We start from the raw sequence: 46,161 nt of genomic DNA on the forward strand, positions 1-46,161 counted from the left end.
CGTCCGGACCGTCCGCGCGCCAGAGGGCCGCAAGCACCTCGCCGATTTCGCGCGCGGCCCAAAGCCATAAATCGTCGTGCGTCGCTTCGTGGAGATGCACGAGCGCGTAAAGCGCGACGCCCGGGAAATAGCGCGGCTGGCGCTTGGGCGCGGACATCGCCGCGGCTTGCGCGTACGTTTCGTAAAACCGCCCCGGCTCGTCCATTCGGAACCGAAGGATCGCGCGGCCGAACTGGTCGCGCAGCGCATCGTCGCCGGGTTGGCGGTAAGCATCCGGAAGCAGCGAAAAGATGAGGGCCATCAGCGCGTTTGTGCCGAGCAGCGATTCCCCGCCATCGACGACGATCGAAACGTCCGGCGCGTCCGGCGGCGTGACGATGCGTTCGCGCAGCCACGCAAGCCGCGGCATCGCCCGATCGACGAGCGCGGGCTCGCGGAGCATGGCGGCCGCCTGCAAGTGCCGCAGCACATACCCCGCGTGATGCGGCAGATAATACGCGCCCGTCTCGCGATCGGTCAGCGGGTCATAATCGTAACGCAGCGTTCCGCCGTTGCGCGCAATGCCGGCCAGATAAGTGAGATTCGCGTCGATCGCGGCGCGCAGACGCCCATTGTCGAGGTCGCCCACGGTCGTGAATCCGCGATCGAGATCGACCGCGCCGCGCGCGCCGTCCTGGGTGTCCGCGCTCTCGATGAACGATTGCGTCGAGAAGGCGAACAAGCGGCCCGAGCGCCAGGCGTTCGTCTTGCCGGTGATCTCGCGCGACAGGCGACGCATCAGGTCCGCGATAAGCCGCGGGCGCTTGATGCGGCGTTTCACGGGGTCGGCCTGATTCATGTCGAGCGCGAGACCCTCGGTGACAATGGCGTCGGGCGAAAGGACGGCGTGCCCGTTTCCGATCGCGAGCAAAAATCCCGTGACGCCCGGCTCGAATTGCGCCGCGATGATCCGCGCGGCGTGCGGCACGGACGCTTCCGCGTCGATGTCGATTCTCGTCACACGGTCGATGACGCCAATCTTGATACGCGCATCAACGATCTTCGGCGCGACGCGTGCGCGGAAATCGTCGTCCTCGCGAAGTGCGGCGACGGCCTGTTCGAGCGCGACGTGAAGCCCGTCGGCGATGGCGACGTGGCACGCCACGCGGCCGTCGAGCCATACCTCGAGGACGGCGCCGGCGGCGGGCGTCGCGGAAAGCAGCGCGTCGGGCCTTTGAAGTTCGCTGGTCAGTCCTCGCCGCACGGCGTCAAGCAGAGACGCTTTTTGCGCGCCGGTCAGGACGACGACGCCGTCGAATTCGGCGATCGGGTCGGAAAACGGCGGAACGACGGGCTCTTCGCGGCAGGCGAGGGAGACCGGACCGAAGAGGACACAGAGAACACAGAGCATCAAGGGGATTTTCGCGGCGCCGGGCCGATGGTGCGAAGGCACTCCAATCGTGCCGGCGAACCGGAGAGTCCCGCACTTCGCTTCGCTCGCATTTGACCTCGGACCGGGAACCGCGAGGCTCATTTTCTTCTTTCGTCGCATCGCGGCGCATGATAGAGTCCGTTCACTGCAATTTCTAATCATTTGAAATGGTCGTCCCGGGCAAGGAGGGTTCGTTATGGTTTCCCGCCTTTCGACAAGCCTCATCGACATCCGTGACTTTTTGCGCACGCACGGCGCGGCGCCGCCGCCGTGGGAATCCGCGGAGGCGGTGATCGAGCATCTGTTCGCGCTGCTTCGCGAGCGCACGGGCGACGACCGTTTCTGGCGCGACCTGAAAATGTTGCTTGCACGCCTGGAGGATCGGCGCTTTGACGCGACCGCCCTGGCGAACGCGAGCGCGCTTGGCGTCACGGACATCGACGCGGTGATCGATCGCCTGCGCGCGGAACTGGGGACGCCGAACGGCTTGCCAGGCGGCGTGCGGGCTTTTTTCGACCGTCCGCTCGGCGGTGTGGCGGTGCTGGGGTTTTTGCTGCTGGCCACGTCTTACTCCTGCTTCACGGGCGACGGCGACGGCGATGGCGGCGTGGCCGATAACGGCGCCGAAAATGAGCCGGACGACGATGACAATGACGACGGCCAGCCCGCGGATTCCGACGCCGACGACGACGAAGACGAGTGGTGGGACGACGATTACACACCCCCGACGCGCGATCCGGATGTCCTGATCACGCCTGATTACCCTTATTGCGATCGCGCGGCATGGCAGGGTTATGACGGGCAGGAGGCGGAGATCTATTGCGCGCTGATAGAAATCGTCGAGCAATCGTCGATATCGTCGGGGGAGAAGGACGACATCCTGGAGTGCCTTCCGGAACTCAGCGCGACGCGACGCGCGGAGTTGCTCGAGCTCTTCCAGGAGATGGATGACACGGAACTCGCCGCCTATCTCGAAGGCATGCTCGACTATGGCGCCGAGTGCGACGACTTCGCCTGGGACGACGACCATTGATCGCGGGAAACGGCAACAAACCCTGGGAGTCGAAGATGCGTGACCAGCGAACCACAAGCCTCATCGACATCCGTGACTTTTTGCGCGCGCATGACGCGGCGCCGCCGCCGTGGGAGTCGGCCGACGCGGTCGTGGAGCACCTGTTTGTGCTGCTTCGCGAACGGGCGGACGACGATGCGTTCTGGCGCGACCTGAAAATGTTGCTTGCACGCCTGGAGGATCGGCGCTTTGACTCTACCGCCTTGGCGAACGCGAGCGCGCTTGGCGTCACGAATCTGGACGCGGTGATCGACCGCCTGCGCGCGGAACTGGGGACGCTCAACGGCTCGCCATCCGGCGTGCGCGCGTTTTTCGCCGGACCGCTCGGTGGCGCGGCCATATTAGGTTTTCTGCTCATGGCTACGTCGTACTCGTGTTTCTCGGGTGATGGCGACGGCGACGGCACGAACGACGTTTCGGACGATGACGCCTTTCCGGCGGACGATGATGCGAACGACGACGACGCCTTCACAAACAAGGATTGCGAGCGCGCCGACTGGTACGACTACACGGGCCGAGAAGCCGACGTGTTCTGCGAGCTTGTCGCGATCGTCGAACGCGCGGAGATTTCTTCATCCGATCGCTCCGACATCCTCGCCTGCCTGCCGGACCTTGGCGGGGCATATCGCGAGGAACTGCTCGATGCATTTCAGGACATGAGCGACGAGCGGCTCGCCGACTACCTCGAGGGCATGCTTCAGTACGGCGGCGAGTGCTACGAGGAACAGGACTGGTGGGACGACGATCACTAGCCGCCGCCAGGACGCCTATTCATCGTCATGAATTGCGGGAGGTTTCACATTGCGTGACCTGCGGACGACAAGCCTCATCGACATTCGTAACTTCCTTCGCGTGCACGACGCGGCGCCGCCGCCATGGAAGTCCGCGGAGGCGGTGATTGAGCATCTGTTCGCGCTGCTTCGCGGGCACACGGGCGACGACGCGTTCTGGCGCGACCTGAAAACGCTCTGCGCGCGGCTGGAGGACAAACGATTCGATCGGAATGCATTCGCCTGTGCAAGCGCGCTGGACGCCGCGGATCTGGACGCGGTCATTGATAGACTGCGCGCGGAACTTGGGTTGCTCAATGGATCATCGAACGGCGTGCGCGCGATTTTCACCCGGCCGCTCGGCGGCGTGGCGGTGCTGGGATTTCTGCTGTTGGCGACGTCGTACTCGTGTTTTTCGGGTGAGGGCGACGACGATAATGACGACGTGGCGATCACAAGCGAGGATTGTGACCAAGCCGAGTTTCGCGGCTTCGAGGGTCATGAGGCGGCCGTTTATTGCACCTTGATCGATCTCGTTCGAGATTCAAGCCTCATGAATTGGGAGCAGAACGAAATCCTCTCCTGCATCGCGGGTTTAAATTCGGCCGAGCGCGAGAGTCTTCTCGAAAAATTCCAGGATATGTCCGACGAAGCGCTCGCGGAATATCTGCGCGGAATGCAGGAGGCCGGCGGCGAGTGCTGGGAAGACGACGCCTGGGACGACGACCACTAAGACATCGCGCGCGCAACGAATCCCGCCCCTACGCGCGATTCTCCCGCACAATCTTCAGGCAGTACGGATTGAGGCCGATCGAGCCGGTCGCGGTGTAGGCGACGGAGCGGCAGCCCGCGCGGCAGATCGCGCCGAACGCACACGACGCGCACGCGCCCTCGAGCATCGTGTCGTCCCAGGCGCGTGCGTAGGGATAGCGCGCGTCGTCGCCCCAGATTTCGGCCAGCGGCGCCTCGCGCACGTTGCCCGTCACGAACTCGTCCGGCAGCGTGACGCACCCTTTCACGTAGCCCGCGGGCGTGATCGCCATGGTCGTCAGGCCCGCGCCGCAGCCGCCCCACACCGGCCGCGCATTCATCTCCCGGCCGCGCAGGATGGGCTCCTCCACCGTCATGTAGCCGATCGTGCAGTGCATCGGCGCGTGCACCTTCTTTTCGCGCGCCGCGAGCATCAGCACGCGCGACACACGCTCCAGATCCCGCGGCTCGCACATCAGCTCCGCGCGGCGATCCGACGCGCTGCCGGACATCTGGCACAGATGCACCTGCCAGCGCGGCACGCCAAGCGCAACGACGAGGCGATACGTCTCGACGAGAAATCGCGCGTTCATCGCGTTGACCTGCGTCACGGCGCGACACGCCGCGCCGGCACGGACGATCATTTCGATCAATGCGACGGCCGCGTCGAACGTGCCGGTCACGCGGATGTCGAGCGCCGGGCGAAGTCGGTCGTGGATGGGTTTCGGGCCGTCGAGCGAGACGGCAAATTCGGTCACGCCCGCGTCAATCGCGGCCTCGAGCGTGTCGTCGGAAAATCCGTGGCCGCTCGCGAAAAGGCGCACGGTTACGCCGCTTTCGGAAAGGCGTCTCGCGACGCGCTCCCATCCCGGATAAAGAATCGGCTCACCCCCGGTGAACACGACCGTCTTGACGCCGAGCGCTGCGAGATCGCCCGCCGTCGCCAGCGCCTCGTCAATCGACAGTTCGTCGCGCGCGGGCACGGCGGCGTGCGTCCGGCAGTGCCGGCAATCCAGGCGGCAGACGCGCGTCAGCTCCCAAAAGCAGGTGCGCGGCGACGGCTGTGCGACGCGTTTCACGCGCTCCCCGGGGCCGGCAGATTCGCCGCCGCAAACAAATTCCCAAAGCCCAGCGCCACGTCCGGCTTGCCGCCGACGATCGCGCACGATGCGTAAAGCGTGTGCGTCCCGCTGCGCGGGGACGGAGAAAACGCCGTCCGGCCCGGGCGCGACGTCAGGGCGATCGCGCCGTTTCGCGGCACGACGAGAAGATCCGGAAACCGCGCGCGCAACGGCCCGGCGGCGATATCGTCCACGTCGATGACGCGCTCCACCGCGGTTTCGTGATCCGGCGCGGTGACGTCGGAAAAGCGCGCCGCGATCTCGCGCGCAAGGCGTTTGCGTTCGCCGGCCGTCACACGCGGCGCGAACGTGAGCCCCATCGTGGAGGCGGGCGACGGCCATAGGAGCGAACGCTCCGTGTCCGCGCGGGCCACATCGATCGCATCGCCGGATGCCGGCGTCCCGTCCGCACGGCGCACGAACCAACCCTCCTTTTCGAGCGCGTCCGCCCAATGCCATCGCCACGAGCACGGCTGAAATCCGTGATCGGACGCCAGGACGATGCGCGCCTTGCCGCGCCATTCGTCCACGAGCGCGCCGACGAAATCGTCGAGCCGCGCAAGGGCGTCGGCGACCGCCCGCGCGCAGAGGCACGGCTTGGTGTCATCCGTGCAAGGGGCGAGGCGGTGGTGGAAGTGATGCAGCAGGCGGTCGGTCATCGTCAGCACCGCGATAAACGCGTCCCAGGGCTCCGCCAGCAGCCCGCTCGCGATCTCCACGTGTTCGGACAGGATCTGGGACATGTTCGACGCGGCGGCCAGGCAGCTATCCTCGTCGGATCCCGCGACCTCGAATTTGAGATCGTCGCGATAGCCGTCGAGGCGACGAGCGATCCGTGGCGGCAGATAGTCCGGGAAAGTGAGATGGCGGCGCGAGAGCACGGGCGCGCCGGCGATCATGATGCCGTTGACGGGCGTGGCCGGATACGTCCCCGGCACGTTGTAGACGACGACTCGACGGCCGCGCGCGGACAGCTCCTCCCACAACGCGGGCGCGACGCGATCCGCGGAGGACGTCAGGCGATACGTACCCGTTCGGTCCAGGGGCAAAACGAAATCGACCATCCCGTGCGCGCCGGGCCCCCGCCCGCAAAACCACGATGTCCAGCACGCGATACTATTGTTCGGAAGCGCGGTCGGAAACCGGACCGCGCGGTTCTCCACGAGTAGCGCGGAGAGCCGCGGCATGTGCGCGAGCGCGGCTTCGCCGGGCGCGTCGAGGTCCAGGCCGTCGAGCCCGAGGACCAGCAGGCGGTCGGGTATGATGGGCGCGCCCATGGCGCATCCTTGTTGCAGCGGCGTTTCGATTTCATTGTCCCCCAAAAGCGCGCCGGGGCCAAATGTTTTTTGCGATTCATTTTTTTTCGGCGCCACGATAAGGTGACGCACGCGGAAAACTTCGAACGGGTCCTGGGAGTGTCGCGATGAAATGCGTTTGGAGCATCGCCCGCGCGATTGCCGTTCTTGCGTTCGCGGGCCCGGCCGCGCATGCGGAGTATCTGGTCGGGTTGACGCACGGCACGGCCAAGCAGCGTCCCGAGTTTTCTTTCGAGGCGGCGGACAACTACGCGCTGCAATCGGCGCGACGCGAGTGGGAACCGTTTCAGATTCTGGTCCGCGACGACGCCGGCGCGACGGTGACGGATGTCGTCGTTTCCGACTTCGTCGGCCCGGGCGATCCGATGCCGGCCGAGCTTTACCGCGTGCACTACGTGCCGGTGACGCCCGATCGCATCAGTAGTTTTCCGCCCGATCCCGCAAAGGCGGGCGATTGGCCCGACGGCCTCGTGCCTTTCGAGGATCACTTTGTCGGCGAGGCGCGCGGCGCGCTGCCGTTTGACGTGCCGCCCGACTACACCATGGCCATTTTCGGCGACGTGTTCGTGCCGATCGATCAGGCGCCGGGCACGTATGAAGCGATGGTCACCGTCGTCGCGAACGGCCGCGCCGACTGGCACGGCACGCTGACGCTGACCGTGTGGGATTTCGTGCTTCCGGGCAAAAACACGCTCGCGGGCGCGTACGGATTCTCGCGCGGGACCGCGTGCAATTGGCACGCGAACCACGGCGGCGTGTCGGATTGCGACACGCTGATCGAACGCTACTACGAGGAGTTCGCGCGGCACCGCATCGGACTCGACCGTTGGAGTTGGGGCAATCCGACCTACGCGTGGAACGACGACGCGCAGACATTCGATTGGGACTGGACGTGGTTTGACGACAGGCATGGGCCGTATTTCGACGGCACGTTTTACGACGGCGAGTTCCGGTTCGACACCTATCAGATGCCGGGCGCGCCGGGAGGGCGGCCGGGCAACGTCGACGCCGCGGATTGGGAGCGCGAGTTCTGGGCCGGGTGGGCGACGCACTTTCGCGACAAGGGGTGGATCGAGGCGCTGTTCTACTACCTGCCCGACGAGCCCGATCCGTCCGAATATCCCGCGCTGCGCGATCTGGCCGCGCGTCTGCACAATGCCGATCCCGACCTGCAACCGATGGCGACCGAGCAGTTCGAGCCCGGCCTTGCGGGCGACATCGACATCTGGACGCCCGACCAGCCGCTATTTTCCGACTCGCTGCCGATGCCGCCGTATCCGGAAGACTACGCCGACCGCCGCGCGCTCGGCGAAAAGACCTGGTGGTACAACTGCGTCAGCGCGATTAGCTGGTTTGATTACGCGAACCACTTCGTCGATTTCGAATCCTCCTACCAGCGAATCTGGACGTGGCTGACGCGGCGCTACGATTTCGAGGGCTTGCTGTTCTGGCATACCGTGTACGTCCCCGGCAAAGGACTCGACCCGTGGGATTCGCAATACGCCCCGCCGTTCGCGCAGGGCGACGGAAACCTCATCTATCCCGGCACCGTCGATCGCATCGGCGGCACGACCGACATCCCGGTCGCGTCCCTGCGAATGAAGTACATGCGCGAGTCGATGGAGGATTACGAATATCTCCACATTCTCGATGAACGCGGCGACGGCGACTGGGTGGACGGCGTCGTGCGCACCGTCGCGCCCAAGACCTTCCAGTGGGAGCGCGACTGGCGGGCGATGCTCGGCTGGCGCGAGCGCGTCGCGAAAAAGATCCTCGGCACCCTCGACGAAACGCCGCCCGCGCCGCCCGCGTCGCTGACCGCGACAGGGCAGGTGGAGGCGATCGAACTGAGCTGGATGCCGCCGGGCGATGCGGACCTCGCCGGCTACGAAATTTGGTATGGCATTTACTCGGGCGACGCGTATTTCGGCGGCGCCGTCGACGCCGGCGCGAGCGCGGCGACGATCGAGGGGCTGGCGGCCGGGCGCACCTATCGCGCGTGGGTGCACGCGTTTGACGTGGAGGGCAACCGTTCGGCGGCAAGCGATATCGTCACCGCGACGACGCTTGCGGGCGGCGACGATGACGCCGCGGACGCCGGTGACGACGACGCGGCCACGAACGACGAGGACGAACGCCACAACCCGAACGGCGTTTCGGTCGAATCGTCCGGCGGCCAGGACGATTTCGCCGCCGAAGACGATGACGAAGCGGCGTCGGGCGCGTGCGGATGCGGGGTGTAGCGATGAAAACGCTCGCACGATGGCTGCCGCTCTTCGCCTTCCTGTTCCTTCTCGCGTTGCCGGGCTGCGGTTGCGGCGGCGACGATGACGATTCCGCTGATGGCGGTACCGGTGTCGACGATGACACGTCCGACGACGACGCGGCGGACGACGACGCGGCGGACGACGACACCGCCTTTGACGACGATTTCGATGACGACGCGAATGACGACGACACCGACGACGATGCGTCCGATGACGATGCCGGCGACGACGACACCGAACCGGTTTGCGATTTCGCGGCGCACGATCCGCTCGTTGAGGCGGGCATCGCCGCGCTTGCCGCATACGATCCCGGCGCCGCTCAAGCGAACTTCGACGCGGCGCTCGCGGTCTGCCCGGAAATCGCCGACGGCAAGATGGGATTGTTGCTTTCGGGCCTGCAGCGCGTCGCCCAGGGGATCCCCGCGTCGCTCGCCGCGCTCGCCGACTTTCCCGATGTCGATTGGGCCGTGTTGCAACAGGATGTGCGCGACGGCTTGCTGCCGATCTGCGCGGACATGCTCGCGATCGCGGACGATCTGATCGTGGCGCACCCGGGCCCGCGTCTTTTCGCCAGCCCGATGCCGGTGTGGATCGACGGCGAGCACATCATCGTTGACGCGGGCGGCGAATGGGACGTGGCGGACGTGCGCGACGTGGCGGGCCTCGTGGGATTTGTCGCGGGCGTCGCGGACGTCGTCATGTCGCTCGACCTCAATGCGGACTGGACGCTTTTGGCGGGCACGCCCGGCGGATACGATCCGATCGAATACGTGCATTATTACGCGGGCAAACTCCTTGCGATGTTCGCGGACGCGAGTTATCCCGGCTTCCTCACGTTCGCGCCCGGCGGCGAGGCGGATTTTGCGGCGGCCGCGATCGCGATCGGTCACGCGTCGACGAGTCTTTTCGACGGCCTCACGGCCGTGCGTGCGGAAACCGATCCGCAGACCGACGACGTGACGGCGTACGTCGATGAGAACGGCGACGGCGCGTGGACCGACGGCGAGGTTTACCGCATCCCCTACATGGGCGTTCTTTCGCCGCGGCAAAACAGCGTGATCGAAAACGCGATGATCCTGTTCGAGGATCTCGGCCCGGCGCTCCTCGATGCGGGACCGGAGGACATCGATCCGCTTTGGCCGAACTGGCTGCCGCTCGACGATCTCAATTTCATCCTCGACCTTTTTACGTCGTACGTGCCGATGCCGGACCTGCCGCCGGTGCCATTCCCCGTCGGGTTCTGGTTCTACAACCCGCCGGCGGACGGCCTTCGCGGCGTGGCCGAGGCGCTCGCCCAGGCTCTGTATGATGTGACGATGCCGTAACCGGAAGGCGGCCAGGTCCGTCCCGCAAACGAAGTCAGCCCGCTGCGGTGGGGTGACGGAGCGCGCGGTTGCCTTCGCGCCGGCAAGGGCCAAGCTGGAGATCGGCGTTCCCCGGGAACCGCGACCGCCGGCGAGCGTGTACGAAAAAAGGGCCGGTCCATCGACCGGCCCCATGCATGCCTTGGCGGGCCTGGAGGGATTCGAACCCCCGACCTACGGATTCGTAGTCCGGCGCTCTATCCAGCTGAGCTACAGGCCCAAACGACACGGGCGCCGCGACGGGCGCCGCGCGAAATATGGCGAAACGGCGGCGCGAGGTCAAGCGCGGCGCGAGGAAACAGCAATGAGGAAACCGCAAAGAGGAAGGGAAGAGAGATCGTGCGCAAAACCGCCCCCATGCCATGACCTCTTTTCTCTTTTCACTTTCCTCGCGCTCCGGTGGAAATTCGGCGCGAAAAAAGGCAAACTTCGGCGCTTCGATTTTCGGGGCGATGGGGGTGATCGGAATATGACTTTTCGACGTCGCGGCCTCGCGGCCGTTTTCGTTCTTGCGATTCTCACCTTCGCCCCCGCGGCGTGGGCGGGTTTTGACGCGGCCGGCTTCGATACGATCGTCGACCTGGAGATCTACGCGCCCACAATCGACGAACGCGAAATCGTCGCGAACCTCGGTGCGGCGATCGAACGCGTGGACGACACGGGCTGGATCGTGGTGGAACTTCCCGCGCCGCTTATGGCGCGGCTGACGGAACTTGGCCTGCCGTATCGCGAATCGAGGTTGCGCGACGCGATGCCGGGCGCGTATGACGCCTATCACAACTTCGACGAGCAGGTCGCCCGGATCGAGTCGATCGCCAATACCTACCCATCCCTGACGCAGCTTTTCTCCATCGGCCAGACGCACGAGGGCCGCGAGCTGTGGGCGCTCAAGATCAGCGACAACGCCATGGCCGACGAGTCGATGGACGAGCCCGCGTTCGTGCTCGTGGCGCTGCATCACGCGCGCGAAATCCTTTCGCCCGAGGTCGCGCTGCATTTCGCAAGTGGGCTCGTCGAGCTGTACGGACAGGACGAAATGATCACCGCGCTTGTCGATACGCGCGAGATATTCGTGCTGCCGAATCTCAATCCCGACGGCGGCGAGTTCGATCACGAGGGCGGCAACTTCCACCTCTGGCGCAAGAATCGCCGCGTGAACGACGACGTGCCGGAGTTCTGCTGGGGCGTCGATCTCAACCGCAACTACGGGCACGAGTGGGGACACAGCTACGGCGCGTCCGGCAACCCGTGCATGCTGACCTATTACGGTCCCGCGCCGTTCTCCGAACCGGAGACCGCGGCGTTTCGCGACTTCCTCGTGGACAACGACCACACGCGCGTCGTCATCTCCCTGCACACCTATAGCGAGCTGATCCTGTGGCCTTACGGTTACACGTTCGATCCCGTCGAGGGCGCAGGCGACGCCGCGGTGTTCGAGGCGCTCGGCGTGCACATGGCCGGCCAGAACGGATACACGCCGCAGCAGGCGAGCGATCTCTATCGCACGTCCGGCGACCTGCTCGACTGGGCATACGCCGAGCGCGACATCTTTGGATACACCTTCGAGCTTTCGCCGGCGTCGCCCTTCGGCGGCAACTTCTATCCGCCCGCGTCGATCATCGATCCGACCAACGAGGCGAACTTCAATGCGCTTCTGCTGGCGCTCGGCATGTCGCGCGATCCGCGCCTTTCGGTCTCGACGGATCTTTGGAAGCTCGCGGCCGTCGCCGATGGCAACGCGGTGCTCGTCAACTGGGCCAGCGTCGTCGAAACGAACGCGGCGGGCTGGAACGTCTATCGCCGGCTTGCGGGATCGTTCGACGAAACCAGGATAAACGGCGATCTCATCCCGGCGGGGCAGCCACAATACGCGCAGCTCGACGCGAACGTTGAGGACGGCGAATACGTCTATATCGTGGAGTTCGTGTCGAACGATCCGGCGCACAACGTGCGTTTCGAGGTCGATGCGACGGTCGATCCCGCCGATAGCGGGACGGACGACGACATGGACGACGACGCGGATGATGATGATGCCGCGGGCGACGATGACGCATCCGACGACGACGCAGCCGGGAACGACGATGACGCGGCGACCGGAGACGATGACGATGATGACGGGGGCTGCGGCTGCTGACGGCCGATAGCTGACGGGCTGATAGCTAAAAGCCGACGGCTGACGGCTGATCGCTGATCGCTGAAATCAACCGGGGCACGGCGCTTGGCCGCGCCCCGGAATCCGTGTCAGGAGAAAGTCGTCACCGCCGCGCTTCCCGCGCGCCGCGGTGCGTGCCGCGCGCGAACTTCGGCTAGTAGTGTCGCGGACCGAATCCGCCGCCGCCGCCGCCACCGGTGCGCGGGCCCTTGTCGATCGCCTCGTTCACGCGGATGTTGCGTCCGTCGAGCATCGAGCCGTCGAGCTGCTCGCGCGCGCGCGTGGCCTCATCGTTCCCCGCGAACGTGACGAAACCGAAGCCGCGTGAACGGCCGGTTTCGCGGTCCAGAATCACCTTCGCCTCGGTGACCTCACCAAAGCGCGCGAACGCCTCGCGAAGCGTATCGTCCGTGGTGTTCCAGCTCAGGCTTCCGACAAACAACTTCGTTCCCATAGTCAACATCTCTCCCGTTTGGCGTCTAGGACTAGACGGCGATTGTCGAGGCCAACACCCCGGAACCCAAACGTATCGACCACCGGACGGGGATTTGGGAAGAATCCTGGCGCGGGTTCGCGACGGAGGGACCTGGTTGCGCTCGGCCTCTGGCTTTCTGTCGTTGACCGACTCATATCCGATTGACGGCCCTTGCTAGCACAACTTTTTGGCGCATGTAAACCGCTTTTTCGCGAATGGCGCACCTGACTTGTCGTTAGGCCGCGCGGTGTGATAACACGCGGGCGCGATGAGCAACAAACCGAATCCCGACAACATCACCATAAGTGCTCTCAACATTTACCCGGTCAAGGGTTGCGCGGGCATTCCGGTATCGAGCCTCGAGCTGACGCGCACCGGCATCGCCGGCGACCGCGAATGGATGATCGTCGACGAGGGCGGCACATTTTTGTCGCAACGGAAGGTCGCGCGTATGTGCCTTGTCCTGCCGCGCCTGGCGCCCGATGCGCTCGTGCTGTCCGCACCCGGCATGCCCGATCTTGCCGTCGATCCGGACGAACGCACCGTGATGCGCCGCGTGCGCGTGTGGCTCGACAGCGAGGAGGCGTTCGACGCGGGCGACGAGACGGCGGCGTGGCTCTCCGACACGCTCGGCGTCTCGTGCCGGCTCGTTCGCGCGCCCGTCGAACGAGACCGCTCGGCGTGGCGCGGCGGCGCGGGCGCGGCCTTTGCCGACGCCCATACCGCACTTGTCATCTCGGAGGCGTCGCTTTCGGATTTGAACGCGCGTCTCGCCGTGCCGTTGCCGATGAACCGCTTTCGCCCCAACATCGTCGTCGCCGGATGCGCGCCGTATGCGGAGGACGACTGGCCGGCCGCGCGTTTTGGCGAGGTCGAGATGCTGGGCGCAACGCTTTGCACGCGGTGCCTTGTCACGACGACGGATCAGCAAACCGGCGAACGCGCACACGAGCCGCTCAAGACGCTTGCCACCTATCGCCGGCGCGGCCTGGCGGGACAGGTTGTCTTCGGCCGCAACTTCAGCCTGCGCGACGCGGGTGTCATTCGCGCCGGCGACGCGGTGGCTCCGCGCGCCTGATTCTCCCCTCACCCCTACAAGGACTCCGGCCATGATCCCCGAACGCAACACCGCCGACTGGCGCCGCCTGGACGCCGCGCACAACATGCACCCGTTCACCGATCACGCCGCGATGAACGCGGCCGGCGGCGCGCGCATCATCGCGCGCGGCGAGGGCGCGCGCGTTTACGATACCGAAGGCAAGGAATACATCGACGGCATGGCGGGACTGTGGTGCGTCGCGTTGGGATACGGCCGCAAGGAACTGGCGAGCGCGGCAGCGCGGCAGATGGAGGAGCTTGCCTACTACAACGCGTTTTTCATGTCCGCGACGCCGCCGGCGATCGAGCTTGCGCGCATTCTGACAGAGGACATTTTCCCCGCCGGGCATTCGCGCGTGTTCTTCGCGTCGTCCGGCTCCGAGTCCAACGACACCATCGCGCGTCTTGCGCGCCTTTACTGGCAATCCCTCGGCAAGCCGCACAAGCAGGTCTTCATCTCGCGCGAATACGCCTACCACGGCTCCACGGTTTTTTCCGCTGCGGTCGGCGGGCTGTCCGGCATGCACGGGCAGAATGTCACCGTGCCGGGGATCGAACACGTCATGCCTCCGTATGCGTACAAATACGCGGGCGAGATGTCGCCTGAGGAATTCGGCCTCGCGGCGGCCAAGGCCGTCGAGGACAGGATCCTTCAGATCGGCCCGGAAAACGTGGCCGCGTTTTTCGGCGAGCCGATCCAGGGCGCGGGCGGCGTGATCGTGCCGCCGCCGACGTATTGGCCGGCCGTCGCCGAGATCTGCCGCAAATACGACGTCCTTCTTGTTGCCGACGAGGTGATCTGCGGATTCGGGCGCACGGGCGAATGGTTCGGGTTCGAGCGCGAGGGACTGACGCCGGATTTCGTCACGCTCGGCAAGGCGATCACGAGCGGCTACGTGCCGCTTTCCGCGGCGGTCGTCGGCGATCGCGTGGGCGACCAGCTCGAGCGCGCCGGCAAGATCTTCCACGGATACACCTACACCGGCCATCCGGTCGCGTGCGCCGTTGCGCTCGAAAACCTTCGCATCATGCTCGAGGAGAAGATCGTCGAGCGCGTGCGCGACGACATCGGCCCGTATTTTCAGCGGCGCCTCGTCGAGGAGTTCGCCGATCATCCGCTCGTCGGTGAAATCCGCGGCGCGGGGTTCATCGCCGCGATCGAACTCGCGCCGAAATCGAAGGGGAAGAAGTTCTTCGATCCCATCGGCCAGGTCGCGCCGAGGTGCGTCGCGCTGGGATTTGAGCGTGGCGTGGTGATGCGCCCGATCCGCGACGCGCTCGCGTTCTCGCCGCCGCTCATCATGACGCACGCCGACATCGACGAGATGATCGCCCGCGCGAAGGACGCGCTCGACGCAACGGCGCGCGAGGTCGGGTAAGGGCGCGCGCGGTTCGTGCACGCTTCATTTTGAGCGCGCGCGTTCGTCATCCTGAGCGAAGCGAAGGATCTGGCCCGCCCCTGTTGGCGGCTGCGCGACCGTCGATAGGCGTCGCCACCCGCTCCCTTACGGTCGCGGCTCTGACGTCGCGACCGACCTAGCGATTATTCCGTCGCCGGCGTGAACAGATCGTTCACGAACTCGCGCAGGAGGCGCTCGCGCAATTTCGGCGGAAGCGCGTTCATGATCGTGTTGATCTCGGCCAGGCGCTCGGGGAGCGCCGCGCCGGTGATGCCCGCGGCGCCGAGCAGGTTCGCGTACATCTCCGGCGTGAGATCGTTCGCCAAAACGCCGTCGAGAATGCCAGCGAGGCCGGAGACATCGATCGGCGGATGCGTCTTCGCCGCCTCCACCGCGCCGGCGAGATCGGCAAGCATCGCGTCCGCGTGCGCGACGTTTTGCATGCTGATCGACAGGTGGATATTTTCCTTTGAATTCGCGAACGCGAGCTGCGGCTGCACGTACCAGCCGCGCGCTTTCATCTCGTCGATGATGACGAACACGTTCGCCTCGTCGGACGTGAAGGAGACGAGGTTCATTTCGGGTTCGCCGAGAACGCGCAGGCCCGGAATTTCGCGCACGCCCGCGGCGACGCGGCGGGTCGCCTGAAGCTGATGCCGCGCGATCTCGAGGTAGCGCTCCTCGCCGACGTAATTCAGCACAGCCCACGCCGCGGCAAGCGCGCCGCCGGATTTGGTACTCTGCACGGTCGTGTTCACCATCGTGTATCCCGTCCACGACGCGCACGTGAAGATCTGATGGCGGCGCAAATCCTTCGATTTGTAGAGCACGAGCGAGGCGCCCTTGGGGCAGAACGCGTATTTGTGCAGGTCCATCGAAAGGCTCGTCACGCCGGGCACGTCGAACTCGAAGCGCGGCACCGGCTCGCCCAGGCGCCGAAACCACGGCAGCAGGAATCCGCCCATGCACGCATCGACGTGAAAGAGCAGGTCACGCTCGGCCGCGAGCGCGCCGATCTCCTCGATCGGATCGATGACGCCGTGCGCGTATTGCGGCGCGGAACCGACAAGCAGGATCGTGTTGTCGGTGATCGCGTTGCGGATCGCGTCGACGTCGGCGCGAAACGTCTCGGGCGTAACCGGCACGCGCACCGCCTTCACGCCGAGGTACGCTTCCGCCTTGGTGAACGCCGCGTGCGCGGTGTCGGGCAAAATCATTTCCGGTTGCGCGATGTGCGGGCGCGTCGCGCGGGCGAAATCGCGCGCGGTCTTCACCGCGAGGATGATGCTTTCGGTGCCGCCGCTCGTGAAGTTGCCGGCCGTGTTCGCATCGCCCTTCACGTGCGCCGCGGCCATCGCCACGATCTCGTTTTCCATGCGCAACATGCTCGGGAAGACCGTGGGATCAAGCGCGTTTTCGGACAGGAATTCGAGATACGCGCGCTTGCCGACTTCCTCGATATCCTTGCCGGCGTCGTAGGTGTACGCCCAAACGCGCCCGGTGCGCCAGTTGAGATCGTCCTTGCGAAACTCTTCCAGCTTCGCGAAGACCTCGTCCTTGCCGATTCCCTTGTCCGGAATTTTCATGATGCGGTTTTCCTTGCCGTCGAACATTGCGTGCGATGCGAAACGCGCATCATTCGGATGCGGGCTGTCAGCGTCAAGGCGGCGTACGGGGAATGGTGTTTGCGGAATCCGGGCTGGCATCGCAATTCGGCGGTACGCAGCGCGGCAAAGCCGCAACCAAATTAGCCGTGCCCGTGCCCGATGGAATAGTCTGGAAGGCTGAAAGACTGGAAGTCTGGAAGGTCATCGCAGGAAGGCATCCGCGGATTTCGCGGATACTTTGTCTTTCACGCCGACGACACTCCCAAGACCCTGATCTGCGCAATCGGCGTAATCTGCGGATAGAAAAAACTTCGCGTGAAAACAAGAAACGAGCGGATAGTCGTACAGGGGGCACGGGGAAGACACGGAGGCCACGGGGCGAAGGAATGCGGACAACGACACCGGGTCCGAGGCGCCGCCATGAACCTTCCCGTCTTCCGGCTTTCCGGCTTCTTAATGAAATCGTAGCGCGCGGATGAGGTCTTTCTTGTTCATGCGCGATCGCCCTTCGATGCCGATGCGGCGGGCCTTGTCGTAGAGCTCGTCGCGCGTCAAATCCTCGTATTTCTCCGCGTGCCCGCCACGCTCGCCGGCGATGCGCCGGGGCGTGTTCGCGATGCGCGCGGCTTTTTCCATGCTCATGCCTTCGCGGCGAAGTGCGTCGTAACGTTCGGGATCCTTGATCTGTGGTCCATGTTGTCGGCCCGGCATGTTGGCTCCTTTTTTTTCTCGAACAAACCGTTTTTCGCCGCGGCCACCGGCGCATGTTGCGCATGGCTCCGCACACGGCGACACGCTCATTTTCCGATAAATCGCGCCCGAATGACGTGATGTTTCTCGCGCGGATGCTCGTCAGCCGTCCATGCCGTCGTTGATGTCCATGATGTCCATGTTGTCCATGATGTCGATGATGCCCGACGCGATCAGGCATGGCCGTGCCCTTTTTTCCATGTTCATCCCGCGTTCCATACGTAGCCCGTGAGGCGGTCGAACTGGACCACGACGCGTTCCCCGTCCCGGAACGCGACGGTTCTCTCGTCGCGCCAGTTCCAGACATCGCTATCGTGCGTGTCGCCGATGGAAATTCCGATCCGATGGGACCCTTCGGCAAGCGGCAGGTGTTCGATCGCGACGCTGTTACCGTCGCGCCAGAGGCCGCGCGGTTCGAACGACGCCTCGCGCGCGAGCCGGCCGTCGACCTCAATACGCAGGCGTACCGCCGCGCGAGCGCGTTCACAGACGCGATCGTGCCGCATGTGCGGCGGCTGTTTGGCCATCTCTTCCTCGGACAGCTCGCGGCAGGCTTCGCTCACCTCGCCCGGATGCTTGAACGACACGACAAGCCGGGCGCCCCCGGTGGGCGCCGCGAGATAAGGCGCGTCGCTGCCGATCACGATGCCGGCGGCCAAAAGGACTCCGGCGGTGATCGCCGCCGCGATCGTCCAAGGCTTGCGTTCGCGGTTTTTCGGAGCGATGCCCGCCCGGAATCGAATCGCCTCGGCCTTGAGCGCCTCCACCTCGCCGTAGCCGAATTCCACGAGCCGGACACGCCGCGCATCGAGGCGATCGACGCGCAGCGACGGAGCGCGCCGCGCCGCAAGGCGCAGGCGGGTCCATTTCGAACCTTCCCGATAGCGGCACTGGTGCTCCCGGCAACCGGCGATAAGGACACCTCGCGCGCCCCGTCGAAGGGCGCGTTCCACCGTCATCATGTGCGTCCATCCGACGCACGGCGCCATCAGGACAACGTAGCCCGGCAGATCCTCGCACCGGCCCGTCGCGGGATCGACGCCAAGCGACGCGCCGCCGGAATCGGCGCCGACGATCGCAAGAAACGTCTCCTCGCCCGGCGCCGCGGCGCCCAGCCAATCCTCAACGCGCCGCCTTTGTTCGCTCAGGTTAAACCAGGGCAGGCCGATCGCGTTCGAGTCGCAGGAGCCCGCGCAGATGCCGCACCCCACGCACCGGTCGGCGATCACCACCGCCTGTTCGGGAACGTCCTTTCCGTCGGTTCGCGGCGCCAAGCGGATCGCGTTGTAAGGGCAGTCCAGAAAACATTGGCGGCAGGCGTTGCAGCGAGACGTCTCGACTTGCGCGATGCGGGCGCGCCGCCGCGCGATCAGCCACGGCAAAGGAAAAAGCGCCGCGGCGCCGGCGGCCAGAACAAACCAAAGCGCGCCGCCTCCCAGGCGATCGGTCATCGCCAGCGGCGCGAGATACCAGTGATCGATCGTCACCGAACCCGGCTCGACCAGCATGCGCGCCGGTTTCGCGCTCGCGGCCGGATACAGCGCGGACATGGCGAGGACCGCGGCGGCCAGCGCGATCGAGAGCGTTCGCCCGGTGAGAAATGCCGGGCGCGAAACGCGGGCGATGTGCAGCCACAGGAAAATCCCCATCGTGAGGGGGATCAGCATGTGGAGAAAGAAAACGACGAAAAACAGGAAGGTATTGACGCCCCCGTCGGTCAAGAAACCGCGCGAGAAGGGGTCAGCGAAGATGGGCAGGACATCGAGCATCCGGGCCGTGCCGAGAGCGATCTGCCGCGCGCGCTCGTCCCAAACCAGCCAGTAACCGAGCCAGCCAACAAACCACAACGTGGCGACGAGGAGTAGGCCGGTGATCCACGCAAGCCACCGGGCGCCGGTGAATCGCCGCGACGCGAAAAACTTCAGGGCGTGCAAAAGCGCGAAGGCCATGCACACGTCCGAGGTATACCGGTGCAGCGAACGCAGGAGCCCGGCGGTCAGGGGAGACCGTCCCATCGCTTCGACGGAATCCCACGCCGAATGAACGCTCGGGGAATACCAGAAAAGCAGCACGACGCCGCTTGCGACCGCGGCGAGAAACGACACGCTCGCGATCGCGCCGCTTTGCGTGATGGGGTTGAGCGACGGCGGAAAGATCGCGCCAAGCGCGCTTTCGACGCGCGTCACGGCGAAGTCGAGCGCGCGCCAAACGCGGTCGAATCGCGTCGGCGGATCGACGGCCATGCCCGCGCCTTCCGGCGACATCGCCTTGGCCGGCGGGGTGTGGTCGTCCGAGAGCCAGGCGGCGGGTTCGACCATGCGTCAGACGCCGAGGCCGGCCGATTCCGAAAGCAGCAGCCGGAGCGCCGAGATCAGCCAGCGCTCCTGCCGGTCGCCGAGCGACAGGCGATACGCGATCCGGCCCGCGCGGTCGATCAGGATGAACAGGTTCGCGTGGTCGATGACCCCCGTTTCCGGATTGCGCGTCCGCGCGACGGAAAATCGGTCGAGAAGGTCGTTGACGACGGGGGCGTCGCCGGTCAGCAGGCGGTAGAGCGGCGCCGAAACCCCCTGTCCCTTCGCCATCTCGGCGAGCACGGCGGAGGTGTCGTGCTCAGGGTCAAGCGTGATGGCGGCGACGGTGAGTCCCGCGCGTTCGTCCTCGCTCAACGCCCCCACCGCGTTTTTGGTCTGACCCATGATCATCGGGCACGTAAAGCCGCACGAAGCGTACACGGCGGTGACAAGGACGACCCGCCCGCGCAGATCTTCCAGGCGTACCGCGGCGCCGTCGTGATCCGTGAGCGCGAACGACGGCGGAACAAGCGCCGTGCGCAGTTCCTCGGCGGGGAAGGGCAGTTCGGTGTCATTCGGGGTTGAGGCAAAGGCCGCGAAGCCCGCGCCGCACGCGGCGACAAGCAAAAGGGCCGCGGCGGCATACGGAATCGCCGCGGCCGGGCGAGCCGCAATTTCGCGCAACGGCCGGCGCCAAAAGGCATAAATCACCGATCCCAGGATCACCGGCTGGAGCAGGAAGGCGGCGACGTAGCCCCATTCCATCCGCCCGGTGGCGGGGTCGTACCCAAAACACCAGACGCGGAAATCCTCGGCGAACGCGGAAAATCCCGTGGCGCCTGGCGGCGAAAGGAGCACCGTGATTTCGATCGCCATATACGCCGCGACCACAACGAGCATGAACACGGGAAAGCGCCAACTCTCGAAGAAGGCATTGAGCGCGCCGGGAGCGCCGCGGCCGTTCAGGACTTCCGTGGACACGATGGACCTCTCCATTGGGGGGGCGTGGCGTCAGCGCACGTGCCAGACGTCGGCGAGCGCTTTCCAGTTTGCGAAGTAATAGACCGCGAAAGACGCGAGGAAGACGAGGACGAAAACGAGCGTTCCGGGCGTCTTGTGGCTCTCATGACCGCCCGCCCGCTCGTCGCGAATCGCTGCGCCGGTCGCCCGCGCGGCGGCGATTTCCGTCGTGGACTTCGACCAGGGATCCATCGCCTGTCCGACGTTCGAGCGCCCGAGGAAAACCGCGTGCACGGTGAGAAGGATGAAGGCCATCAGTCCGAGAAACGCGATGACCGAGCCCACGCCCATCAGTCCGAGCATGACATGCGCGCCCGGGTCGAAGCCCGCGGCGAACTGCGCGCCCGTGAACTCCACGTCCCAGTGCCGGCGCGGCACGCCGTAGGAACCGGCGAACGACATGCCAAGCGCCATCAGCGTGATTCCGCCGCCGAACAGGTAGGGTTGAATACGCGCCAGCGACCGGAAGGAATATTCGCGCCGGAAGATCAGCGGCACGACGTAATACGCGAGGCCCATGAAGGCCAGCGTGGTTCCGCCGACGACGGTCGTGTGGAAGTGGCCCGGAATGCGCAGGGTGTTGTGCGCGAGGATGTTGATCTGCTGCGTACCGAGCGTGACGCCCGTGATGCCGCCGAGGAATCCGAAGATCACCAGCGAAAGGAAAAACGCCGAAAATCCGGGATTTCCCCACGGCGCGGAGAACACCCAGCCGAACAGCCCGCGGTTGTATCCCTTGCCGCGCATCGAAACCTCGACGGACGCGGGCACGGTGAAGCCGTGGATCATCGAGGCCAGGACCGCGAGGTACATCGCGTACGAGGTGTTCCAGATCTTCCAGCCCGCGCTGACGCCCGGGTCCACGAGCAGGTGGTGCGCCGACGCGAGGTTGATGAACAGGATGTAAAGGACGAACGCGCCCCGGCAGACCGCCTGGTTCAAGGGCTTGGCGCCGGTGGTCAGCGTCGCGAGGAAATACCAGCAGGCGACCATCGCGCAGACGTTTACCTGCTGCGACTGATGGCCGAGCCCCCACCACACGAGACGGTACCAGCCCGGATCGGGCGCGCCCACAAGGCCGATCGACCAGAGGAAGGTCGGGATCATGACGATCGCGCCGTGCAGCAACGTCACCACGGCGATGATCGCCGCGGCGATGGCGCCGAACACGACAAGCGGCACCGAGCCTTCGTAGGTGCGATCGCGCCGGGCGATGTACACGGTGGCGAAGAAGTTGAAAACGCCGATCAGCGTGCCGACCGCCACGAGGATGATGCCGAGGTAGAAAAGCGGATGGGCGATGAGCGGCACGTAAGACGTCATCAGCACGTCCGCCTTGCCGAGCAGGATCACCGCGTCCACCATCAACGCGCCCGTGAGCATCATGCCGAAGGTGACCCACGCGAGGGCGGTGGAGAAAAGGCGGCTGTTCAGAAGCACGGTCGAGGCGAAATAGAGGATTGCGACCTCGAAGAACAGGATCCAGAAGATCAGCATGTTCAGGCCGTGCAGGGTCAGGATCCGGTAATACCACTCGGCCGGAAGCAGATGGACGCTCGGCCACCGCGTCAGCCCGAGCAGGATCGACGCAATCCCGCCGATCAGAAGAAAGACGACCGCGAAAACGGCCTGGAGCTTGATGAATTTCTCCGCGACCAGGCAAACCGGCAGCCCGGTCGTATCGCAGGCGCGGACCTGACCGGGGAGGTGATTGCCTCGCGGCGGCCCCGGCCGTTCCGGACGTATTGGCGTTTCGGGAACATCGAACGATCCCGGCAGGGCGGCATCGAGGCTGATATCGGTGGTGGTCATGTCCGTCCCCTATTCCACGATGATGCGGCCGGTCATCATGTGATGCTGGATGCCGCAGAATTCGTTGCAGACGATGGAGTACACGCCCGTCTTGGTCGGCGTGACCGTCAGGACGTGGTCGTACCCCGGAAGGATTTGAAAGTTCATGTTGACCGGTTGCAGCGAGAATCCGTGCTGGATGTCCAGCGACGAAACGTGCAGGCGATAGGTCTGGTCTTTTTTCAGTTTCAGGATCGGCCACCAGCGCCACATCTGCCCCATCAGGTAGGCGTCGCCGCCCGGCGCGGGCTCAACGATCGCCACGCCGTTCTCTTCGCCGACCTTGTTGGTTTCGATGAAACGCGCGACGCGGTCATAAAACGCGGCCGGCGTGACGCGATAGGCTTCGCCGGTGCTGTTCTGTTTTCCCTTGAAGTGCCAATACGGCATCATCAGGAACATCACCAGGCACCAGGAAAGCGCGAGCCCGACCCACAACCGCTCGCCTCCGGTCGGCGCCTTGAACCATCCCGCGGCGGGACTGGAAATACTCATGCCAATAGTCCTTTTTTGGTTACGGCAGTTGGGCCGGCGCCATGAGCGCAAGCTCGATCCAGCCCCACGCGGTGTACGAAAGGAACGGAATCAATAGCCCCAGCGCCAGAAGCAGCCAGGGGTTGTCCATCAGTTTCTGAAAAAGATGCCGGTCGCTATCTTCAAGGGCCATGAAATCCTCCCGTGGTTTCCTGCCGTCGTGCGTTCGCGCGCCGTCCGGTACGCGTGCGCCATGATCCAAAGAAACAAAATGCCGCCGGCCACCGCGAACGCGCCGCCGGTCGCCATGATTCCTAGTCCGAGCTTCTCGACCCCGGTCCGGATGTGTTGCTCGGCGCCGTAGGTCTTGCGCGCCAGGCCCTGCATGCCCGCGAGCCCGAATCCGAGCGCGAAGACCACCTGTCCGAATCCGTAGATCGCCGGTTGCCAGCACGCCGCGCGCCGCACCGACGCGCGGTCGGGCAGGTATCCCCATCGATGAACGAAAAGATACGACGCGGACATGAACGCCACCGTCACCGCGCCGATCGACGCGTGGTAGTGCGCGGGGATGACGGTATTGGAGCCCTTGATGGCCGCGCCGAACGCAAAGCCCGCCACGGAAAGCGCGGCGCTCGCCGCGAATCCGGGCAGCCAGGGGGACCGCCACGCGCCGCGAAGGTCAAGGCCGTTGCGACGTTCGCGAACGATGGCGCGCACGCACAGCGCGAGGATCGCCATCACCACGGGAAAGATGCCGAACTGCATCAGCCGCGTGAACGCGAACCGGTACGATCCCGTCTGAATTCCGTGGTACGCCGCATAAGGCGCAAGGACGAGCGGCAGAAGGAACACGGCGTACAACGCCCGCGCAGTGCGCCCGCCGATCGGCTCGCGTCCCAGCGCGGCGCCAAGAAGCAGGAACCAGCACGCCGTCATCGCAGCGACGTTCGCGAACTGCAAGACGTGCCCGCCGCCCCAGAAAACGATCTCGTACCGCGCGTCCGCAGGCATTCCGGCCGGCATGGCAAGTGCGGCCGCGGCGAACGTCGCGATCGCCAGCACGAACGCGATCGCCGCCGCGCGGACGCCGTGCGCCGTGGCCCGCGGAACGCACGTCTCGCGGCAAGACGTGGCGTTTCGGCGAAACAGCGCCGCGAAACCCGGCAGGAGCGACGCGCCAAACAAGGCCAGGCCAAACAGAAACGCGGGATGGTCAACGACCGGGACGTAGTTCGACAAAACCGGCGGCGCCCATGTGACAAATGGCACGGCCACGATCAGAAAAATGCCGGCGACCGCGGCCGCCGGCCCGGCATGGGTAAACGTCTTACGCGGCCCGGGTGAAGCCACGACGGACGAAAGGGTGCCGAGGAATGCGTAGAACCACACAACGAACGCCAGATTCACGTGGACGACGAGCGAACGCTTGAACAGGTCCGCGTCGGGCAGATACCGATCAAGCGGCGGCGTGCGGCCGATGACGAGCACGATCGAAAACAGGCCCGCCAGAACGAGGCTGAATACGGAGACCGTCAACCAGCGTCGCGCCATCGTGTTGCCGGTTTCGGCGGTGGGGAAAGTCCGCGGACTCATGAGCGGCAGGTTTTACGATACGCCCCGGCGAAGTCAATAGACATTTTAGTCTATTGAGTCGAAAATTGACCTGGATCAAGTGCGCGGCAAGATGGCGCCGCCGCAAGCCGGCAAGATCGCGTGAACCGTGGCGCATGCGGCAACGGTGTGCGAGATTGCTCGCATTCATCATCGCGAACCGTCTCGAAAATTTCGGGGAGAGGGAAATGCTGCTGCCGCAAACAAGTCAGTACGCCTTGCGCGCGATGGCGTGCCTCGCCGCCCTGCCGCCGGGCGAATCCATCAACTCGCGGGATCTCGCGGAGGTGTCCGCCATCCCGCGACGCTTCCTGTCGAAGGTCATGCGTTCGCTTGTCGTCGCCGGCCTCGTGTCCGCGCGCAAGGGGCATCACGGCGGGTTTGTGCTGGCGCGCCCCACGAAGTCGATCAGTTTCACCGAGATCCTGGACGCGACGCACTTCACGATGGACCCGACGCACTGCGCTTTTGGATTCAAGGCCTGCGACGAAAAAAATCCGTGCCCGCTTCATCCCGCGTGGAAAGAGCTGAAAGAGATATACGGAGATTGGGCGGCAGGGACGACGCTTTCGAGCACGGTCCGAAAAAAGAAACCCGCCCCGCGCGGAAAAGGCTCGTCGCGCCGCGTGAGCGGCGTCAGGACAAGCCGAGCGCGCCCAACGCCTTCTTCGTGATCGATTGCCGGATCGATTCGATGCCCGCCCACGGGTCCGCGCGACGAAGCCGTTTGCCGATATCCGCCAGCGTGATCGCGTCGCCGCGAATGCCGTCTTCGACCTCGTCCCAGGTGACGGGGGCGGAGATCGGAGCGCCGGCACGCGCGCGCAAGGAGTAAGGCGCCACGGCGGTCTGGCCGCGCGCGTTGCGAAGGTAGTCGATGAAGATTTTCCCCTCGCGCTTTTTCTTGCTCATCGTCGCCACGTAGCGATCGGACTCGTTTTTCGCGACGCGCTCGGCGATCGCGCGCGCGAAGTCCTTGGCCTCGTCCCAGCCGCTTCGCCGCTCGATCGGCACGACGACGTGCAGCCCCTTGCCGCCGGACGTTTTCGCGAAACTCTTAAGCCCAAGATCCGCGAACACCTCGCGCAACATCAGGGCCGCGTGCGTCACCGCCTTCCATTCCACGTCGGGCGCGGGGTCGAGATCGAAGATCAACCGGTCCGGGCTCTCGATGCGATCCGCGCGGCAGCCCCACGCGTGAAATTCCAGCACGCCGTATTGCACGAGCGACACCAGGCCGCGCGCATCCGCGACGACGAGATAATTTCCCGTGCCGTCCTTTTCGCGGATCGGCACCACCTTCGTATGGGGCGGCGGATCGTCGCCGAAATGCTTCTGGAAAAACGTGCCGTCATCAACACCGGACGGAGCGCGCAGGAAAGTCAGCGGACGGTTCGCGAGATGCGCTAGCATCGCGGGCGCGACGCGTTCGTAATATTCCGCGATGGCGCGCTTGTTCAGGCCGGCGTCGGGATACACAACGCGATCCGGGTGCGTGATGCGTATGCCCGCGACGGTCGCGTCATTCGAGCCTTTCGATCGCTCGCGCGGCGGTGGGCGGTCCGATTTTGATGCGGCGGCGGCGATTCGCTCCGGTTCCTCGCGCACCACGTCGGCCGCGCTTTTATCCGCGCGAAGACCCTGATATGACGGATGGCGAAGGACGCCGTCCTTCGTCCACTCCGTGAACGCCACCTCGGCGACGAGATTCGGCGTCACGAAATGCGCCCCCTTTTTGTCCGCGCGCGAAAGCTCGCCCGCGAACGGAGAGGTCTTGCGCTCGATATTCGACAGCGTCGAGGCGAGATTCTTCAGCGTCTTGTCGTCGAATCCCGTGCCGACGCGCCCGGCGTATACCAGATCGCCGCCGTCGTTGTGATAGCCGACGAGCAAGGCGCCGAAGCCCTGGCGCGATCCGCCGGGCTCGGTGAAACCGCCGATGACGAACTCCTGCCGGTGCGTGCACTTGACCTTCACCCACGTGCGCGTGCGCTTGCCCGCGGCGTAGGACGCATCGGCGCGCTTGCTGACGATGCCCTCCAGGCCAAGCCGGCACGCATTGTCGTACACGGCGCCGCCCTGTCCCTCGATGTGACCTCCGAAACGCACGATCGCGTTTGAGTCTGATGGCGGCACGATCGCGGCGAGCGCGCGTTTGCGCTCGGAAAGCGGCGCGCCGGTGAGGTCGTATCCGTCAAGGTGGAGCGCGTCGAAAACAAAATACACGAGCCGCCCGGCATCGACGCCGGACAGCACGTTCTGCAGGGCCTGAAAGCTTGTGCGCCCGTCGGGGAGCAGCACGACGACCTCGCCGTCGAGCACCGCGTCCTTCACGTCGATGTCGGCAAGCGCATCCGCGATGGGCGAGAACTTTTTCGTCTGATCCTTGCCGCTGCGGCTGACGAGCCTCGCCTTGCCGCGCTCGATCCGCGCGATCGCGCGGTAGCCGTCGTATTTGATCTCGTGGATCCACCCGGCGCCCGCCGGCGCCTCGTCCACGAGCGTCGCGAGCTGCGGGCGCGCATCTTTCGGCATCGACGCCTTTTTCGCGCCCTTCATCCTCGAGAGGGCGGGGCGGGCGGACTTTTTCGCGCCGGAGGCGACGCGGGCTTTTTTCTTCGGCGCGATCGATTCGGGCCTGGCCTTCTCCTCGCCTTCCGGGCCCCAGACGCGATCGGCGTCGGCCGCGATTTCGGTCATGGAACGCCCGGTCGTTACGCTCGTGTCCGCGGATTTGAGGATGTCCTTTTTCGTCGCCGCCTCGTCGTTCTTTTTGATGAGCAGCCAGCCGTCTCCGTCGCCGCGTTTCATGCGGACGAGCGCGAACGCGCCGGCGAGGCGCTCGCCATCGAGACGGAATTTGAGATCGCCGTTTTTCAGGCCCTCGTCCGGATCGTTCAGGGGCTCCCACGTGCCGCGATCCCACAGCATCACCGTGCCGCCGCCGTATTCCTTCTCGGGGATGACGCCCTCGAAATCGCCGTACTTGACGGGGTGATCCTCGACGCGCACCGCAAGGCGCTTCTCGCCCGGGTCAAGGCTCGGGCCTTTCGGGATTGCAAAGCTCAACAGCACGCCGTCGTGCTCGAGGCGAAAATCGAAATGCAGCCGCGAGGCGTCATGCTTCTGCACGACAAAAAGGCGCCCGGACCGGCTCGTTTGCACCTGCCCGCGCGGCTCGGAGGTTTTGCGGAAGTCGCGCTTTTTTTCGTATTCCCGAAGTTCCATCCGACGTCGCCTTTCGGGAGGGGGATTCGTCGCGCCCCGCTACGGCGCCCGGCGCGCGCGCTGTGGCTGTTTTGGCGGCGGGCTTTTGGCCTTTTTCTTCTTCGCGGATTCCTTCACCGACTTGTTGAGCAGCTCCATCATGTCGATGACCTTGGCCCCCGGCGCCTCTTCCTTCTCCGCGATCGGCGGGGGAACCTTGCCGCCGGATTTGGCTTTCTTCTCGATCCACGCGACCAGCTTGTCGCGGTATTCGTCGTGGTACTTCTCCGGCTCCCAATCCGCGCTCATCGCGTCGACGAGCTTTTGCGCGAGGTCGATCTCCTTTTTCGTGATCTTCAGCGCTTCGAGCTTTTCGTGCGGCACGTCGTAGTCTTTCGGGTCGCGGATCTCCTCATGGAAACGCAGCAGCTCCAGCACAATCATGTCGCCTTCCACGCCCACGGCGGAAAGGTGCTGGCGCGTGCGGATGACGACCTTCGCGATGCCCACCTTGCCCGAACGGCGGATCGCCTCGCGCAGGATCGCGTACGCCTTCTCGGCCTTCTTGCCCGGCACGAGGTAGTAGGGCTTGTCGAAATAGACGATCGGAATCGACTCGCGGTCGACGAAATCCTCGATCTCGATCGTCTGCGATGATTCCAGAGCCGCCCGCTTGAAATCCTCGTCGTCGAGCAGGACGTATTCGCCTTCCTCGTATTCGTACGCCTTGACGATGTCTTCCCAGGGCACTTCCTCGCCGGTTTCCGCGTTGACGCGCTCGTAACGCACGCGCGCGCGGTTGCGCGAATCGACCATGTGAAACGACAGTTCCGAGCGCTCCTCGGCCGGAAAAAGCGCGACCGGAACGTTGACGAGCCCGAACGATAGGTGGCCCTTCCAGGTCGGTCTGGCCATCGGAAAACCCCCTTGCGTCGCGGCGCAAATCGCCGTCCCCCAAACGACGCTCCCGCGCGTACATGATCCCGCCGCCGGGAACGCTCCGTCAAACGATTTGCGTGGTTTTCGTGGGGTGAACGGCCCTTACGGAATCGGCGAGGAACCGAATTGCCGATCACGCGGGACATCGCGAGTCATTTCATTGAGATTGGAGATATGATTGACGGTTATGAGCTTCGCCGCATTCGCCGGCAATGTCTCGCTTGCTACTACGCGTACCGTAGGATCATATTCGCTTTACGAATCGGGGTGGGGTTTATGCGCGTCGCCGGCAATTCCGTGCGATCCGATTCGCGGGGAAAAACCGCGAGCCGCTTCCCTGCGTTTTTCGCGCTCCTCCTTCTCCTCTCCCTCCCGCTTCTCCTCACGGTCCCCGGCTGCTCGTGCGGCGACGATGACGACTCGACCGGCGACGGGATCGCGGACGATGATGCGGCCGATGATGACGATTCCGCGCCGGACGACGACACGAGGGATGACGACGATTCGGTTCCCGACGACGACGCGGACGACGATTCCGACGACGACGCCGACGATGACACGTTCGACGACGACAGCGCGGACGACGACACGGCTGCCCGCCCGTACGACGAAGACCTCGCGGAGAATTGCGTTGAGCTACCGGACGATGTCGTCGATCTTGGCTTGACGGAGCTTTCGCCGTTTCAGCCGGGCTGTCCAGATTCGTTTGTCTCCGATGACGGCACGGAGATCTGCGTTATCACCAGCAGCGGCGTCCGGTACCTCGAAGGCGACGTTGTGGTCGATTCGCACGGTAGCGTCCACATCGTCGCGTCTTACGGCCGCGATCTGCGCGTCTATTCGCTGGCGGCGGACATCATCGCGACAGGGCAGGTGCGTCCGACGGACTGGACTTGGGAGCGCGTCGCGTTCATGTCCGCCTGGCCGCGCATGACGATCGACGAACACGACGTTTTTCACATTGCGTACACCGACACCTGGAACCGCGAGGTTCGCTATGCGACGGGTGCGCCCGGCGATGCGTGGACGATCGAGGTCGTCGACGCGATGGCTATTATTGGCCCTTATGTCGATATCGGTTACCGCAACACGCAAAACGCCATCGCGCTTCGCCCGGACGGTATACCCCACATGGCGTGGAGAAACGGGGATGAGGATTCGGTGCGTTACGGGCATCGTGTCGCCGGGACGTGGGAAACGGAAATCGTATTCGACGCGAACGACATCGGTATCGACGTCGGCTACGAAACGGCCCTGGACGTCGCACCGGACGGCAGCGTTCACCTGGTGTCGGAGGTGGGCTATTCGGTTCCGTGGGCTTTCCCGGGCCTGATCTATGCGTCCAAGACCGGCGACGCCGGCTTTATTTTTGAAAGCATCGGGGTCTTCTCGGGTTTTTTTCAGCCCGAAATCGCAGCGGAATCGGCCGGGCACGCCTACGTTTCCTACCAGGGCGTCGGATTCCTGACGACGTTCGCGCCGCGCATCGCGGAAAAGGACGCGGGCACCTGGTCGTATTTCCTGATCGGCCCGCCTTTGGGGTACACCTATTACAATTCCGTAGGGTTTGACGCGCAGGGCGTCGCAACGGCGTTTTTTTCCTGGGGCGACGGCGTCAATACGTTCCGGCGCGCTCGGCAGGAAGGCGCGGCCTGGGTTGTCGATCCGGTTTACTCCCCCGATGGCGAAGGCTGGGTCACGCGAGCGAAATATTGCGCCAATTCTTACGTGACGGCGTCTTTGGTCTCCGACGAGAGGGCGTCCATGAACTGGGTGCATACGGACGGCATCAAGAGTGTTTCTTCGAGGATTTTCGACGGGAACGTTGACGACGAGGCATTCGATCTCGGCCCGGACGATTCCCTTCACCTGCTTTACTCTCGTGCGTGGAATTTCCGCGCCGGCTTGAGGTATGTGACGAATGTCGGGGGGCAATGGCGCCAGGAGTTTATTGCCGACCTGGAAATTGTATCACACGATGCCTATCCGGATATCGCGGTGGATTCCACCAATCGCCCGCATATCATTTTTTGGGATCAAACCAATCTCCTTCCTTACTACGCAAAACGTATCGGAGTTGACGACTGGTCGATCGAAATTACTTCGTACTACTCCGTAAAACTCGACTTGTTGAGCGACGATACGCCGGTCGCGCTGCAACCGGACGGATCGGGCATGCTTCAAATTGGGAGGCGTATCGGGGACGCCTGGACCGCCGAACCGATTTTTCCCGGAGTCACGTCGGGGGCGGATATGGTTATCGGACCCGATAATGATATACATATTGTCTACCGCCGCGACACGAGTTTCTATTATGCAACGGATCGCGATGGCGGCTGGACGGAGCAACACATTCTCGATGTCGGAAACAACGATGGATACGCGACGATCGCACTGGATTCGCAGGGCTACGCTCATTCAGCGATTTATGACGCGAGTGGCCCCAAGCGATCTATATATTACGCAAACAATGTGGACGGCTCGTGGTCATCCGATTACCTCGAACCTTTGATCGGCAAGTCATCGTACGGCTATATTGCTCTCGATGCTAATGATGTTGTCTATATCTATACAGGGACGTTTTATAATACCATCCAACAAAATTGTGCGATACGTGTAGTTAGCGATGACCTTACGGCATGGAGTGTTGAGCCGCTTGACTGTGCTGCGAGCGGCTTCGGCGCCATTGCGATTGACACTCTTGGCCGGCACGTCGCGACGGGACGTACTCATGGACTAATATTTTATAGAGTTCAACCACCCGTACGAAAATACGATGACCGAAGGGGGGCAATTCATGAAAAAGCACCGGGAATATAGGGGACAGTCACCTATTTATTGGGGCCGCCCTTCGGTCTTCCGACGGGCAGCGGGCGTAATCGTCGGTTGAGGGTGGATTCGATTTTGGAGAGAAGGGAATCGGACGCGAGGGGTCGTCCGGTGTGCGTGCTCAGGCGCATCTTCGCAATGAGTTCGGGGTCGTCGTGTTCGGTCAGCCACGCCTTCCAGTCGCTACCGGCGGATCGGCGCGCCCATTCGTCGAAGTCAAGCACGTGGCGCGGATCCTCGCCCTCGCAATGCGCGTTCGCGCTCGACCACGGATACGTCCACGGGACGCGCGTCATCTTCGCGCGGACGGGATTGCGTTCCACGTAACGCAGCGCCGCCCACGCGTGCGGGCGGTCGAGCGGGCACGAAAAAAAGCGGTTTTGCCAAATGTGGCCGGTTCGCCCATGCAGACGATTGATCGTCATGGCGTAACGATAGTGCGTGCGGCCCATCGCTTTCGCCAGGCCGGCGGCGTTCTCGGGTATGACGATCAGGTGGACGTGGTTCGTCATCAGGCAGTAGCCCATGACCGCGACGCCGAAGCGCCGCGTCTCCGCGCGTAGCAGGTCGAGATAAATCTCGCGGTCGGCGTCCGTGAAAAAAACGTCCTGCCGGTTGTTGCCGCGCTGCGTGACGTGGTGCGGCAAGCCTTCGATGACGATGCGCGCGAGACGGGGCATGGCGCGATGCTGCGACGGATCGCAGGGAGGGTCAAGAAAAAAATAGGTGACTGTCCCCTATTAGGGTCTCTTTTCGCTGACGGCGGCGCGCGGCGTGCCGTCAAACGATTTGCGCGATTTTCGTGGGCTTCTCGACGGCGACGGCTCATGGTTTGATGGGCGTCGACCCGATTCCCCTTGACGCCGCTACTGCTGCTGGGCAACGTAACCCCGCGAATTTGGCCAAATGCCCAGCGGAGACGCATGTCGACGAACGAGAATCCATCTCCGACGACCTCGCAACTGCTGGAGCTTTACCAGACGCTCTTCCAGGAGCTGCCGATCGGCATCGTCATCCTGGAGCTTCCGAATCCCGATGACGCCGCCTCGCTTGTCATGCTCGGGTTCAATCCTGCCGGGCGGAAGATCGCGCGCTCCTACGTTCCCGAGGATCTCGAAGGGAAACGGCTCGCGGACCAATTCCCCAACGTGTTTGAAACCGTGCTGCCCCGGAAGTGCGTCGAGGCGATCCGCACGGGGCGCGCCCTGCAGATCGGCCTGATTCCCTACCGGCACGCCGGCTCGCCGGAGGGAACCTACGACGCGGCCATCGTTCCGCTTCCCAAAAACCGCGTCGCCGTGATGTTCACCGACGTGAGCGACCGCATTCAACGCGAGGAAGAAGCGCGCGTCGCGGAATCGCGGTACCGGACGATCTACGAGGCCACCGGCGTCGCGATCTTCGAGGAGGATTTCACCGACGTCTTCAAGGAAATCGAGAAGCTCCGCGCGACCGGCGTCATCGACGTCGCGGGGTATTATGAAAAGCACGAGATCGAACTTCGGGATGTCCTTTCACGGATCCGCGTGCTCGATGTGAACGCCGCCGCGCTCACGCTGTTCGAGGCCGCCTCCAAGGAAGAGCTGCTCGCCTCGCTCGACAAGGTCATGACGCCCGTGGCCTATCCCTCGCTGCGCGAGCAACTGGCGGCGTTCGCGCGCGGGGAGACGAGCTTTCGCACGCAGGCGCCGCGCGGCACGTTGCGCGAAAATACCGTGGAGATCATCACCACCGTCACGCTCTACCGCGAGCGCGACAACACCGTCCACGCCGTCGGCAGCATGGTGGACGTCACCGCCAAGGTGCGCGCCGAACGCGACCTGTGGCGCAACAACCTGTTCCTCGAGTCGATCATCGAGAACATCCCCGACATGATCTTCATCAAGGACGCCAAGAAGCTGCGTTTCGTGCGTTTCAACAAGGCCGGCGAGGAGCTGCTGGGATTCGATCGCCGCGAACTGATCGGCAAGACCGACTTCGACTTCTTTCCCAAGGATCAGGCCGAATTCTTCACGAACAAGGACCGCCAGGTTCTCCTTGGCGAACGCATTCTCGACATTCCCGAAGAGCCGATCCAGACGCGCCTGAAAGGCGAGCGCTGGCTGCATACCAAGAAGATCCCGATCAAGACCGAAACCGGGCGGCCTTTGTTTCTGCTTGGCATCTCGGAGGACATCACCGAACGCAAGATGGCTGACGCCGAATTGCGAAAACGCACCGAGGAGCTCGCGGCGTCGAACCGCGACCTGGAGCAGTTCGCCTACGCGGCGTCGCACGACATGCAGGAGCCGCTGCGGATGGTCGCAAGCTACACGCAACTGCTGGCCCAACGTTACGAGGGGCAGCTCGACGAAAAGGCCGATCAGTACATCCGCTACGCGGTGGACGGCTCCAAACGCATGCAGCAGCTTATCAACGACTTGCTGAGTTTCTCTCGCGTCGGAACGCGCGCGCGGCCGCCGGAGCGCGTCAACACATCGGTCGTGGTCGATCGCGCGCTCGAGAATCTGGCCGGCGCGATCCAGGAATCGGGTGCCCGAGTGACGCACGACGACCTGCCGGATGTCGTGGCCGATCGCGAGCAACTCGTGCAGCTTTTCCAGAACCTGATCGGCAATGCGATCAAATTCCGCCGCGACGAGGCGCCGCGCGTGCACGTCGCCGCTTCGCCGGGTGACGGCCACTTCGAATTCACGGTCAAGGACAACGGCATCGGCATCGCGGCGGAGCATCTGGAAAAAATCTTCGGCGTGTTCCAGCGCCTGCATAGCCGCGGAGATTATCCGGGCAGCGGCATCGGCCTTGCCATCGCCAAAAAGATCGTGGAACGGCATGATGGGAAAATCTGGGTGGAATCGACCCCGGGAGAGGGAACGGCGTTTCATTTCACGCTGCCCGCGCCGGACGCAGAAAGGTAGGCCCGCATGGTGAGCGCCCCGATCGAAATCCTGCTTGTCGAGGACAACCCCGCGGACGTGGACCTGACGCGCGAAAGCCTGTCCGCGAGCAAGATCAGCAACAATCTCTCCGTCGCGCCGGACGGCGAGGAGGCGCTGAAATTCCTGAATCGCGAGCCGCCCTACGAATACGCGCCGCGGCCGGATCTGATCCTGCTCGACCTCAACCTGCCGCGAAAACACGGCAAGGAGGTGCTGGCGGAGATCAAGGGATCGCCGACACTGCACATGATCCCGGTCGTCATCCTCACGTCGTCCGACGCCGAGGCCGATATCCTCAAGAGCTACGACCTGCACGCCAACTGCTTCATCACCAAGCCCGTTGACCTCCATTCCTTCACGCGCATCGTGCATGCGATTGAGTCGTTCTGGTTCGCGGTCGTCAAACTCCCTTTCCGATAGACCGACCGCCGGGGACGCGCGCGCCCCTATCGCCTTGTGCGTCCGAGGGAGCGACGATACGATCTTTCAAATGCCAAGGAAGCGGCGTGGATTCGAATACGCAATCCAGTTTCGACGCGGGCGCGTTTGCCGGGGCGGTTAACCGATCCGCGAGCGCGATGCCCCGGCGTTTTGCCGATGCGTTGCTCGTCGTTCCGCCGACCGGCCTTTATCGTCGTGATGATCGCTGCCAGAACCGCGTCGAAGAACAGACCGTCCGGGTCGTCCTGCCGCCGCTGGGGCTCGCTTACGCCGCCGCGTTTCTGCGCGAGGCGGGCGTTTCCGTGCGCCTTCGGGATTTCCCCGCCGAGCGGGGCGGGTGGGCCGATTTTCTCGACGAGCTGACGGCGCCGGTCGATCTGCTCGTCGTCCAGGCTTCGGCGCCCACGATCGCAGGCGACTATCGCGCGTTCGTGTTGGCCCGCGAGCGGCATCCCGCGATCGCGACGCTGGCGCTGACATCCATCTTCGCCGAAAACGCCGCGTCATTTCTTGAGGCGCACCCCGCCGTGGACGCCGTCCTGCGCAGCGAGGCGGATCGCGGACTGTTTGACCTCGGAAGCGGCGTCGATCCGGCCGACATCCACGGCCTGGCCTTTCGGCGGGATAGCGAGATCCGCGTCAACCCGTTGCGCCGGGAGCGGATCGATTTCTCGTGCCATCCGCCGCCGGCGCGCGATCTGTTCCGAAACGATCTCTACCGTTCGCCTCTCAGCGGCCGACGGATGACGATCGTCGAGACGAGCCGCGGTTGCCCGTTCAAGTGCGTGTTTTGCCCGGCGCACACCTTGTCCGGAGGTCGCCTTCAGCAACGTCCCGTGGAGGCCGTACTCGACGAAATCGCTTCCTGCGTCCGGGACTTCGGCATTCGCGAGTTTCTTTTCGAGGCCGACACATTCACCTTGGACCGGCCGTGGGTGATGAACTTTTCGCGGCGGATCCGGGAATCCGGTCTTGATATCGCCTGGGCGGCAAGCACGCGTCTTGATTCTGTCGACGAAGGGATGTTGCGCGCGATGAAAGACGCCGGCTGTTATTCGCTTGGTTTCGGCATTGAAAGCGGTAACGACGAGCATCTGCGCCGTATGCAGAAAAACCTCAGCGCCGCGCAGGTCCGGGCGGGCATCGCGCTTTGCAAACGCGTCGGCATTCGCACGCACGCGTTTTTCGTCATCGGCCTGCCGTGGGACACGAAGGAGTCGATCGCGGATACCTTCCGCTTCGCGCGCGAACTCCGTCCGGATTTCACCGACTTCAACATCGCGTTTCCCATTCCGAATACCGAGTTTCGCGACCAGGCGATCGACGAGGGCCTTGTCGAATCGGCGATCAGCGATCGGGGATACTCCGACTCGCCCGTTCGCACGCGAACGCTCTCGCACGCCGATCTCGTCAGGATGCGGCGCTCGATGCTTCTGTCAATGTACCTGCGCCCAGGCTACGTGTGGCGGACGCTTCGTCGCGAGGCGACCTCGCCCGCGCGACTGGGGCGCGTGTTCGCGGCGGGCGCGCGGCGTCTCGCGCAGCTCGTCTCGATATGACCGCCTTATCGAGCCAGGTCCAGCCGCCTTCGGTCGATCCAGTCCTCCGTCACCGCGCTTGCATACCGGGTTCGCACTGTTTCGATCAGGCGCGTAAGAAAGCGCGACTTGGCGGCGACCGAAATGAAACCGTTGGCGTAAAAACGCATGTCCGGAGTCTGGTGCGCGATTGCAGGCTCGGCGAAATCGGTCAGGTGAAACAGCAGCGTCATGCTCGACGCGCGCCGGGCGAACCAGGCGAATGAGCGATCAAAGTAGGCGCGCGAAAGATAAAAAGCATAGCAGGGGTGAAATGGCGGCAGAAACGACCCGACGCGCGGAAGCGGGAATTCGATGAAATCCACACCCTCAAAAGGTTCGAACGGAACGTACGACACATGCGCGAATCCCATCCGCCGGCAAAACCGCTTGTTCGCGAACATCGACGAGTCATAGTCGTAACCCGCGTCCCGCACGATTTCCAGCGACTCGCGGTCGAGGGAGTAGCCCGGAAAACGAAATCCGCGCACGGGGACGCCGAGCGCATCCTCGATGCGCGCCCTGGACCCCGCGATCTCCTCTCGCCTGTCCCGCATGGCCAGGCCGGCCAGCAGCGCATGGTTCATGCTGTGGCTCGCGATGCGATGTCCGGCGTCGCGCGCCTGCTCGATCACACGGCGCTTGAACGGATCGCCGAGATCCCGCGCGACGATGAAAAACGTGGCGGTGATATTCCGGGAGGCGAAAAACTCAATCGCGCCGGTGATTCCGGTTTCGAAAAACCGGTCGCATTCCGGCGGGCGGTGACGCCGCCGGAACTCGTAGATCGACTCCAGGCTGTCGACATCGACATGACACCAGAACGGGCGATCGTCGGTGACGGTCACTCGAAACGGACGGCGCCGGGTGACGTTGGCGGCGCGGCGGGCCGCCGACGTTGCACACCGAACCCCAGACGGCGAAAGACCTCGCCCATCGGAATCTCCGCGTGTGTCCGCCCGGATGTGCCCGGTGCGTGCATGGGGGGCGGCTGGACCAGAAGCAATCGCTTCATAAGCATGGTCTCTCGCGGTAAGGGCCCCAGCCCTGGCCGGCGCCGAACCGGTCGCAAAACGAAATAAGACGGGTAAGCGGATTAAATCACCCGTCGCGGAAAACGGTCAAGCAAGGCAGCTCCATCGCATTTCGGCGAGGGTCGCGACCACGTCTCCGATGGAGCCTCGCAACGCGCGCCATGCGACCGGCTCATGGCGGAGGCGCTGTTGTGGATTTTTCGAGGCGTTCGAGAAGGGGCTTGAAATCAAGGCGCCACGCGCCGGTCAGGTCGGCAAGCTCGATCCAGCCGCCCGGCCCGATGGCGATTCCATTGCTGCGAAAATATTGCCCGGGCAAGCCGATCTTCGCGCGTTCGACCACCTCCCGGGTATCGAGATCAAGGACGGTGACGATGCCGGCGTGGTAATGGCCGACGAAAAGCAGGCGATGTTCACGGTCGATGGCGAGTTTGCGCGCCCCGCCGCCGACACGCACGCGATCGACGATGCGAAGATCCCGATCGAAGACCGCCATGTCGCGAGACGCCGGCAGGGCAAGCCAGACCAGACCCGTGATTTCGTCCACCGCGATGTCCTGCGTCAGGAGGCCGACGTACTGCTGCGCGAGCACGATCTGTCGCTCGGCGGATACGACGCCCACGTACCCCCCCAGAATCAGCGTGGAATAATAAACGCGATCGTCGCCAGGCGCGTGACCGACGCCGTACACGAGCCAGGGAAGCCCGATCATTCGCCAGGTATCGTCCGCCAGATTGTACGTGACCAGTTGACCCCCTTCACAAGTCATGAAGATGCGCCGGCCCGGCTCGTCAACGGTGAGCGTCATCGGCGTCTGGCATCCGGGCTCCGGGACGTGGTCGGTCGCCTCGCCGTATCGAAATATCGTCAGCCTCGGCTCGTCGTTCTCGGATGCGCTGTTGGCGATGTAAATAGTCTGGCCGTCCGAGCCGAGCTCGGCGTTTTCCGCCGGAGTCATGTCCCCGCGTTTCGTCCAGGACCGTCCGTCGAAATAGACCGGATGCCGACTGTCGCGGCGCAGCACGAGCGTCTCGCCGGACCTGGTGACGACGAAGTCGTAGCACGCGATCCCGGAAATTTTCTGGGGATTGGCGTCGACCGCCGCGGCGCGCAGAAGGGCGCGGTCCGCGATCGGGGAAAACAGCCCGAACACCACCAGCGGAACGACAAACGCACGCCGGGCGACGCGATGATGAACGATGGTCGCCATGCCGGCGAACCACGCCAATCCGAATACGAGCGCCGCCCACGCGAACCACGCGCAAGCCAGGAACCAGAGTCCCAGGCCGAGCGTCGAGAACGTCAGGACCAGAACGTTGTCGACGGCACGAAAAAAGCCGGCCGCAACCATGCGCGGCAGAAAGGTCGCGACGACGACAAACAGCAACAGCGCGGCCATGATCACGATCCGGGCGACCGCGGCGTCGATCGGGCCGATCGAGGGGATATTGTTGAAAACCGCACCGAAGAACATGCCCGAAATCATCGGCGGAATCACCATCAACGTGTCGAGCACGTACAAGGTATGCCGTTTCCCGAGTAAGAAATCCTCGATGATGACAAGACCGGGCATCGCGGCCAGCGCGACGCTGAACGCGAACAACACGCGGTGCGTTTTCGCGAGTCTCGCGACGATGCTCGTGAAGGAGCGGCGCAATACACATCCTCGCGTCGGATCACCGGCAAACAATGGCGAAACGGAAGGCTATCACAATCCGTACGGCGATCGTAGAAAAGCGCTTCTCCTCGCCGATTGCTTCGCCGCGCGCCACGAACCAGAATGCCGCGCCATGAGTTACCGCATTTTCTGGCCGATCCTCGCGATGCTGCCGCCGGAAACCGCGCACGGGATCGCCGTCGCGGCGTTGCGAGTCGCGTCGGCGGTCCCCGGCGCGCGAGGGCTCCTTGCGTCGGGCGCGCCGACCGAGGCGCTTGCCGTCGATACGCTGCGGCTGCACTTCCCGACACCCGTCGGTCTGGCAGCAGGTTTCGACAAGGCCGCGAGCGCGTATGGCCCCTTGGCGCGTCTGGGGTTTGGATTTGTCGAGGTCGGTACCGTCACTGCGCTGGCGCAGCCGGGCAATCCCCGGCCGCGCCTGTTTCGCCTCCCCGCGGATCGCGCGCTCGTCAACCGCATGGGCTTCAACAACCCCGGCGCCGCGGCCGTCGGGAAACGATTCGCACGCCGCGGCGCGGGCGTGGTCGGCATCAACATCGGCAAATCGAAGGCGACGCCGCCCGAGCGCGCGGCGGAGGATTACGCCGCGAGCACGCGTCTTTTGGCGCCGCACGCGGACTATCTGGTCGTCAACGTCAGCTCGCCGAACACGCCCGGCCTGCGCGATCTGCAGGCGATCGACGCGCTGCGGGAGATCATGACCGCCGTGCGCAAGGCGGCCGGCGAAGCGCGTCCGGGCGAGAGGTCGCGATTGCCGCTGCTCGTCAAGATCGCGCCGGATCTGACCGACGAGGACGTGGAGGCGGTCGGACGATTCGCGCTCGACTTTCCGCTCGACGGGCTGATCGCGACGAATACGACGATCGCGCGCGGCGGGCTCGCGACACCGGCCGAGCGCGTCGCGAAATGCGGAGCGGGCGGGCTGTCCGGCCCGCCGCTGGCCTCGCGTTCGATGCAGGTGCTTCGAATCCTGCGCCGCGTGGTGGGCGACAAGGTCACACTCGTGGCCTCCGGCGGCATCGAAACGGGGCGCGACGCCTTCGAGCGCATCCTTGCCGGCGCGTCGCTCGTGCAGATTTATACGAGTTTCGTCTACGCCGGCCCGCGCGCGCCGGTGCGCATCGCGAACGAACTTCTCGCCGCGGCTCGCGACGCGGGATACGACCGCGTCGCCGACGCCATCGGCAAGGGCGCGTAGCGGATCGTCCCCGCAATCAAAAAAAGGCCGTCGCGGCTCGCGACGACCTTTCCGTCATTCCGTGTCTGTCGGCCTTCCGGCGTCGTCGTCAGTTTTCCGGTGTGTCGACCAGAACCGATTTCAACCGGCCGCGCTCGAGCTGCGGAATCTCGTCGAATTTGAGCCCGAGCGAGAGTCCGGCGTCGCCGCTGTGCAAGTGAACAATGTTGCCCGAAAGGTTCGAGCCTTGAAGCGGGCCGTCGTCGAACGCAAGCGTCAGGCGATACGCCTTGGTCGGAATCGAAAGCGTCGCGCTGCCGTGCATCATGATGCGGGCGCCGCCGTACGACAGATCCGCCAACTCGCCCTGGTACGGGCCGTACTGCGTGCCGTTGGCGATCGTAAACCGCAACGGCGACTTGAAACGCAGGCGCTCGTGCGAGCGGCGCATCGGCGTTTCCCGCTCGAGCAGATCCATCGGGATCGACTGTTCGATCATGAAGGTGCGCAAGCTGTTGATGGGAATGCGGCGGTCATTGCTGAACGGAAGGCGAAATCCCTTGATGATGCCTTCGTCAAACCACCGGATCACGGTATTAATGTTGATATCGAGCAATCGCGCGACTTCGCCGGTCGTAAACACCTTTTTGCCCGAAATCGCTTTCACGGAATGGCCATCCTTTTTTCGGGGACTCATGGGGCGCCACCTTCTTTATTTTGAAAAATTCCGCTTATCCAAAAAATGCACGCCTATTGACTAACCTAAACCGATCCCTTTTCGCAAGGTCTAAAATCGTCAAAAGTCATTAATCCGCGATCATCGTCACCGCACCCTCGCTCGCCGGATGCACCAGGCGGGCGTATTTGCCAAGGACGCCGCGCGTCTCGACCACGGGTTTCCGCCAGGCGGAGCGGCGCTTGGCGATCTCGTCGTCCGAGACATGGAGATGTAACGATTTTTTCCCGGCATCGATGGTTATTTCGTCTCCGTTTTTTACGAATGCGATCGGCCCGCCTTCCGCCGATTCCGGACATACATGTCCCACAACCAGGCCGTGCGTGCCTCCGGAAAAACGTCCATCGGTAATGAGTCCCACGCTTTCGCCGAGTCCCCGGCCCACAAGCGCCGCCGTCACCGCAAGCATTTCGCGCATCCCCGGCCCGCCGACCGGCCCTTCGTTGCGGATCACCACCACGTCCCCCGCGCCGATTTCATTCTTTTCGATCGCCGCGAAGCACGCCTCTTCGCCGTCATAAACGCGCGCCGGTCCGGTGATCGACGTTTTCTTCAATCCGGCGATCTTCGCGACCGCGCCGTCAGGCGCGAGGTTCCCGCGCAACACGACAATGTGCCCGGTCGCGTGCATCGGGTTGTCAAGCGGCCTGATGACATCCTGCTCGCACGCATACACCGAACGCACGCCCTCGTGATTTTGCGCCAGGGTTTTGCCGGTCACCGTCGGCGCGTCGCCATTCATCAAGCCCGCGTCGAGCAGCGCGCGGATCACCGCCGGCGTGCCGCCGACGCGGTGCAGATCCCACATCACCCAGCGCCCGCCTGGTTTGAGATCGGCCAGATGCGGCACGCCGCCGCCCAGGCGGTCGAAATCGTCGAGCGAAAACCCGACGCCCGCCTCGCGCGCGATCGCGAGCAGGTGAAGAATGGCATTCGTCGATCCTCCGAGCGCGAGCACGAGCGTGTAGGCGTTTTCGATCGCACGTTTCGTGACGATATCGCGCGGGCGGATCTGTTCGTCGATGAGCGCCGGCAGGAGCTTGCCCGCGAGGAACGCCTCGCGTTCCTTGGCCGCGGACACGCCGGGTCCGCTCGCGTCGTAGGGCAACGACATCCCCATCGCCTCGATCGCGCTCGCCATCGTGTTGGCGGTGTACATGCCGCCGCACGCGCCGGGGCCGGGGCACGCGCACACCTCGATGTCGTGCAGCGTCGCATCGTCGATCGTGCCGGCCATGCGCTGCCCGACCGCCTCGAAGATGGAGACGATGTCGATCTCTTCGCCCGAACCGCCGATGCCGGGAAGGATGCTGCCGCCGTAGACGAAGATCCCCGGCTTGTTCATGCGCACCATCGCCATGACGCACCCGGGCATGTTCTTGTCGCAGCCGCCGAAAGTCAGCACACCGTCGTGGTTCATGCCCGCGGCGACGACCTCGATCGAATCGGCGATCACTTCGCGGCTGACGAGGCTGTAGCGCATGCCCTGATGCCCCATCATGATGCCGTCGGAGGCCGTCGGCGCGCCGAACACCTGCGGCACGCCGCCGCCGGCCCGCACGCCCTCGCGCGCCTTGAGCGCAAGCCGGTCGATGTGCGCGTTGCAGGGCGTGATGTCGGAATAGAGGTTCGCGATGCCGATGATCGGCCGCGAAAAATCGTCATCGTGAAAACCGACGGCGCGCAACATGCCGCGATTCGGCGCGCGGCCGATGCCTTCGGTGGTCAGCTTGCTGGGACGCGTGGCGTCGGACACGAATTCTCCTGCGTACGGCGCATGGCCAGGGACCGGGATTCTTTATGCAAGGTATTTAATCGGATCAGGGCAATGTCACAAGACCGAATCGTGCCGTGGCGATATTCCCCCGCGGATAAAGCATTTCCCGCGCGCGTCGCACTGGAATCGGCCGGTGCCGCGGCCGGTCGGGCGCGAACGCGGACATTGGGTCAAAGCGGGAAATGGCGTCGCTTTTCTTGCCGCGCCGGATGTCCATAATGGCCATGATGTCGATGATGTCCATTCGGCGCGGGCATCGGATAGACTGATGACCTCGATAGCGGCGCGCGAATCCCGACCCCGCGCCGGCCATTCGTTTCCCGGGGAGGAATCCGCTTGATCTCGATCCGCCTTGCCACTTCGGCGCGCCTGTTCGCGCTCCTGACCTGCGTGTGCGCCTTGACCGCCGTTGCCGTGGGGTGCTCCTGCGGCGATGACGATGACGACGACGATGGAACAGGCGATCTGCCGGCCGTCGATGACGACACCGCCAACGGCGACGATGACAATTTCGACGACGACACCGCCGATGATGACGATATCGATGACGACGACGCGGACGATGACACGTCCGACGACGACAACGACGACGACGCGGACGACGACACCGGCGACGACGACACCGATCCCGGCGACGCGATCGAGCCGACGGCCGGATTCCTCTCGCGCTGTGAGGATTGGTTGCAGGATTGCTTTGACGTCGAAGGGCCGCCGAACGGCGACAACCACGGCCAGGTCTGCCGACTTGCGATCGGCGGCGAGATGGACATCGACGCCGTCGAGGCGCAGCTCGATCGTGCCTGGGCGCGCGAGGACACCGTCGATTTTTCGCTGACGAGCATCATGCGCATGATGTACCTCTACGCCGACAGCCCGCATTTCCCCGCGCAACTCCAAAGCGACATCACCGACGCGTTTCTCGGTTTCAAATACTGGCCGGACGAGGGCGGGCCGGACTCCACGATCTTTTGGTCGGAAAACCACGAGATCCTCTACCTGGCGCTCGAACTGCTCGCCGGGCAGATGTGGGAAGACGAGACCTTCACGAATGCCGGCCTCACCGGAACGGATCACATCGAAAAGGCCACGGCGCGCCTTCACGACTGGATGGACATGCGTTTTGCCATCGGCATGACGGAGTGGCATTCGAACGTCTATTACAACGAGGACGTTCCCGCGCTTTTGAATCTCTACGACTTCGCCGAGGACGAAACGATCCGCGAAAAGGCCGCGATCCTGCTCGACCTGCTTGCGTTCGACATGGCGATCAACTCCTATCGGGGTTATCTCGCGACGACGCACGGCCGCACCTACGAGGACAAACTCATGGGCCGCGGCTCCGACAGCATGCGCACGCTGCAATACGTGTGGTTCGGCACCGGCGGCTACAACCCGGGCTCGCATTTTTCGGCCGGCGGCGCTTGCACGAGCGACTACGTGCCGCCTCTCGTGTTCGAGGGCCTGGCGAATGACGACAATTATCCGATTCTCAACCGCCAGCGCACGGGCATCGACGTGCTGGACGGCCCGGACTACGGCCTGACCTACGACGATCCCGACGACGTGATGTTCTGGTGGTCGATGAGCGCCTACATCGCGCCGGAGGTCGTGCAGGGTACGCTCGCCACGATCGACGCGTGGAACCTGTGGGACGGCTATTTCTCGTTCATCGATTTCCTCGAACCGCTCGCGCTCTGGCCGATCTGGGAGCCGATCGCGCGCCTTGTCGAGCCGATGGCCTACGGCACCACGCTCGAAAGCGTGAACACCTACACCTGGCGCACGGCCGACGGCCAGGTCTCGAGCGGCGTCGATTACAACAAGGGATACTGGGCGGCGCAGCAGCACATGTGGAACGTCACGCTCGACCGCGACGCCACCGTGTTCACCACCTATCCCGGTGGCCTGGAGGACGACTACGCCGCCGGCGACTGGACCGGCGGATGGCTGCCGCGCATTGGGCAGATCGAAAATGTGCTCGTCGCGATCTACGATCGCGAGACGATCGACTTCCTCGAGGACATCCTCTTCAAGGACTACACGCACGCCTACTTTCCGAAAAACGCGTTCGACGAGTGGGAGCAAAACGGCAACTGGATCTTTGGCAAAAAGGGCGATGGCTACATCGCGCTGTGGTCACGGACGACACCGGCGTTCGCCGATACGGGACCGGAAGCCGAATACGAACTGATCGCCGACTCGTTCAACAACGTGTGGATCATGGAGTTCGGGCGCGCGGCCCAGTTCGGTTCGTTCGCCGATTTCAAGACCGACATCCTCGCGGCGGCCGTCTCGGTTAACGGCGACCTGGATGTGAGCTACGACTCGCCGACGCAGGGTCTCATCACCTTCGGCTGGGACGATCCATTCGTCGCGGGCGGCGACGCGGTTGACCTCGGGCCGTATCCGCGTTTCGACAATCCGTACGCGCAAACGCCCTGGGGCGCGGAGGAGATCGTCATCGCGTTTGGCGGTGACGAGTTGCAGCTCGAATTTGATCCCCCGCGCCGGCGGCTGTTTCTCGCGGATTGACGGCGAACGGCTTGTCGGGCCCCGGTCGTCCCTTGTAGCTTGTGGACTCCCCGCGCGGGGGACCGTATTCGGTTTCGCGGAGGCGGTGTGGCGCCAAGCATCCTCATTATCGACTTCGAACAAAACGACCTCGTGCGCATGACGAACGCGCTCGCGCAGGCGGGATACGTCGTACGTACCGCGCTGCAATCCGCGGACGGACTCGACCTGTTCCGCGAATTCGCACCGGATCTCGTGTTCGTCAATGTGCTCATGCCCGGCACGAACGGTCCGCAGGTCTGCGATCGCATCAAGGATCGCTCGCGGGACACCGCGGTTTATTTCGTGTCCTCCATCGCCACCGGATCCCTCGGGCCGATGCTCCGCAAGTCCCGCTCCGACGGCGCGCTGAAAAAGCCGCTCGATCCCGCGAAGCTCGTGGAGATCGCCGAAAAGCATATCGGTCCCGGCGATCCCGAATTGGTCCGGCAGCATCGCGAGCGCGAGGCC

General features: G+C 64.2%; 36 protein-coding genes and 1 tRNA gene. 16 read left to right on the forward strand and 21 right to left on the reverse strand.

What is annotated here, in order from left to right; all coding sequences use genetic code 11:
- Positions 1-1,390 (reverse strand): hypothetical protein (locus K8I61_03495; GenBank protein MBZ0271074.1); only part of this gene is annotated, 1,390 nt, incomplete at its 3' end.
- Positions 1,391-1,607: 217 nt separating this feature from the next.
- On the opposite strand from K8I61_03495, the gene K8I61_03500 reads away from it, so the two are divergent.
- Genes K8I61_03500 through K8I61_03510 form a run of 3 tightly spaced genes read left to right on the forward strand, consistent with a single transcriptional unit; the run spans position 1,608 to position 3,986 of the window.
- Positions 1,608-2,444, forward strand: a complete 837-nt coding sequence (locus tag K8I61_03500) for a hypothetical protein (GenBank protein MBZ0271075.1) — start codon at positions 1,608-1,610, stop codon at positions 2,442-2,444.
- Between the two features lie 35 nt (positions 2,445-2,479).
- Positions 2,480-3,235, forward strand: coding sequence for a hypothetical protein (locus K8I61_03505; GenBank protein ID MBZ0271076.1), 756 nt, complete (start codon positions 2,480-2,482; stop codon positions 3,233-3,235).
- A gap of 49 nt (positions 3,236-3,284) precedes the next feature.
- Positions 3,285-3,986, forward strand: coding sequence for a hypothetical protein (locus K8I61_03510; protein MBZ0271077.1), 702 nt, complete (start codon positions 3,285-3,287; stop codon positions 3,984-3,986).
- A 28-nt stretch (positions 3,987-4,014) separates the two neighbouring features.
- Here the strand turns inward: K8I61_03510 and K8I61_03515 are convergent, their stop codons facing one another.
- The gene (locus K8I61_03515; protein MBZ0271078.1) at positions 4,015-5,082 is read right to left on the reverse strand and encodes a radical SAM protein; all 1,068 of its coding nucleotides are present in this window, start codon (positions 5,080-5,082) and stop codon (positions 4,015-4,017) included.
- On the reverse strand, positions 5,079-6,401 hold the full coding sequence (locus K8I61_03520; protein ID MBZ0271079.1) for an alkaline phosphatase family protein: 1,323 nt from the start codon (positions 6,399-6,401) through the stop codon (positions 5,079-5,081). Before K8I61_03520 ends, K8I61_03515 begins: the two co-directional genes overlap by 4 nt.
- Positions 6,402-6,547: 146 nt before the next feature.
- Between K8I61_03520 and K8I61_03525 the strand changes: the two genes are divergently transcribed.
- Both K8I61_03525 and K8I61_03530 read left to right on the forward strand, forming a co-directional pair.
- A complete protein-coding gene (locus tag K8I61_03525; GenBank protein MBZ0271080.1) occupies positions 6,548-8,683 on the forward strand; it encodes a DUF4091 domain-containing protein in 2,136 nt (711 codons plus the stop codon).
- Between the two features lie 2 nt (positions 8,684-8,685).
- The gene (locus tag K8I61_03530) at positions 8,686-10,032 is read left to right on the forward strand and encodes a hypothetical protein (protein ID MBZ0271081.1); all 1,347 of its coding nucleotides are present in this window, start codon (positions 8,686-8,688) and stop codon (positions 10,030-10,032) included.
- A gap of 182 nt (positions 10,033-10,214) precedes the next feature.
- Here K8I61_03530 and K8I61_03535 read toward each other — a convergent pair.
- A tRNA-Arg gene (locus K8I61_03535) sits at positions 10,215-10,291 on the reverse strand.
- A 249-nt stretch (positions 10,292-10,540) separates the two neighbouring features.
- Between K8I61_03535 and K8I61_03540 the strand changes: the two genes are divergently transcribed.
- Positions 10,541-12,205, forward strand: coding sequence for a zinc carboxypeptidase (locus K8I61_03540; GenBank protein MBZ0271082.1), 1,665 nt, complete (start codon positions 10,541-10,543; stop codon positions 12,203-12,205).
- A gap of 172 nt (positions 12,206-12,377) precedes the next feature.
- Here K8I61_03540 and K8I61_03545 read toward each other — a convergent pair whose 3' ends face one another.
- On the reverse strand, positions 12,378-12,677 hold the full coding sequence (locus tag K8I61_03545) for an RNA-binding protein (protein MBZ0271083.1): 300 nt from the start codon (positions 12,675-12,677) through the stop codon (positions 12,378-12,380).
- A 289-nt stretch (positions 12,678-12,966) separates the two neighbouring features.
- Between K8I61_03545 and K8I61_03550 the strand changes: the two genes are divergently transcribed.
- Together K8I61_03550 and K8I61_03555 are read left to right on the forward strand one after the other, a co-directional pair.
- On the forward strand, positions 12,967-13,776 hold the full coding sequence (locus K8I61_03550) for an MOSC domain-containing protein (GenBank protein ID MBZ0271084.1): 810 nt from the start codon (positions 12,967-12,969) through the stop codon (positions 13,774-13,776).
- A 31-nt stretch (positions 13,777-13,807) separates the two neighbouring features.
- A complete protein-coding gene (locus K8I61_03555; GenBank protein MBZ0271085.1) occupies positions 13,808-15,175 on the forward strand; it encodes an aminotransferase class III-fold pyridoxal phosphate-dependent enzyme in 1,368 nt (455 codons plus the stop codon).
- Between the two features lie 164 nt (positions 15,176-15,339).
- Here K8I61_03555 and K8I61_03560 read toward each other — a convergent pair whose 3' ends face one another.
- From K8I61_03560 to K8I61_03595, 8 genes are all read right to left on the reverse strand, one after another.
- Positions 15,340-16,782, reverse strand: a complete 1,443-nt coding sequence (locus K8I61_03560) for an aspartate aminotransferase family protein (protein ID MBZ0271086.1) — start codon at positions 16,780-16,782, stop codon at positions 15,340-15,342.
- A gap of 474 nt (positions 16,783-17,256) precedes the next feature.
- Positions 17,257-17,514, reverse strand: coding sequence for a Rho termination factor N-terminal domain-containing protein (locus K8I61_03565; protein MBZ0271087.1), 258 nt, complete (start codon positions 17,512-17,514; stop codon positions 17,257-17,259).
- Positions 17,515-17,756: 242 nt separating this feature from the next.
- Entirely contained in the window at positions 17,757-19,871 is a 2,115-nt protein-coding gene (locus tag K8I61_03570) for a hydrogenase iron-sulfur subunit (protein ID MBZ0271088.1), read from the reverse strand.
- A gap of 3 nt (positions 19,872-19,874) precedes the next feature.
- On the reverse strand, positions 19,875-20,828 hold the full coding sequence (locus tag K8I61_03575) for an SCO family protein (GenBank protein MBZ0271089.1): 954 nt from the start codon (positions 20,826-20,828) through the stop codon (positions 19,875-19,877).
- A 30-nt stretch (positions 20,829-20,858) separates the two neighbouring features.
- Positions 20,859-22,679, reverse strand: a complete 1,821-nt coding sequence (locus tag K8I61_03580; GenBank protein ID MBZ0271090.1) for a cbb3-type cytochrome c oxidase subunit I — start codon at positions 22,677-22,679, stop codon at positions 20,859-20,861.
- A 9-nt stretch (positions 22,680-22,688) separates the two neighbouring features.
- Positions 22,689-23,213: a cytochrome C oxidase subunit II gene (locus K8I61_03585; GenBank protein MBZ0271091.1), complete on the reverse strand. Its 525-nt coding sequence runs from the start codon at positions 23,211-23,213 to the stop codon at positions 22,689-22,691.
- Positions 23,214-23,232: 19 nt separating this feature from the next.
- Positions 23,233-23,385, reverse strand: coding sequence for a hypothetical protein (locus K8I61_03590; protein ID MBZ0271092.1), 153 nt, complete (start codon positions 23,383-23,385; stop codon positions 23,233-23,235).
- The gene (locus tag K8I61_03595) at positions 23,343-24,788 is read right to left on the reverse strand and encodes a cbb3-type cytochrome c oxidase subunit I (GenBank protein ID MBZ0271093.1); all 1,446 of its coding nucleotides are present in this window, start codon (positions 24,786-24,788) and stop codon (positions 23,343-23,345) included. The genes K8I61_03590 and K8I61_03595 overlap by 43 nt, the downstream gene beginning before the upstream one ends.
- Positions 24,789-24,994: 206 nt before the next feature.
- On the opposite strand from K8I61_03595, the gene K8I61_03600 reads away from it, so the two are divergent.
- Positions 24,995-25,480, forward strand: a complete 486-nt coding sequence (locus K8I61_03600) for an Rrf2 family transcriptional regulator (protein MBZ0271094.1) — start codon at positions 24,995-24,997, stop codon at positions 25,478-25,480.
- On the opposite strand, the gene ligD is transcribed toward K8I61_03600, so the two are convergent.
- Positions 25,443-28,034 carry a DNA ligase D gene (gene ligD, locus K8I61_03605; protein MBZ0271095.1) on the reverse strand — a complete coding sequence of 864 codons (2,592 nt, stop codon included), beginning with the start codon at positions 28,032-28,034 and terminating at the stop codon, positions 25,443-25,445. The genes K8I61_03600 and ligD overlap by 38 nt on opposite strands.
- Positions 28,035-28,073: 39 nt before the next feature.
- A complete protein-coding gene (locus K8I61_03610) occupies positions 28,074-28,928 on the reverse strand; it encodes a Ku protein (GenBank protein MBZ0271096.1) in 855 nt (284 codons plus the stop codon).
- Positions 28,929-29,615: 687 nt separating this feature from the next.
- Here K8I61_03610 and K8I61_03615 point away from each other — a divergent pair.
- Entirely contained in the window at positions 29,616-31,772 is a 2,157-nt protein-coding gene (locus K8I61_03615) for a hypothetical protein (protein ID MBZ0271097.1), read from the forward strand.
- A gap of 11 nt (positions 31,773-31,783) precedes the next feature.
- On the opposite strand, the gene K8I61_03620 is transcribed toward K8I61_03615, so the two are convergent.
- On the reverse strand, positions 31,784-32,461 hold the full coding sequence (locus K8I61_03620) for a transposase (GenBank protein MBZ0271098.1): 678 nt from the start codon (positions 32,459-32,461) through the stop codon (positions 31,784-31,786).
- 243 nt (positions 32,462-32,704) lie between these two features.
- Between K8I61_03620 and K8I61_03625 the strand changes: the two genes are divergently transcribed.
- The 3 genes from K8I61_03625 to K8I61_03635 all read left to right on the forward strand — a co-directional run bounded on the left by K8I61_03625 (position 32,705) and on the right by K8I61_03635 (position 36,720).
- Positions 32,705-34,699: a PAS domain-containing protein gene (locus K8I61_03625; protein MBZ0271099.1), complete on the forward strand. Its 1,995-nt coding sequence runs from the start codon at positions 32,705-32,707 to the stop codon at positions 34,697-34,699.
- Between the two features lie 6 nt (positions 34,700-34,705).
- Positions 34,706-35,140 (forward strand): response regulator, encoded by a 435-nt coding sequence (locus K8I61_03630; protein MBZ0271100.1) that lies wholly within the window; start codon positions 34,706-34,708, stop codon positions 35,138-35,140.
- An 86-nt stretch (positions 35,141-35,226) separates the two neighbouring features.
- A complete protein-coding gene (locus tag K8I61_03635) occupies positions 35,227-36,720 on the forward strand; it encodes a B12-binding domain-containing radical SAM protein (GenBank protein MBZ0271101.1) in 1,494 nt (497 codons plus the stop codon).
- A gap of 5 nt (positions 36,721-36,725) precedes the next feature.
- Here the strand turns inward: K8I61_03635 and K8I61_03640 are convergent, their stop codons facing one another.
- Both K8I61_03640 and K8I61_03645 read right to left on the reverse strand, forming a co-directional pair.
- Entirely contained in the window at positions 36,726-37,586 is an 861-nt protein-coding gene (locus K8I61_03640) for a polysaccharide deacetylase family protein (protein ID MBZ0271102.1), read from the reverse strand.
- A gap of 358 nt (positions 37,587-37,944) precedes the next feature.
- The gene (locus tag K8I61_03645; GenBank protein ID MBZ0271103.1) at positions 37,945-39,429 is read right to left on the reverse strand and encodes a hypothetical protein; all 1,485 of its coding nucleotides are present in this window, start codon (positions 39,427-39,429) and stop codon (positions 37,945-37,947) included.
- Between the two features lie 133 nt (positions 39,430-39,562).
- Between K8I61_03645 and K8I61_03650 the strand changes: the two genes are divergently transcribed.
- Positions 39,563-40,648: a quinone-dependent dihydroorotate dehydrogenase gene (locus K8I61_03650; protein ID MBZ0271104.1), complete on the forward strand. Its 1,086-nt coding sequence runs from the start codon at positions 39,563-39,565 to the stop codon at positions 40,646-40,648.
- Positions 40,649-40,736: 88 nt separating this feature from the next.
- On the opposite strand, the gene K8I61_03655 is transcribed toward K8I61_03650, so the two are convergent.
- The 3 genes from K8I61_03655 to K8I61_03665 form a co-directional block, all read right to left on the reverse strand.
- Positions 40,737-41,294: a PilZ domain-containing protein gene (locus tag K8I61_03655; GenBank protein MBZ0271105.1), complete on the reverse strand. Its 558-nt coding sequence runs from the start codon at positions 41,292-41,294 to the stop codon at positions 40,737-40,739.
- Between the two features lie 139 nt (positions 41,295-41,433).
- Complete coding sequence (gene ilvD / locus K8I61_03660) at positions 41,434-43,119, reverse strand: dihydroxy-acid dehydratase (protein ID MBZ0271106.1); 1,686 nt, start codon at positions 43,117-43,119, stop codon at positions 41,434-41,436.
- Between the two features lie 64 nt (positions 43,120-43,183).
- Positions 43,184-43,384: a hypothetical protein gene (locus K8I61_03665; GenBank protein MBZ0271107.1), complete on the reverse strand. Its 201-nt coding sequence runs from the start codon at positions 43,382-43,384 to the stop codon at positions 43,184-43,186.
- 92 nt (positions 43,385-43,476) lie between these two features.
- Between K8I61_03665 and K8I61_03670 the strand changes: the two genes are divergently transcribed.
- Together K8I61_03670 and K8I61_03675 are read left to right on the forward strand one after the other, a co-directional pair.
- The gene (locus tag K8I61_03670; GenBank protein MBZ0271108.1) at positions 43,477-45,672 is read left to right on the forward strand and encodes a hypothetical protein; all 2,196 of its coding nucleotides are present in this window, start codon (positions 43,477-43,479) and stop codon (positions 45,670-45,672) included.
- Between the two features lie 87 nt (positions 45,673-45,759).
- Positions 45,760-46,161: response regulator (locus K8I61_03675; GenBank protein MBZ0271109.1), on the forward strand; the 402-nt coding region annotated here is incomplete at its 3' end.

The sequence above is a fragment of the bacterium genome, from assembly GCA_019912885.1.
Lineage (GTDB): Bacteria > Lernaellota > Lernaellaia > JACKCT01 > JACKCT01 > JAIOHV01.

What these genes read in the sequence shown, in the direction of transcription:
- K8I61_03500 (MBZ0271075.1), top strand. Translation starts at nt 1,608, where the DNA reads ATGGTTTCCCGCCTTTCGACAAGCCTCATCGACATCCGTGACTTTTTG.
- K8I61_03505 (MBZ0271076.1), top strand. Translation starts at nt 2,480, where the DNA reads ATGCGTGACCAGCGAACCACAAGCCTCATCGACATCCGTGACTTTTTG.
- K8I61_03520 (MBZ0271079.1), bottom strand. Translation starts at nt 6,401, where the DNA reads ATGGGCGCGCCCATCATACCCGACCGCCTGCTGGTCCTCGGGCTCGAC.
- K8I61_03525 (MBZ0271080.1), top strand. Translation starts at nt 6,548, where the DNA reads ATGAAATGCGTTTGGAGCATCGCCCGCGCGATTGCCGTTCTTGCGTTC.
- K8I61_03530 (MBZ0271081.1), top strand. Translation starts at nt 8,686, where the DNA reads ATGAAAACGCTCGCACGATGGCTGCCGCTCTTCGCCTTCCTGTTCCTT.
- K8I61_03540 (MBZ0271082.1), top strand. Translation starts at nt 10,541, where the DNA reads ATGACTTTTCGACGTCGCGGCCTCGCGGCCGTTTTCGTTCTTGCGATT.
- K8I61_03545 (MBZ0271083.1), bottom strand. Translation starts at nt 12,677, where the DNA reads ATGGGAACGAAGTTGTTTGTCGGAAGCCTGAGCTGGAACACCACGGAC.
- K8I61_03550 (MBZ0271084.1), top strand. Translation starts at nt 12,967, where the DNA reads ATGAGCAACAAACCGAATCCCGACAACATCACCATAAGTGCTCTCAAC.
- K8I61_03555 (MBZ0271085.1), top strand. Translation starts at nt 13,808, where the DNA reads ATGATCCCCGAACGCAACACCGCCGACTGGCGCCGCCTGGACGCCGCG.
- K8I61_03560 (MBZ0271086.1), bottom strand. Translation starts at nt 16,782, where the DNA reads ATGAAAATTCCGGACAAGGGAATCGGCAAGGACGAGGTCTTCGCGAAG.
- K8I61_03565 (MBZ0271087.1), bottom strand. Translation starts at nt 17,514, where the DNA reads ATGCCGGGCCGACAACATGGACCACAGATCAAGGATCCCGAACGTTAC.
- K8I61_03570 (MBZ0271088.1), bottom strand. Translation starts at nt 19,871, where the DNA reads ATGGTCGAACCCGCCGCCTGGCTCTCGGACGACCACACCCCGCCGGCC.
- K8I61_03580 (MBZ0271090.1), bottom strand. Translation starts at nt 22,679, where the DNA reads ATGACCACCACCGATATCAGCCTCGATGCCGCCCTGCCGGGATCGTTC.
- K8I61_03585 (MBZ0271091.1), bottom strand. Translation starts at nt 23,213, where the DNA reads ATGAGTATTTCCAGTCCCGCCGCGGGATGGTTCAAGGCGCCGACCGGA.
- K8I61_03590 (MBZ0271092.1), bottom strand. Translation starts at nt 23,385, where the DNA reads ATGGCCCTTGAAGATAGCGACCGGCATCTTTTTCAGAAACTGATGGAC.
- K8I61_03595 (MBZ0271093.1), bottom strand. Translation starts at nt 24,788, where the DNA reads ATGAGTCCGCGGACTTTCCCCACCGCCGAAACCGGCAACACGATGGCG.
- K8I61_03600 (MBZ0271094.1), top strand. Translation starts at nt 24,995, where the DNA reads ATGCTGCTGCCGCAAACAAGTCAGTACGCCTTGCGCGCGATGGCGTGC.
- ligD (MBZ0271095.1), bottom strand. Translation starts at nt 28,034, where the DNA reads ATGGAACTTCGGGAATACGAAAAAAAGCGCGACTTCCGCAAAACCTCC.
- K8I61_03610 (MBZ0271096.1), bottom strand. Translation starts at nt 28,928, where the DNA reads ATGGCCAGACCGACCTGGAAGGGCCACCTATCGTTCGGGCTCGTCAAC.
- K8I61_03620 (MBZ0271098.1), bottom strand. Translation starts at nt 32,461, where the DNA reads ATGCCCCGTCTCGCGCGCATCGTCATCGAAGGCTTGCCGCACCACGTC.
- K8I61_03625 (MBZ0271099.1), top strand. Translation starts at nt 32,705, where the DNA reads ATGTCGACGAACGAGAATCCATCTCCGACGACCTCGCAACTGCTGGAG.
- K8I61_03630 (MBZ0271100.1), top strand. Translation starts at nt 34,706, where the DNA reads ATGGTGAGCGCCCCGATCGAAATCCTGCTTGTCGAGGACAACCCCGCG.
- K8I61_03650 (MBZ0271104.1), top strand. Translation starts at nt 39,563, where the DNA reads ATGAGTTACCGCATTTTCTGGCCGATCCTCGCGATGCTGCCGCCGGAA.
- K8I61_03665 (MBZ0271107.1), bottom strand. Translation starts at nt 43,384, where the DNA reads ATGGACATCATCGACATCATGGCCATTATGGACATCCGGCGCGGCAAG.